We start from the raw sequence: 56,165 nt of genomic DNA on the forward strand, positions 1-56,165 counted from the left end.
CCCCCCCGCCTGAACACCCCCACCTGACCTGACGCCACCCCCATGACTGGACTCGCCGGACTTGCCGGACTCGTTGACGCACTGCTTGCCGCACGGCTGGCACCGCGCCTCGACGTGCTGGGCATCAAGGGCGAGAGCACCATCGGCGCGCCGGGTGCCGCCGTGCCCGTGGGCAAGGTTGGCAACGATGTGCGGCTGCCGTCCAACGCGGCGCTCGACCGGCAGATTCCGGGCGCGCTGACCGGTGGTGCGCTGCTTGCCGGCGGCGGCGGGGCGCCGGCGTCGGTGGCCACGCGGCTGTCGGTGGCGGCGCGCGTCATTGGCGCGGTGCTGGCCGACCTGCAGGCGCAGCCGGGGCCGGTGCGCGGCACGCAGCCGCTGCTGGCCTCGACGCAGCAACCCGCGAGCACCGCGGCACTGGCCGGCGCGCTGGCGCGCACGGTGTCGGACAGCGGCTTGTTCTATGAAGCGCACCTGGCGGAGTTCGCCACCGGCGCCCGCTCGCTCGCGCAGATGGCACGGGAGCCGCAGGCCCGCTGGGCCGGGCCCTTGGTGGCGCGGCCAGACGCCGTGGTGGCCGCCGCGGCCGCATTGGCTTCGGCCCAGTTCAGCGTGCCGGCGCCGGGCGCCGATACGCTGGCTTCGGCCGGTGCGCCGCAAGGCGAAACGCCGCGCGCCGGCGCCTCTGCCACGCCTGCGTCCGCGCATTCGAACACCTCCGCGCAGCAGGGCGCTTCGGCACAGCCGGGCAGCGCGCAAGTGTCCGACCCCGCAGCCTCCGCCGGATCGACGCCATCGGTCGACGCCTCGCGCCTGCAGGCCGCCTACGGCCAGAACGACAGCACGCCGGCGCGCGGCACGGCGGAGGGCGACGCTCCCGCGCACCGCATCGGCGATCTCGCACGCCAGTCCGAAGGTGCTGCCGCGTCGCAGGCTGTGCGCGGTGGCGAAGTCATTCACCCGCAGTCGGCCCCGTTGGTGCACCAGCAGCTCGACCTGCTGGCCACGGGTACGTTCCGCTGGAGCGGCAATGCGTGGCCCGACGTGCCGATGACCTGGTCCGTTCAGGAAGAACACGACAAGGCCGAAGGACGGGAAGGCCGTGAAGGCGCGGCCCCGCTGGCTGAGAGCGAACGCCGCTGGTCGACCACGGTGTCGCTCACGCTGCCGCGCCTGGGCGAGGTCGACCTGCGGCTGAGCCTGGCGGGCGCGGCGGTGCAGGCGCACCTGTCGGCGCGCGAAGCCAACACCACGGCGCGGCTGCGCGGCGACGCGGGCAAGCTCGCCAAGCGCCTCGAAGCCGCCGGCATGCAGTTGCAACAGTTCCAGGTGATGGACAAGAACGCCGTGACGGAGGCCGCATGAGCAGCGCCGCCGGTCAGGACCTGGACAACCGGCAGAGCGCCATCGCGCTGTCGTATGTCGACAAGACAAAGGCGCCCGTCGTCGTGGCCAAGGGCTACGGCGTGGCGGCCGAATCGATCATGCGCGAGGCGCGTGCGCACGGGCTGTATGTGCACTCTTCGGCCGACCTGGTGAAGCTGCTGATGCAGGTCGACCTCGACGAGCAGATCCCGCCCCAGCTGTACCTGGCGGTGGCGGAAGTCATGGCCTGGATCTACGGCCTGGAAGGCCGTCCAGAGAATTGAGAAAGGCGCAGATCAATGGAAAGTCATGGACATTTTTCTGATTCATATTTCGTTCAGAAAAAAGCCATTCTTTGATTGGCCGAATGTTCATAGTCTTTATTAATCCGCAATTCGATATGTCTGAAGCCCGTCAGAATGCCGTCGCACGTAACCAACAGTTGCACCTTGTCACAGGTTCTGGCTGTCGCGAAAAGCAACACATCTCAGAGGAGAGAGTCGCCTTCGCGTCAGACAAGTCCTACCTTTTTTTTCCCCGATCTCTTACAAAGTTCATCAAAATGTAAATCTTTGTGTATAGAATGTATACACGGTCGATTAGAACCTTTGTGGACAGGATTCGGAAATGGAACAAGACATGGACAACATCAATTTCAATGCAGGCGGCATGATTTCCAAGGAAATCGGCGAAATAAACCTGGCCTATATGCTGCTGGCGCAAAAGCTGGTCAAACAGGACCGGGCCGAAGCCATGTTCAGGCTGGGCGTGGGGCGCGAGCTCGCGGACTTGCTGGCGAACATGTCGCTCAGCCAGATCGTGAAGCTGGCCGCTTCCAACTTCTTGCTGTGCAGCTTCCGGCTGGACGACCGCCCGATGTTCGCGGTGGTCGGCGAAGGCAAGGAGCCGGCATTGCAGCAGGCCCACATGTCCATCCTGATGGCCGCGCGCCAGATTCAGGGCCAGGGCCAGTCACGTGACGCGGGGCTTGCAGCTGCATGACCCCCCGCAAGAGCGTCCTTGGCGAAGTGCGTGAAGTCCAGCTCGCTGTAGAGCTGATCGGACTGGGTGCGCGCCTGCAGTTTCTCGAGGCGGCGGTGTCGCTGAGCCGGGAGCGACTGATCCGCCTGTACAAGGAACTCAAGGGCGTTTCGCCGCCCAAGGGCCTGCTGCCGTTTTCTACCGACTGGTACATGACCTGGCTGGCCAACATTCACTCGTCGATGTTCTACAACATCTACCGCTTCATGCTGGACGAGGCCGACGAGAACGAACTGCCCGCGCTCATCAAGGCCTACCGCCTGTACGTGGAGCAGGTGTCGTCGCAGGGCGCGGAGGTGGTGCTCGACTTCACGCGCGCCGAAACCATGGTGCGTTTCTTCGACAGCGACATGCTGCAGTTGAGCCCGTGCAGCCGCTGCGGTGGCCACTTCGTGGCGCATGCGCACGATCACAAGCACGGTTATGTGTGTGTTCTGTGCCGTCCGCCTTCGCGCGCGGGCAAGGCACGCAAGCCCAAGCTCGCCGATGTGGCGCGGGGCGCATTGGTGGCCGTGGGCCCGTCGCTGGACCTCGGCGGCGCCATCTAGAAAAAAGTGCCTCGCGTCCGGTTTTCGGACGTCGGGGTTTGTTGAATTGACGCCTCAGGGCGATAGGGGTAGCGCGTGCTGGTTCTGGTTGGATACATCGTGGTGATCGGTTGCGTGTTCGGGGGCTACGCTCTCATGGGCGGGCACTTCGGCGTCCTGTTCCAGCCTATCGAGCTGCTCATGATCGGAGGCTCGGCGTTGGGCGCATTCATTGCGGGCAACAACGGCAAGACCATCAAGGCGACGCTGAAGGAGCTGCCGCTGCTGCTGCGCACCTCCAAGCACAACCGCCAGCTCTACATGGACCTGCTGGCGCTGCTGTACGAGCTGCTCGCCAAGGCCCGCAAGGAAGGCATGATGAAGCTGGAGTCCGACGTGGAGGACCCGGCCAGCAGCGAGATCTTCTCGCGCTACCCCAGCATCCTGGCGCACGAGGGCATCACCGTCTTCCTGTGCGACTACCTGCGCCTGGTGATCAGCGGCAACACCGACGCCCACGAGATCGAGGCCCTGATGGACCACGAGATCGAGACCATCCGCCACGAGGCCATGGTGCCCGGGCACAGCCTCTCGCGGGTGGGCGACGCACTGCCGGCGCTGGGCATCGTGGCCGCCGTGATGGGCGTGGTGCATGCGCTGGCCTCGGCCAACCTGCCGCCCTCGGAAATGGGCGCGCTCATTGCGCACGCCATGGTGGGCACCTTTCTGGGCGTGCTGCTGGCGTACGGCTTCGTGTCGCCACTGGCCTCGCTGATCGAGCAGAAGGTGGAAGAGGGCATGAAGATCTATCAGTGCGCCAAGGTGTCGCTGCTGGCCAACCTGAACGGCTACGCACCGCAACTGGCGGTGGAGTTCGGCCGCAAGGTGCTGTTCTCGACCGAGCGCCCGTCCTTCACCGAACTGGACGACCATGTTCGCGAAGTCAAGGGACGCTGACGCGTCCATGCTGCGAACGAGCGAGCGACCATGAGCGAAGGCAAGCCCAAGATCATCATCAAGCACGTGCACAAGGCGCACGGCGGCGGCCACCATGGGGGCGGCTGGAAGATTGCCTATGCCGACTTCATGACGGCCATGATGGCGTTCTTCCTGGTGATGTGGCTGCTGTCCATCTCCAGCCCCAAGCAGCGCGACGGCATTGCGGAGCACTTTCGCATGCCGCTGCGCGTGGCCATGAACGGCGGCGACAAGAGCAGCCTGAGCGCCAGCATGATCCCCGGCGGCGGCGCCGACGTGATGCACGTGGAGGGCGAGGTGAAGAACACCGACTCCACCAGCGAGGACGAGGCCGACGCCAACCGCCTGGCCGAGATGAAGAAGCAGCTCGACGAGCTGATTGCCAAGAGCCCGGTGTTCCAGCAGTTCCGCTCGCAGATCTTGATCGACATCACCACCGAAGGCCTGCGCCTGCAGATCGTGGACACCGAGAACCGGCCGATGTTCGAGCTCTCCAGCGCCCGCGTGGTGCCGCACATGCGCGCCATTCTGCGGGAGCTGGCACCGGCGCTGAACGGCCTGCCCAACAAGATCACGCTGTCGGGCCACACCGACGCCATCGTCTACACCAACGACCGCTCGTACGGCAACTGGGAGCTGTCGGCCGACCGGGCCAACGCCTCGCGCCGCGAGCTGATGGTGGGCGGCATGACCGAGGGCAAGGTGCTGCGCGTGATCGGCCTGGCCGACAGCATGCACCTGGACAAGGCCGACCCGCGCAACCCCATCAACCGCCGCATCAGCATCATCCTGCTCAACCACCGTACGCAGGAACGCATCGAACGCGAGAACGCCAACGAACCGGCCGGCACGCGCATTGGCACCGTGCCGTCGGCGGCGGCTGCTCCCAAGGCGACGCTCGCGTCGCGCTAACGAAGACAAAGAACCCACCATGGGCCGGCGCGAGAGCAACGGTCCGGAGCACACGAGATGGACCTCAGTCAATTCACCCAGGCATTCTTCGTCGAAGCCATTGAGCTTCTTGCGGAGATGGAGCAACTGCTCCTGAAGCTGGACGTCGCGTCACCGGACAGCGAACAGCTCAACGCCATTTTCCGCGCGGCCCACTCCATCAAGGGTGGCGCGGCGACGTTCGGTTTCACCGCCTTGACCAACACCACGCACGTGCTCGAAACGCTGCTGGACCGCGCCCGACACGGGCAGCTGGTTCTCAGCGCTCCGATGATCGATGCCTTTCTGGAAACGAAGGACGCCTTGCAAGAACAACTCACCGCCTACCAGGCCGGCAAGGAGCCGGAAGCCGACATGGTCGCGCACATCTGCGGCGTGCTGCAAAAGCTCGCGCAGGAGAGCGAGGCCGCTGCCGCCCCTGCTGCCAAGTCCGCTGCAAAGCCTGCCGCCAAGCCCGCAGCCAAGGCCGCGCCGAAGCCCGTGGTTGCCGCCCCCGCACCCGCGCCGGTCGAAGCCGCAGCCGACGAGGCTGAAGGCGACGGCGACGGCGACGGCGTGTTGCGCATCCGCTTCTCGCGCCTGTCCGACAGCGAATGCGATCTGCTCTCGGGCGAGCTGACCAACCTGGGCACCGTGCGCTCGCGCACACGCGCCAACGACCAGTTCACCGTGCTGCTCGAAACCACCTGCGACCCCGACGACATCGTGGCGGTGTGCTGCTTCGTCATCGACGAGTCGCAGATCAGTATCACGCGCGGTGCCGCCGAGCCAGAAGCACCGGCCGCCGTGTCGGAGCCAGAGCCCGAGCCGGAGCTCGAAGCCGAGCCCGAAGCTGTCGCCATGGTGGAAGCGCCCGTGAAGGCGGAGCTGGTTGCGGCCCCCGCGCCCGCCGCCGCGGCACCTGCTGCTGCGGCCAAGGAATCCAGCTCCATTCGCGTGGACGTCGAAAAGGTCGACCAGCTCATCAACCTGGTGGGCGAACTCGTCATCACGCAGTCGATGCTCACGCAGGCCGCCACCATGCTCGACCCCGTGGCCTACGAGCGCTTTCTGAGCGGCCTGGGCCACCTGGAGCGCAATGCGCGCGACCTGCAGGAGTCGGTCATGTCCATCCGCATGATGCCGATGGACTACGTGTTCAGCCGCTTCCCGCGCGTGATTCGCGACGTGAGCGCCAAGCTGGGCAAGCAGGTGCGCCTGGACACCTACGGCAAGGAAACCGAGCTCGACAAGGGCCTGATCGAGCGCATCGTCGACCCGCTCACGCACCTGGTGCGCAACAGCCTGGACCACGGCATCGAAACGCCCGAAGTGCGCCTGGCCAAGGGCAAGGACGCCACCGGCCAGCTGCTGCTGTCGGCACAGCACCACGGCGGCAACATCGTGATCGAGGTGAGCGACGACGGCGCCGGCCTGAACCGCGAGCGCATTCTGGCCAAGGCCCTGCAGCAGGGCATGGCCGTGAGCGAGACCATGCCCGACGAGGAGGTGTGGCAACTCATCTTCGCGCCGGGCTTCTCCACCGCGGAGCAGATCACCGACATTTCCGGCCGTGGCGTGGGCATGGACGTGGTCAAGCGCAACATCCAGGAGATGGGCGGCCATGTGGAAATTCATTCGCGCGGCGGGCAGGGCACCACCACGCGCATCATCTTGCCGCTGACGCTGGCCATCCTGAACGGCATGTCCGTGAAGGTGGGCACCGAGGCCTACATTCTTCCGCTGAGCTACGTCATCGAGTCGCTGCAGCCGCTGCCGGAGCACCTGCATTCGATCACCGCCGACGGCCATGTGATCCGCGTGCGCGGCGAGTACCTGCCGCTCATCGAGCTGCACCGCGTGTTCGACGTGAGCGGCGCGCAGACGCACCCCACGCAGGGCATTCTGGTGATCGTGCAGGCCGACGACAACCGCTTTGCGCTGATGGTGGACGAGCTGCTGGGCCAGCATCAGGTGGTGGTGAAGAACCTGGAGACCAACTACCGCAAGGTGCCGGGCATTTCCGCGGCCACCATTCTGGGCGACGGCAGCGTGGCCTTCATCATCGACGTGGGCGCCATGCCGCGCATCCAGCGCGCGCAGGCCGCGAGCGCCGCCGCGCTGGCGGGCGCCGCCCGGAGGACCGAAGCCATCTCTCTCTGACACCACCAAGACGGAGACTGCTGCATGCGTTTCGATTTTTTCCGACGTTCCGGTTCCGCCGATGCCAATGGCAACGGCGCCGGAGCCGCCGTGGCCTTGAACGAGCCCGGGTCCAATGGCCACGTGGCCTATGAAATGCTGCTCGACGGGCAACGCCGCGTCATCGGCTACCGCATGGCGTGGCGCGCGACCGGGGACACCCCCGGCACGCGCGCGGCGTCCACGGCCGTTGGCGTGAAGGCGCTGATGGACACGCTCGCCGTGCACCTCAACCCCGAAAACCCCGGCTGGCTGCTCGGCCCGCAGGTGCTGTTCGTCGACGTGGCCGTCGATGCGCTGTTCCAGAGCGAGCTGCAGTCGCTGCCCGCGCTGAACGTGGTGCTGTGCATGGGCACGGACGACCTGCTCGACCCGGACATGCGCTCCATCCTGCTGTTCCTGCGTGAGCAGGGTTTCGGCTTCATGCTGTGCGGCGCCAAGGGCCTGCCCGACGACAGCGAGCTGCGCGCCATCGTGACCCACTTCGAGCTGGACGCGAGCGACACGGCCACCGTGTCGCTGCTGCGCCAGGAAATGCTGCTGGGCCATCCGCCCGTGGAGCTGATTGCGGCGCGCGTGAACACCTGGCGCGAGTACGAGGCCTGCATGGCCCGCCGCGTGAACGTGTTCATCGACGGCACCTTCGGCAACCCGCCGGTGCGCGAGGCCGAAGACGCGCTGCAGCCCGAGTCGCTGCTCATCGTGCAGCTGATGCAGATGATCCAGCGCAACGAGGACGTGCGCACCATCGAGGCGGCGCTGAAGCACGACGCGGCGCTCACCTACCGGCTGCTGCGCTACATCAACTCGCCGTCGGTGGGCGTGGCGGTAGAAATTCATTCGCTGCGCCATGCGGTGACCATGCTGGGCTATTCGCCGCTGTACCGCTGGCTGTCGCTGCTGCTGGCCACCAGCAACAAGGCGGGCTCGCCCTTCATGATGAAGAAGGCCATTCTGCGCGGGCGCTTCGTGGAGCTCATGGGCCAGAGCATGCTGCCGGCCAGCGAGGCCGACAACCTGTTCGTGGCCGGCATGTTCTCGCTGCTCGACCAGCTGCTGGGCGTGTCGATGGAAGGCGTGCTGCGCAAGGTGCAGCTCACCGAGGCGGTGCAGCAGGCCATTCTGTCGCGCGGCGGCCTCTACGGCCCCTTCGTGGCGCTGGCCGAGGCCTGCGAGCTGGACAACGGCGAGGCCGCTCAGCTGTCGGAGGCGTTGTTCGTGAGCGCGGCGCAGGTCAATGCTGCGCAGCTCACGGCCCTGGTGTGGTCGCAGGACGCGGGCCCGGTCGCGACCGTGCCATGACCCTCGCCATGAAAACGCGCACGCCCCTGAAAGTGCAGGGCATTGGTGCATCTGATCGGCTCATTGGAAAAGGCGAGTGCTATGTACATTGAAAGCCACATTCCCAAGGCTGCCGTGAACTCCGAGTTTATTTTTACCGACAGCGATTTCTCCCGAATCCGCACCCTCATTCATCGCCGCGCCGGCATCGCCCTGGGCGAGCAGAAACGCCAGATGGTGTACAGCCGGCTCTCGCGCCGGTTGCGCGAACTGCAGGTGCCCGAGTTCGCCACCTACCTCGACTGGCTCGAAGAGCGCCAGGACGGGGACGAGTGGCAGTTGTTCATCAACTCGCTCACCACCAACCTCACGTCGTTCTTTCGCGAGGCGCATCACTTCCCTACGCTGGCCGACCATGTGCGCAAGGCGCAGCAGCCGGTCACGGTGTGGTGCGCGGCGGCGTCGACCGGCGAGGAGCCGTATTCGCTGGCCATCACGCTGATGGAAGCGCTGGGCGACAAGGCGGCTTCGGCGCGCGTGATTGCCACCGACATCGACACCGCCGTGCTGGCCAAGGCCGCCACCGGCGTCTTCACCACCGAGCAGGTGCGCAGCCTCGCGCCGGAGCGGCTGCGCCGCTTCTTCAGCAAGGGCACGGGCGCCAACGCGGGCAAGGTGCGCATTCGGCCCGAGGTGGCCGCGCTGGTGAAGTTCTCGCGCCTGAACCTGCTCGACAGTTCATGGACGGTGAAGGAGCCGGTGGACGCCATCTTCTGCCGCAACGTGATGATCTATTTCGACAAGCCCACGCAGAAGAAGGTGCTCGACCGCTTCGCGCCGCTGCTCAAGCCGGGCGGCCTGCTGTTTGCGGGGCATTCGGAAAATGCGTCGCTGGTGAACCCGGCGTTTCGTCCGCTGGGGCAAACGGTGTACGAGCTGGCGCGCGCGCGTGCCACGGGCCTTCCATGAGCGAGGTGCACGTGGGTGCACCCGGTGCCATGGCCACCCACCACTACTTCGACCGCGACGTCGGCCTCATGGCCGTGAAGTTGCTGCCCTCGGAGTACTACGTGACCTCGAGCGACACCGTGCTGAGCACGGTGCTGGGCTCTTGCGTGGCTGCCTGCCTGCACGACCGTGAAGCGGGTGTGGCGGGCATGAACCACTTCATGCTGCCCGACGACGGCGACGCCGGCGGTGCAGCCACCCCGCGCGACGCCACCGAGTCGATGCGCTACGGCGCCTTTGCCATGGACGTGCTCATTCGCGAGCTGGTGCGCGCGGGCGCGCGGCGCGACAGGCTGCAGGCCAAGGTGTTCGGCGGCGGCGCGGTGCTGGCCAACATGACCACGCTGAACATTGGCGACCGCAATGCCGACTTCGTGCTGCGCTACCTGCGCAACGAACGCATCGAGGTGGCCGCGCAAGACCTGCGCGGCCCGCATGCGCGCCGCGTGTGCTTTCTGCCCTCCACCGGCAAGGCCATCGTGCGCAAGCTGCGCGCGCAGACCGACGTGGCGGCGGTGCAGAACGAAGAGGGCGAACTGCTGCGCCGGCTGAACGGCCCGCGCGCGGCCAGCGACCCGCAACGATCGGGCAACAACGTCCCGGCCACCCGCATCGCGCCGGTGGCGGCAATCAAAGGAAACCGGTGAGCGTCAAGAAAATCAAAGTGCTGTGTGTCGACGATTCGGCACTCATTCGCAGCGTGATGACAGAGATCATCAACAGCCAGAGCGACATGACCGTGGTGGGCACCGCCGCCGACCCGCTGGTGGCGCGCGACCTCATCAAGGTCACCAACCCCGACGTGCTCACGCTCGACGTGGAAATGCCGCGCATGGACGGGCTGGAGTTTCTGGAGAAGCTCATGCGCCTGCGGCCCATGCCGGTGGTGATGGTGTCGTCGCTGACCGAGCGCGGCTCCGAAATTGCGCTGCGCGCGCTGGAGCTGGGCGCGATCGACTTCGTGACCAAGCCGCGCCTGGGCGTGCGCGACGGGCTGCTGAACTACACCGAGCTCATTGCCGGCAAGATCCGCACGGCCGCCAATGCGCGGCTGCTGCCGAGCCGGCATGCGTCCGCCGCCAAGACCACCGCCGACGCGCCGCAGGAGTCGCTGCTGCGCAGCCCGCTGCTGAGCACCGAGAAGCTCATCATCATCGGCGCCTCCACCGGCGGCACCGAAGCCATTCGCGAGGTGCTGCAGCCGCTGCCGCCCGACTCGCCCGGCGTGATGATCGCCCAGCACATGCCCGCGGGCTTCACGCGTTCGTTCGCGCAGCGGCTGGACGGCCTGTGCCGCATCAACGTGAAAGAGGCCGAGCACGGCGAGCGCGTGCTGCCCGGCTATGCCTACATTGCGCCCGGCGGGTTTCACCTGTCGCTGGCGCGCAGCGGCGCCAACTACGTGGCCCACCTGGACCAGGAGCCGCCGGTGAACCGCCACCGCCCGTCGATCGACGTGCTGTTCGATTCCGCGGCCAAGCATGCCGGCAAGAACGCCATCGGGATCATCCTGACCGGCATGGGCAAGGACGGCGCTGAAGGCCTGCTGCGCATGAAGCGCGCGGGCGCCCACACGCTGGCGCAGGACGAGGCCAGCTGCGTGGTCTTCGGCATGCCCAAGGAAGCCATCGCGCTGGGCGCGGTGGACGAAGTTTCCCCGTTGAGTGAAGTCAGTCGCCGGGTTCTGGCGCACCTGCGTACGTTCGGTGAACGTACGAACCGAGTTTGAATAAAGACCTGTTGGAGTTGGAAATATCGTGATCGACAAGAGCATCAAAATCCTGGTTGTGGACGACTTCCCGACCATGCGGCGCATCGTGCGCAACCTGCTGAAGGAGCTGGAGTTCCTCAATGTCGACGAAGCCGAGGACGGCGCCGCCGGCATCGAGAAACTGCGCGGTGGCAATTTCGGCTTTGTGGTGTCCGACTGGAACATGCCGAACATGGACGGCCTGACCATGCTGCAGACCATTCGCGCCGACCCCGAGCTGAAGAAGCTCCCGGTGCTGATGGTGACGGCCGAGGCCAAGAAAGAGAACATCGTGGCGGCCGCGCAGGCGGGTGCCAACGGCTATGTGGTGAAGCCCTTCACCGCCGCCACGCTGGAGGAGAAGATCACCAAGATCTTCGAGAAGCTGGCCAGGGAGGCTGCGTGACATGAGCCAGATCGCCAAGGAGGCCGTGGACTCCCTTAACACCAACACCGCCGAACAGCTGCTGGGCCGCATCGGCCAGCTCACGCGCCAGCTGCGCGAAGGCCTGCGTGAGCTGGGCCTGGACAAGGAAGTGGCCAAGGCCGCGCAAGCCATTCCGGACGCGCGCGACCGCCTGAGCTACGTGGCCGAGACCACCGAGCGCGCGGCGCACCGCGCGCTCAATGCCATCGACGTGGCGCAGCCGCTGCAGGAAGCGCTGGCCACCGACGCCAAGGGCCTGAGCCAGCGCTGGGACAAGTGGTTCGAGAACCCGATCGAACTCGACCATGCGCGCGAGCTGGTGCTGGACACGCGCGGCTACCTCAAAGAAGTGCCGCAGCGCGCCAGCGCCATCAACTCGCAGCTGATGGAAATTCTCATGGCGCAGGACTTCCAGGACCTGACCGGCCAGGTCATCAAGAAGATGATGGAAGTGGTCAACGACCTGGAGACGCAGCTGCTCCAGGTGCTCATCGACAACTCCCCGGCCGAGAAGCGCCCCGAGGCCGTGCACAGCCTGCAGAACGGCCCCCAGTTCAAGCCCGGCAACCCCGACGCCGTGACCGACCAGGCGCAGGTCGACGACCTGCTGGAGAGCCTGGGCTTCTGAGCCCCCAGGGCACTGTCGAGCAGGGCCGAGCACGGCGCGCCCTTGCCGATTGTGCGAAGAGCAGGGCGATAAGGGCCTTGATCGGCAGATTGTTCCGAGCGACCGAATTCAATAATTTGGTCATGGGCCAGGCGTACGTCGCCACGGTCGGTTCGGAGCATGAATGTCTGAGGAAAGCGATCTCGAAAAAACGGAACCCGCCTCCGAGCGGCGCCTGGAAAAGGCGCGCGAGGAAGGCAACGTTGCCCGTTCACGCGAACTCACCACGTTCGTGATGCTGGCGACCGCCAGCGCGGGCCTGTGGCTCGCGGGCGAGTCGCTCAGCAAGAGCATGGACGGCTCGCTGCGCCTGGGCCTGCAGTTCGACCGCGACAGCGCCTTCGACCCGCAGCACATGCTGGCCCAGAGCGGGCTCATGGCGCTGCAGGCGCTGATGGCCATCGGCCCGTGGTTCGGCATGATGATGGTGGCCGCCGTGGCCGCGCCGCTGATGCTGGGCGGCTGGATGTTCTCCGGCAAGGCCGTGTCGTTCAACGCCGGCAAGCTCAACCCGCTGGCCGGCATCGGGCGCATGTTTTCCGCGCAGTCGCTGGCCGAGCTGGTGAAGGCGCTGTCCAAGTCGGCGCTGATCGGCTGGGTCGCCTGGTGGGTGGTGTCGCGCGACATCGAAGCCCTGATGGCGCTCATGGCCCAGCCCGCGCACTACGCGCTGCCCCACGCCATGGCGCTGGTGGCCAAGCACTGCGCGCTGATTGCGGCCACCTTGTTCCTGGTGGCGCTAATCGATGTGCCGTTTCAGCTGTGGAGCTACTACCGCAAGCTGCGCATGTCGCGCGAAGACCTGCGCCAGGAGCACAAGGAAAGCGAAGGCGATCCGCACATCAAGGCGCAGATTCGGCGCCAGCAGCAGCAGATGGCGCGCCGCCGAATGATGGCCGAGGTGCCCAAGGCCGACATCATTCTGACCAACCCCACGCACTTTGCCGTGGCGCTGCAGTACCTGGACAACGACATGCGCGCGCCGCGCGTGGTGGCCAAGGGCACCGAGCTGGTGGCCGCGCGCATTCGCGAGCTGGCCAGGGAGCACAACGTGCCCATTCTCGAAGCGCCGCCGCTGGCGCGCTCGCTCTACAAGCACACCAAGCTGGGCGAAGAAATTCCGGCGGGCCTGTACACAGCCGTGGCCGAAGTGCTGGCCTGGGTGTACCAGCTCAAGCGCTGGAAGACCGACGGCGGTGACGCCCCCCGCACGCCGAGCGACCTGCCGGTGCCCGCGGACCTTCAATACACCGACACACCGAAACCCGTGGAAGCCCAAGCCGCATGAACGCGATGACCAATTTCCTGCGCCTGCCGCCGAACATGTTCGGTGGCGGCACGCAGTTCAAGGGCCTGGCGGGGCCGGTGCTGATCATTCTCATCCTGAGCATGATGGTGCTGCCGCTGCCGCCGTTCTTGCTCGACCTGCTGTTCACCTTCAACATCGCGATCTCGGTGATGGTGCTGCTGGTGAGCATGTACACCATGAAGGCGCTGGACTTCGCAGCCTTTCCGGCGGTGCTGCTGTTTTCCACGCTGCTGCGCCTGTCGCTGAACGTGGCCTCCACCCGCGTGGTGCTGATGAACGGCCACACCGGGCCGGATGCCGCGGGCAAGGTGATCGAGGCCTTCGGCCACTTCCTGGTGGGCGGCAACTTTGCCGTGGGCGTGATGGTGTTCATCATTCTGGTGCTGATCAACTTCATGGTGATCACCAAGGGCGCGGGCCGCATTGCCGAGGTGGGCGCGCGCTTCATGCTCGACGCCATGCCCGGCAAGCAGATGGCCATCGACGCCGACCTGAACGCTGGCCTGATCGGCGAAGAAGTGGCCCGCAAGCGCCGCCAGGAAGTGGCGCAGGAGGCCGACTTCTACGGCTCCATGGACGGTGCCAGCAAGTTCGTGCGCGGGGACGCCATTGCGGGCCTGCTGATCATGGTGATCAACATCATTGGCGGGCTGGTGGTGGGCATGATCCAGCACGGGCTCGACTTTTCGACCGCCGGCAAAACCTACACGCTGCTGGCCATCGGCGACGGCCTGGTGGCGCAGATTCCGGCGCTGGTGATTTCCACCGCGGCCGGCGTGATCGTCTCGCGCGTGACCACCGACGAGGACGTGGGCAGCCAGCTGACTGGCCAGCTTTTTTCGAACCCGCAAGTGCTGTTTCTCACGGCCGGCATCGTCGGCATGCTGGGCATGATTCCGGGCATGCCCAACCTGGCGTTCCTGCTGATCGCGGGCGGGCTGGTGTGGCTGGGCCGCCGCCTGCTCATGAAGAAGCCGAAGGAGGCCGCGCAACAGGCCGCAGCCGCCGCGCAGGCCGCCAGCGCCACGCCCGCCGCCGAAATGGCCGAGGCCACCTGGGACGACGTGGCCATGGTCGACCCGCTGGGCATGCAGGTGGGCTACCGCCTCATTCCGCTGGTGGACCAGTCGCAGCAGGGCGAGCTGCTGGGGCGCATCAAGAGCATCCGCAAGAAGATTGCGCAGGAGGTGGGCTTTCTGGTGCCGGTGGTGCACATCCGCGACAACCTCGAGATCAACCCCAACACGTACATCATCAGCCTGAAGGACGTGGAGATCGGCCGCGGCGAGGCCTACCCCAACCAGTGGATGGCCATCAACCCCGGCCAGGTGACGGGCTCGCTGCCCGGCACGCCCACGCGCGACCCGGCCTTTGGCCTGGCGGCCGTGTGGATCGACGCCAGCCTGCGCCAGCAGGCACAGGTGTACGGCTACACGGTGGTCGATGCCTGCACCGTGATGGCCACGCACCTGAACCACCTCATTCAGACGCACTCGGCCGAGCTGCTCGGGCGCCAGGAAGTGCAGCAGCTGCTCGACCAGATCGCCAAGACCGCGCCCAAGCTCACCGAAGACCTGGTGCCCAAGGTGCTGTCGCTCAGCACGCTGCACAAGGTGCTGCAGAACCTGCTCGACGAAGAGGTGCCGATTCGCGACATGCGCACCATCCTCGACGTGATGGCCGAGCACGCGCCCAGCATCAAAGACCCGACCGAGCTCACCACGCTCACCCGCCTGGCCCTGGGCCGCGCCATCACGCAGCAGCTGTTCCCGGGCGAGGCCGAGATGCAGGTCATTGGCCTGGACGGCTCGCTGGACGGCGTGCTGCAGCAGGCGCTGACCAACAGCAGCGGCATCGAGCCCGGCATTGCCGACAACCTGCTGCGCCAGGCGCAGGCCGCCATCGTGCGCCAGGAGCAGCTGGGCCTGGCGCCCGTGCTGGTGGTGCAGCACGCGCTGCGGGTACTGCTTTCCCGATTCCTGCGGCGCAGCCTGCCGCAGCTCAAGGTGCTTTCGCATGCGGAGATTCCTGACTCCCGCACCATCAAGATCACTGCCGCCATTGGAGGACGCGTTTGAATTCCCAGCAGACCGACGTGCGCACGACCGCACGCAAATTCACCGCGGCCACCAGCCGCGAAGCCCTGCGACTGGTGCGAGAGGCGCTGGGCGCCGACGCCATCGTGCTCAGCCACCGCGTGGCGCCGGAAGGCGTCGAGATCGTCGCCATGGTGGAGGGCGAGATGCAGAGCGTGGTGGGTACGGCCGCGCCTGTGCCGATCGCAGCAGTTGCACCGGTTGCACCGGTTGCGCGCATGGCGCCTGTCGCCATTGCCGCGCCCATTGCGGCGGTTGCGCCCAATGCCCCGGTTGCACCCGTTGCACCGCCCGCGCGCCCCGTGCCGCTGTCGCCCGTGATGCCCGCCGCGCACTCCGTGCATGCCGCGGCACCCACACCGGCCCCGGCCCCGGCGCCTGCACCCGCGGCCGCCCCCGCCCCAACCGACACCGTGCTCAACGAGCTGCACTCCATGCGCGGCATGATCGAAGAGCAGCTCGCCAGCGTGGTGTGGAACGACAAGCAGCGCCGCGATCCGGTGCGCGGCCGCCTGCTGCGCACGCTGCTCGGCGCCGGCTTCAGCGCGCGCCTGTCCAAGGCCATGCTCGAGAAGCTGCCCACCGGCCAGAGCTATGCCGAAGGCATGGCCTACGTGCGCTCGGAGCTCATTCGCGCGGTGCCCGTGCATGAAGACGAAGACGCGCTGTTCGCCCAGGGCGGCGTGTATGCGCTGATGGGCCCCACCGGCGTGGGCAAGACCACCACCACCGCCAAGCTGGCCGCGCGCTGCGTGATGCGCTTCGGCGCCGACAAGCTCGCGCTGGTCACCACCGACAGCTACCGCATCGGCGCCTACGAGCAGCTGCGCATCTACGGCCAGATCCTCAACGTGCCGGTGTACGCCGTGAAGGACGCGGCCGACCTGCACCTGGTGCTGCAGGACCTGCGCGACAAGCACATGGTGCTGATCGACACCGTGGGCATGAGCCAGCGCGACCGCGCCGTGCCCGAGCAGATCGCCATGCTGGGCCAGAGCCCGCGCCCGGTGAAGCGCCTGCTGTTGCTGAACGCCACCAGCCACGGCGACACGCTCAACGAGGTGGTGCATGCCTACCGCAACGGCAACGAGCTGACCGGCTGCATCTTCACCAAGGTCGATGAGGCCACGCACCCCGGCGCGCTGATCGACACAGTCATTCGCCACCGCCTGCCGGTGCACTACATCTCCAGCGGCCAGAAGGTGCCCGAGAACCTGATGCAGGCCGACCGCGCGCAGTTGGTGGACAGCGTGTTTCAGCCGCGCCAGCACAACGCTCTGTTCGTGCCGGCCGAGAGCGACCTGCAGGAAGAGCCCACGGGCGCGGGCCCTTCCGCGCAGGTGGTGCAGGCCCAGGGCGAGACCGACCGGCTGCGCCTGAAATACCAGAACCTGATTCGCGCCATGGCGCACGACGCGCAAGAGCTGGCCACGGCCGCCGGCGCGCTGGCCGGCGCGCAGATCGGCTTCGAGCGCGCACGCGGCCTGTGGCGTCAGGCAGGCGACGAGCAAGTGGGCCAGAAGGCCCTGCTGCAAGACCTTGCCGTGCATGCGCGCGCCGAAGTGGCCGCCGGCTGCCAGACCCATGTGCTGGCGCTGTCGGGCCAGATCGGCCTGCGCTCCAACGAGGGCGGCGATGCCTATGAATGCCATGGCAGCCTGCTGCTGTCGGACCGCTCGGGCCTGCCGCTCGCGGCGCCCAACCAGTGGCTGGCCACCGCCGCCACGCGCGGCGTGAAAAACCCCGCGCGCAAGCCCGGCGCACGCCAGGCGCCCTGGCTGCGCCAGCAGGACTTCAGCGACAAGCCGCTGGTGCATGTGCTCACGCGCCTGCCCGGCATCGAGGCGATGGTGCAGTGGCAGGCCACCGGCCAGCGCTGGCTGGCGCGCGCGCCGGGCTCCACCGCCGTGATCGACACGCGCACCGGCGCACCCGACACGCTGGCGCGCATGGACTTCGAGTTCAGCGAAGGCCAGCCCGTGCGCTACCGCGGCAAGCCCGCGCTGCGCTGCGAGGCGCAGGTCGACGTGGTGCTGCGCTTCAACGCCGCGGCTGCCGCGGCGGGTGTGGAGCGCGACGCCATGCCGGCCTTGCGCTGCGTGGCCATTCGCATGCTCGACGCGCGCACCGGCAACGTGCTGGCGCAGAGCCATGCGCTGTCCAACGTGGGCACCGAGGTCACGGCGCGCCAGCTGGCGCAGTGGCAAGGCTGGGCCAACGACGCCGAGCCGTGCTTCCGCCTGTTGCGCGAAGGCGTGCAGCTGGTGGGCGGCATCGGCGCGCTGGGCGACCCGGACAACATGAAGCGCCTGCTCATCGCGGGCCAGGTCACCACCACCGTGTGGCGCCTGCTGCACGCCGAAGGCGAGTGGGCCGACCGCACGCGCACGCTGCTGGGCCAACTGACGGGGCGCCCGGTGCGCAACGCGCGGCTCATGAGCGGCAGCGCCTTGTATGCGGGCGTGGGCAAGTTGTTCTTGCTGCTGGAGGCGCTGGGCACCGAGTCGAGCGCACCCACGCAAGCGCCACGCGCGCTGGAGCACCTCGGGTGAGGAGGACCACCGCATGAGCAAGCTGGTTGCCGATCAGGCCGACGGACTGCGGCGTCTGCTGGCGCCCAAGCCCACGCGCGTGGTGGCCGTGGCGGGCATGGGGCAGGGCGCCGGCGGCACCACCGCGGCCATGAACCTGGGCGTGGCGCTGGTGCAGCAGGGCAAGAACGTGCTGCTGCTGGACGAGCACTGCCCCAAGGAAGGCTCGGCCTGCGAGGTCTGGGCCATCGACCCCCTGGGCAGCCTGGCCGACGTGGCCAACCACCGGCTCACGCTGGACGGCGCCGAGGTCAAGGCCGGGTGCGGCGTGCATGTGCTGCCCGCGCCTCCGGGCGTGGCGCCCGACACCACCGACCCGCGCGCGCTGTGGCCCGACGGCGTGGTGATCGTGGACGCGGCCTTCGACGCGGAGGGGCGCCTGTCGCCGCTCGCGCGCGGCGCGGACGATCTGCTGCTGGTGCTCAAGCCGCACCCGGCGTCCATCACCTCGGCTTACGCGGGCATCAAGAACCTGCACTACGCGCACGGCCTGAAGCAGCTGCGTTTTCTCATCAATGGCGTGGTCGATGTCGACGCCGCCCAGAAAATCATGAACAACCTAGCCAACGCCGGCAGCCGCTATCTCGCGCTGTCGCTGCAGCCTGCCGGCCTGGTGCGCTTCGACCCGCGCCTGCCCGATGCCTGGCGACTGAAGCAGACCATTGCCGAGGCCTTTCCGGCCAGCGCGGCGGCGGTCGACTTCCGGCGCCTGGCCGACGACATGGGCCGCTGGCCCTGGCGCGCGGCGCAGCCGCTGCTGGCCGCCTGAGCCGCCGACCCTCTCAACGGAAAAGGACGGCCGTGTACACCGCACAGGGAACCATCGAAAAATCGCACCTGCTGGCGCAGCATCAACCGCTGGTGCGTCGCATCGCGCTGCAGATGATGTCCAAGCTGCCTGCCAGCGTGGAACTGGACGACCTGATTCAGGCCGGCATGCTGGGCCTGCTGGACGCCTCCAGCCGCTACCAGGACAACCGCGGCGCGCAGTTCGAGACCTTTGTCAGCCAGCGCATCCGCGGCGCCATGCTCGACGAACTGCGGGCCAACGACTGGGGCTCGCGCGGCCTGCGCCAGTCGTCGCGCGGCGTGGAAAAAGCCATTCACGCACTGGGCCACCGGTTGGGGCGCGCGCCCACCGAAGGGGAGATCGCCAAGGAACTGAAGATGGACCTGGAGGCCTACCAGTCGCTGCTGCAGGACATTCAGGGTTGCCAACTTCTCTACGTGGAAGACTTCTCGAAGGACGACGGCGAAAACCCGTTTCTGGACGCGCAGTCGAAGGAGTCGCGCAAGGACCGGCGCGGCGGCAACGACCCGCTGGAGCAACTGCTGGAAAGCGGCTTTCGCCACCAGCTGGTGGACGCCATCTCTGCCTTGCCGGAGCGCGACCAGCTGCTGCTGAACCTCTACTACGAAGAAGAACTGAACCTGCGCGAAATTGGCGCCGTGCTGGAGGTGAGCCAGTCGCGCGTGTGCCAGTTGCACAGCCAGGCGATCAGCCGGCTGCGGGCGAAGCTGAAGGACGTGCTGTAGGCGCCTTTCCTGCGTCGATGTTGGCATCGATGTTGGCATCGACGTCCGCATCGAAACGGCGCAGCCATTGCGCCGCCGTGGCGGGCGTGAAGATGTCGTCGCGCGCCTCGTTGGGCGGGTAGCTCACCAGCCACGGCCGCTGCGCCCGCACCGGCTTCAAGGCCTCGGCCAGCGCGCGCAGCGCGGCCGGCACGCCTTGTTCCACGGGGTGCAACGCGGGCGCGTGGCCGGCCTCGACCCACAACCCATTGCCGCACGGATGCAGGCGCAGGCCGGGCATCTTGCGCAAGGCGCCCGACAGCGTCGGCATGCCGCCCAGCCTCTGCGCCTGATCGCTGCTCAGCAGCACGGCAAAGCCCGGCGTGCGGATGCCGCCTTCCAGGCCCATGGCGTCGCGCATGAAGAAGGGCTTGTCGATGTCCAGGCCGAGGAAGCAGCGCGCCAACGCGAACTCCGCGGGTTCCTGCAAGGGGTGGCGTTCCAGCACCGGCGGGCGGCCCATGCCCAGGCCCATGCGGGCCTGCACGGCATGCAGCCGCTGCAGCGCGCTCAGCCACCAGGCGCGCAGCTCGTGCTTGTGCGCGCTCCAGAACGCCAACGGAAACTGCAGCGCGAGGTAGTCCAGCTCCGGTGACGGCCTGGGCTGGCGCGCGCGGCAGAACTGCACCACCGCCTGAAACTCGAAGCACGAGGCGCTTTCCTTCGTCGGTGCATCGAAACCGTGGATGCACACCATGTCGTCGGCGTGCTTCAGGCAGTGCGCGTCGATGTCTTCCTGCGTGTAGGCCTTGCGCGAGACCGCGCCACTGCGCAGCGCCATGTAGCGGGTCAGCGCCTGGCCTGTGAGCGCCTGAAACTCCTGGTGCAGGCGCGGAACGACCACGGCCAGCCGCGCGGCGTCGGCCCGCGAGTGCACATAAAAGCAGGCCGACGCGAACATGCCCAGCCGCCAGGTGGCGGGCGTTTGCAGCGGGCTGCCGGCCGGGCCCGCGGGCACCGTCACCGTGGCGTTGGGGTCGTGGCGCAGCGCGTCGGTCCAGCGCTGCAGGTCGGCGGCGGGGAGTGCGTCGTGCCCATGCATGCTGTCCGGGCCCGGCAGGTAGAGCACGTGCAACCGGTCGCGCCCGAACAGGTCGGCCAGCCGCTGGCTCTGGCGCAGGCCGAGCGCGTCTTGCGCAAACTTCAGCTCCACCGCGTGCATTACCTGGGCCGCGCGGGGTGCCGGTGCGTTCGGCGGCACCACCACGAAGTCGGGCGAGGTGCCGCCCCTGGGCTTGCGCCAATAGCAATCGCCCCTGCGCACCGGCCGTGGCAGCGGCGCGTCGATGAAGGGCATGCCGTTGGCTGCGTAGGCGGGCTCCGATGTGAAGGGCGCTCGCCAGCCGCCGGCCTGGTAGTCGCAGGCATCGAGCAGCGTGGCGAAGCTGCGCTGCGCATCCTCGCGCAGCTTGGGCTTGTCGTTGCCGTTCGCATGCACCACCGACTCTTCGCCGGGCTGCATTTCGTAGCGGCGCGAATCGGTGCGAACCGGAAAGGCCAGGGCGAACGCACCGATGGCGCGGTACAGCGGCAGGTCGGGCAGCGGACGGCCCCAGGTGTCGTCGGCGTCATGGTCGGCTTCTTTGTGCGCAGGCGGGTTGGCGATGTGGCCGCCGAGCCCGGCCAGCACCTGCGTGAGCACGCCCAGCGCTTCGCGCAAGCCGGGCTCCAGGCGCTTCAGGTCGGGGTACAGGCGCAGGCTGGCGGCCAGGTCTTGCTGAAGCAGCGCAGCGAGCGGCAGCGTGGGTGCTTTGGCGGCGCACAGCAGCTTGCCGAGCCGGAACATGAGCACGCCCATGGGGCGGCGCAGGCGGTCGATGGCTTCGGGGCTCAGGTTGTTCAGGACGGCGAGGGCCTGCGCAAGGGAATGGGCCAGGGCAGGGGCCGAATCAGGGGCGGGAGGAGGAGGCGTCATCGATGACTCCTGTCGAGGGTGAGAAAAGGTCGGCGCAGTGTGGGAGGCGCCCCTGGACTCGAATGCAAACAATGGTCAAACCGTCGGTATGCCGGGAAGAATTTCGCGTGCAGCGCGAAGAAGTTCGCAGACCACGGTCGTCAGGCGTTGTCCGGCAACCGGTCGCGCTGCTTTCCGTCGCGCGGCCGTGGCAACAGGCTTCACCCTTGACCGCTTGGCACAGACACACAGCCCCAAAAAAACGCCGCCTGAGCGCCCTGTCGAACGCGATGCCTTACGTCAGGCCTCACGCCAGGCTTCAACTCAGGCCTCGCGCCAGGCCCCCCGGCCCATTGGCGACTACGCGCTCATCGGCTCCACCCACAGCGCGGCGCTCGTGCACCGGGGCGGCGACATCGAATGGCTCTGCCTGCCGCGCTTCGATTCGGCCGCCATGTTCGCCAGCCTGCTGGGCGACGAGCGCAACGGCCACTGGACGCTGCGCGCCAAGGATCCGAAGGCCCGCGTCACGCGGCGCTACCTGCCCGGCACCGTGGTGCTCGAAACCACCATTCACACCGCCAAGGGCACCGCCACCGTCACCGACTTCATGCCGCGCCCGGCCGACGGCGGCACGCACGAGGTGGTGCGCATCGTGCGAGGCGTGCGCGGCACGGTGGCCATGCACACCGCACTGCGCATCCGCTTCAACTACGGCGAGTGGTGCCCTTGGGTGGAGCGGCGCGACGGCGCGGTGTACGCCACGGCCGGGCCCGACGCGGTGCGCATTCAATCTGGCGTGCCGCTGGTCAACGAGAACTTTGCGAGCTGCGCCGACTTCAGCGTGTCCGCGGGGCAATCGATTTCGTTCTGCCTCGAATGGTTTCCCTCGCATGCCACGCCGCCGGTGACGCGCGACGCCAGCGCGCTGCTGGCGCGCTCCGTGGCCGAGTGGGGCGCGTGGAGCGAACGCTGCGGCTACCAGGGCGAGTTTCGCGAGCCCGTGATGCGCTCGCTGCTCACGCTCAAGGCGCTCACCTACGAGCCCACCGGTGGCATCGTGGCCGCGCCCAGCACCTCGCTGCCCGAGCAGCCGGGCGGCGAGCGCAACTGGGACTACCGCTTCTGCTGGCTGCGCGATGCCGCGCTCACGCTGTACGCGCTCATCGGCTCCGGCTACGTGGAAGAGGCCAGCGCCTGGCGCTGGTGGCTGATGCGCGCCGTGGGCGGCTCACCCGAAGAGCTGCAGGTGATGTACGGCCTGCACGGCGAACGCTCGCTCACCGAGCAGGAGCTGGGCTGGCTGCCGGGCTACGAAGGCAGCAAGCCGGTGCGCATTGGCAACGGCGCGCACGGGCAGCGCCAGCTCGACGTGTACGGCTCGGTCATTGCGGCCTTTCATGCATCGCGCAAGGCCGGTCTGCCCGACATGGACAAGGTGTGGCCGCTGGAGCGCGCCATTGCCAAACAGCTCATGGTGCTGTGGAAGGAGCCCGACTGCAGCCTGTGGGAGGTGCGCGGCGAGCCGCGCCACTTCGTGCACTCCAAGATCATGTGCTGGCTGGCCTTCGACCGCATGATCGCCAGCGCCACCGAGTTCGGGCTCGAAGGGCCGGTGGACCAATGGCGCGCGGTGCGCGACGAGATTCATGCCGAGGTGTGCGCGCGTGGATACGACGCCACCAGCAACTCCTTTGTGCAGTACTACGGCGCGGACGCGGTCGACGCGGCGCTGCTGTGGATGCCGCTCATCGGCTTTCTGCCGATTCACGATGCACGGGTGCAGGGCACCATTGCGCGCATCGAGAAGGAGCTGATCTTCAACGGCCTGGTGTACCGCTACCGCACCGAAGAGGGTGTGGACGGTCTGCGGGGCGGGGAGGGCGCATTTTTGGCGTGCAGCTTCTGGCTGTCGAACGTGTATGTGGCCATGGGCAAGCTGCGCAAGGCGCGCACGCTGTTCAAGCGCCTGCTGGCGCTGGGCAACGACCTGGGCCTGTTCGCCGAAGAGTACGACCCTGTGGGCAAGCGGCAGCTGGGCAATTTTCCGCAGGCGTTTTCGCACATCGGGCTGGTCAACAGCGCGCATGCGCTGGTGTCGGCGGCCGGCGGTGTGTGGGAGCTGGCGGACCTGAATGGCAAGGCCGCCAAGCGGGTCGAGCCCAACGTGCCCAACGTGCCCGCCAAACCGGCGAAGGCCCTCAGGACGAAGCCGCGAGCGCGAACTCCTCCGCGCTGAACACCGTGTGGAACACGCTGCCGTCGAACATTTCGAACAGCTTCTTCGACACCTCGCGGCTTTCGTAGCGCACCGGGGAGTCGAGCGCAATGGCAATGTCCTCGCGGCTCGCATAGCGGGTGGACAGCACCATCGCCAGCGTGGGGTCGCTCACATCGCTTTCAATCTGGCGCAGCACGCGCACTTCGAGCACGCCCGGAAAGCGGGTCCACAGCGGCACGAGATTTTCGTGCACATGGCGGTCGAAAGCCTCTTCCATGCCGGGCTTGACCTGGCCCTTGAAGAATGCGCAGCGGATGAACATGGTTTTTTCCTTCCTGGTTGAAATTCTTTGAGTGACCGCGCCTGGGTTCAGGCGGCGGCGCCCGTGCGTTGCACCAGCCGCGCGCCGACGCTGGCCACGATCAGCGGCACCGGCGTGTCGATGGCGGCATGCAGCACGTCGGCCTCGCTGTCGTCGGGCGCTTCCAGCGTCTGCAACTGGCTGTCGAGCAGGGCGGCCGGCATGTAGTGGCCGGCGCGCTGCGCCATGCGCTGACGAATGAGCGCGGGCGGCCCGTTCAAGAACACGAACTGCAGCCCCGGCTCTGCCGCGCGCAGCCGGTCGCGGTAGGCACGCCGCAGGGCCGAGCAGGCCACCACCACGCCGTGCGGCGCGGCCACGCGGTTGGCCAGGCAGGCGCCCACGCGGTCGAGCCAGGGCCAGCGGTCGGCGTCGGCCAGCGGCAGGCCGGCGCGCATGCGTGCCACCGCCTCGTGCGTGTGCAGGTCGTCGCCGTCGATCCACGGCACGCCCAGGCGTTGCGCCAGCGCGGCGGCCACGCTGCTCTTGCCGGTGCCCGAGACGCCCATGACCACCACTGCCAGGGGCGGCACCTGGAGGGACGCCGACAGGGGAGTGGGCAAGGAAGTGGGCACGCTCATGCCGTCACAGGCTGGAGGTGATGCCGCCGTCCACGTACAGGATGTGGCCGTTCACGAAGCTCGATGCGTCGGAGGCCAGGAAGATGGCGGCACCGCCAAGCTCTTCCACCTCGCCCCAGCGCCCGGCCGGCGTGCGGCCCGACAGCCAGCCGGTGAAGGCCTCGTCGGCCACCAGCGCCTGCGTGAGTTCGGTCTTGAAGTAGCCCGGGCCCAGGCCGTTCACCTGAATGCCGTACTTGCCAAGGTCGATGGCCATGCCCTTGGTGAGCATCTTCACCGCGCCCTTGGTGGCGGCGTAGGGCGCAATGCCGGGGCGGCCCAGTTCGCTCTGCACAGAGCACACGTTGATGATCTTGCCGCGCTTGCGCTCGATCATGCGTTGCGCCACGAAGCGGCCCACCAGGAACACGCTGTCGATGTTGGTGGTGGTGATCTTGTGCCACGCGTCGATGGGAAATTCGGCGAACGGGCCGCGGTGCTGCATGCCGGCGTTGTTCACCAGGATGTCGATGGCGCCGATGTCGGCTTCGATGGCCGCCACACCGGCTTCCACCGCGGCGGCGTCGGTCACGTCGAAGGCCACGGCCTCGGCCGCGATGCCCTTGGCGCGCAGGGCGTCGCGGGCGGCGTTCAGCGAGGCGGTGTCGCGGGCATTGAGCACCACGCGTGCACCGGCGTCGCCCAGTGCCTTGGCCAGCGCAAAGCCGATGCCCTTGCTGGAGCCGGTGATGAGGGCGGTGCGCCCGGAAAGGTCGAACAGTTTCAAGGAGATCTCCTGGGCGTGGTGGCAGGGCGTGGTTGCAGGCGCTGGTGGCAGGGCCTGGTGGCAGGGCCTGGTGGCAAATGGCGGGCCGACGTTACCGGTATCTTCTGCACCCGTCAACGGGTGAAACGAGCGTCGGCTTTGGTGGATTTTCCATTGGCAAAAGATTAAAGTTACCGGTATCTTTTTCAGAAACCTTTCTTCACCGTCATCCGCAGGAGACACCCGCTTGACCGCTTCCGCAAACTCCCCGCACGTGCTGATGGCCGGCCCCTACCCGGAATGGGACATGGTGCCCCTGCAGGCCGCCTACACGCTGCACCGGCTCTGGGAGGCGCCCGACCGGGCGGCCTTCATTGCCGAACACGCACCCCACATCCGCGCCATTGCCACCCGTGGCGAGCTGGGCGCCAGCGCAGAGCTGATTGCCGCGCTGCCAAAGCTGGAGCTCGTGGCCTGCTACGGCGTGGGCACCGACGCCATCGACCTGGCCGCCTGCCGCGCGCGCGGCATCCACGTGAGCAACACGCCCGACGTGCTCAACGGCGACGTCGCCGACCTGGCCGTGGGCCTCACGCTGGCGCTGCAGCGGCGCATTGCGGGCGGCGACCAGTTCGTGCGCAGCGGCGCCTGGGCCGACGGCGCACCGCCGCTGGCCACGCGCGTGTTCGGCCAGCGTGTGGGCATTGCCGGTTTCGGGCGCATCGGCGGCACCATCGCGCGCCGGCTCTCGGGCTTCGACGTGGAGCTGGGCTACTTCAGCCGCACCGCCAAGCCCGACAGCCCGCACCGCCACTTCGAGAGCCTGGCGGCCATGGCCGGCTGGTGCGATGTGCTCATCGTGATCCTGCCCGGCGGCGAGGCCACGCGCGGCATCGTCGATGCCGAGGTGCTGCAGGCACTGGGCCCCAAGGGCTGGCTGGTGAACGTGTCGCGCGGCACCACCGTCGACGAAGGCGCACTGCTGCAGGCGCTGGAAGAAAAGCGCATTGCCGGCGCGGCGCTCGACGTGTTCCTCAACGAGCCGCGCATCGATGCGCGCTTTGCCGCGCTCGACAACGTGGTGCTCACGCCCCACCATGGCAGCGGCACCGAGCAGACGCGCCGCGCCATGGGCGAGCTGGTGCGCCGCAACCTCGAGGCCCACTTTGCGGGCCGCCCCCTCATCACCCCCGTACCCTGAAGAAGGAACCGTCATGCGTTTGCGTTGTATGTGCCTCGTGATCTACGCCCCGGACGACCTGCGTCTGGACGAACAGGACGCCGGCGAAATCGGGCCCGGCCAGGTGCTGGTGAAGGTCGGCATGGGCGGCATCTGCGGCTCCGACCTGCACTACTTTCACAACGGCGGCTTCGGCACCGTGCGCATCAAGGAGCCGATGGTGCTGGGCCACGAGGTGGCCGGCACCGTGGTGGCGGTGGCGCCAGGCGTGGACAACGTGCGCATCGGCGACAAGGTGGCCGTCAACCCGAGCCGGCCCTGCGGTGCCTGCAAGTTCTGCCTGGAAGGCCTGCCCAACCAGTGCCTGGACATGCGCTTCTACGGCAGCGCAATGCGCATGCCGCACGTGCAGGGGGCGTTCCGCAACATGCTCTTGTGTGAGGCCACGCAGTGCGTGAAGGTGGCCGACCATGTGCCGCTGCGCCTGGCCGCGCTGGCCGAGCCGTTCTCTGTGGGCCTGCACGGCGTGTCGCGGGCCGGGCCGCTGCTGGGCAAGCGTGTGCTGGTGTCGGGCTGCGGGCCCATCGGCGTGCTGGCCATTGCGGCGGCGCGTGCGCATGGCGCGGCCGAAATCACCGCCACCGACGTGGTCGACGAGCCGCTGGCCATTGCAAGCGCCATGGGCGCCGACCGGGTCATCAACGTTGCGACAGACAAGGAATGGGTGTCGCGCTACTCGGCCGACAAGGGCACCTTCGACGTGATGCTCGAATGCTCCGGCAACGAGCGCGCGCTGCGCGACGGCCTGGAGGTGATGCGCCCGCGCGGCGTGGTCGTGCAGCTGGGCCTGGGCGGCGACGTGAGCATTCCGCAGAACATGGTGGTGGCCAAGGAGCTCAGCATCTGCGGCTCGTTCCGCTTTCATGCGGAGTTTGCGCTGGCGGTGCGGCTCATCAACGAAGGACGGGTCGACCTGTCGCCGGTGGTGACGCACACCTTCCCGATGCTGCAGGCGCGCCAGGCCTTCGAGTTGGCGAGCGACCGCAAGCAGGCGATGAAGGTGCTGATCGACTTTGCGGACGTGGGCGGGGAGAGCGTGGCGGCCTGACGCGTCGAGTCTTCCGGGCCACGTGGCGGCCGGCGGACATGGGCCGAAACGGGGGAGCGGCGGCTGAGCGCTCCCTCGCGAGAACCGGCTATTTCAGCGTGGCAAGAAATGCCTTCACAGCGGCCCAGTTTTCAGCGGCGCCCGCGGCATTGCGGTCGTCGCGCAAAGTGGCCGCACCGTGCACGCCGTTCGTTCTGGCGATGAACAGTGTCTTGGCGCTGCCCGGAATGACGTCGAAGAGAGCCCGCGACGCAGCCACCTCCGCACCGTCTGTCGCCTGGTCGATGAACACCGGCATCTTCAGCGTGCGGGCGGCCTGTTGTACGGCCTCGGGGTTGCCCAGGTACTCGTCCGGCGAGAACGCCAGCACCGCCTTCACCTCGGTGGGATGCCGCGCCGCCAGAACGAACACCAGAGCGGCCGAATAGCTCGAACCCCAGACGATGGGGCGTGCGCCGGCCACATGCTCGCGTCCCCAGGCCAACGCAGCCTCGAGGTCGGCGAGTGCCGCGTCGTAGCTGTCCGAGCGACCCAGCGCGGCCACCGTGCGGTTCGTGCCGCCGAATTCATTGCCACCCGAGCGCTGGTCGATCGCCAGCACGCTGAAGCCGGCCTGGTTCAGGCGTGGCGCCAGGGGTGTGTATTCGGCGTGGCTGGCGCCCGCCTGGTGAAAGGCCAGGATCAGCGGCGCATCCCTGGCCTGTGCCGGCCAGTAGTGCGCGTAGACCTTGACGCCGTCGGCGGCGCTCAGCGTGATGGGTTGCGCGTGCGCTGCGCCGGCCGCCATGAACAACGCGAAGACGAACAGGATCACACGGCCCATGGTGGCGTCGATACGGCCGACCGGTCTCCGTTGCCATCGCACTCGCACGCTCACTCGCGCAGCGGATGAAACGGGCTCGCTTCCTTGGTGTGGGTTGTGCATGCGTGGCACTGTAGGGCGCATCCCGCCGCCAAGGCATCACGCAAAGTTCAACTCTTCGTGACAACTGCTGTCGGCCCTGCCCAGCCGCATCCGCGGCGCGCATGATGGCGGCCTGGAGACCGCATGCCTTCCTCATTGCCGCCACAAAGCCCATGACGACCCGCACCGCGTTCGTCTTCGCCGGTGGTGGCAGCCTGGGTGCGGTGGAAGTGGGCATGCTGCGCGAACTTGTTCGCGCCCAAGTTCGGCCAGACCTTGTCGTCGGTGCCTCCGCCGGTGCGATCAACGCGGCGTTCTTCGCAGGCGCGCCGCATGCACAAGGCGTTGCGGCACTGCAGGGGCTGTGGTGCAACATCCAGCGCCGCGATGTGATGCCCTTCGCATTCATGTCCCTGCTTCGCGTGCTGATGGGGCGCCAGGAGCATCTGGTGAGCAACGGCGCATTGCGGCGCCTGCTTCAGCGCTCGCTCGACTACCAGGCAATCGAAGACGCTGTTCTGCCTTTGCACGTGGTGGCCAGCGACCGGGTGACCGGCACCGAGGTCGTGCTGTCCCGCGGCCCGGTGGTGGACGCCGTGCTGGCAAGCAGCGCCATCCCGGGCGTGTTTCCGCCCATCGCCATCGAAGGTCGTGAACTGGTGGACGGCGGTGTCTGCAGCAACACGCCCATTGCGGCGGCGGTGCAACTGGGCGCAACCGACATCGTGGTGCTGCCCGCCGGCTTTGCCTGCGCACTGCAGACGCCGCCTCGCGGCTGGATCGGTCAGTCGCTCCATGCGCTGAGCCTCGTGGTGGCGCGCCAGCTGGTGCACGACATTGCGCATTTTTCTTCGCAGGTTCGCATCTGCGTCGTGCCTGCGCTGTGCCCGCTGGAGGTTTCGTCGTATGACTATGGCCACTGCGCCGCGCTGATCGAACGCTCGGCCACGACCACACGCAATTGGCTGGACAGTGGCGGCCTGCGGGCTGCGGCCCATCCGGGCCCGTTGGTCTTTCATCAGCACTGACGCCGAGATTCAGGCGCCCTGCCGGCTCTCTCCGGTCCGCCAGACCATGTGCAGTTCGTCATGCAAGACCTCGCCGATCTTCAGGGCGCCAGCTTCGCGCCCGAAGCGCTCGAAGCCCAGCGACTCGTACAGCGCGATAGCGGCCGCGTTGCTGGCATTGACGCTCAGGTTCACCTGAAGCAGACCGGGCACCGAGCGCGCCAGCGCAAGAGCCTGCGAGAGCAGCGCGCGCCCGACGCCCGCGCCGCGTGCGTCGGGCGCGACATACATGCCGAAGATCAGTCCCTTGTGCCGCAGCTTCGCCATGCTTTCGCGCCGCAGCGCGACGATGCCGATCAGCCGTGTGCGCTCGAATGCGCCGAACACGCCCTGGTCGGCGTGCTCGGCCAGGCGTTGCGCAACAACGTCGGGCGCAAAGGCAACTTCTTCTTCGTGGCTCGAGCCGAACGCGGTGGGCTCTTCAAGGAGCCCGGCCAAACGCAGGGCGTGACAAACGGATGCGTCTTGAGGGGTGAGGCGGCGGATGTGCATGGGTCGTGAAGCCTGACTTTCGTTGGGCGGGCAATACAAATATCGGGTGGTGTTCGGCGCCGCATGCCTCAAGAGCGCGGTGCGCCATGAAGGCCTGTGAACTCCGTCACACGGACGTCTCAGCCCGATGAATGTAAGCAACCGCCAAGATGCGATAAATGAGATACAGGTAACTCAATGTCGATTGCAATGAGGCGCCCGTAAAAAGGCAAATTCTTCACATTTACAGAGGTAAATGTGCAGTCTTTGGTGTACGGGAAAAGCCTATGTTACCGGTATCTTTTGTGGTGCCACACTGCGCTCCCCGCCGCAACAAGTACGCACCGTGACCCCCTCCATCGAAGTTCTGGACGCCCGTTTCGCGTCCGTCGCCAGCAGCGCCGGCACGCTCGAACGGCTGTGTACCGGCGCTGTCTGGAGCGAAGGCCCGGTCTGGCTGCGTGAAGACAGCTCGCTGCTGTGGAGCGACATCCCCAACAACCGCATGCTGCGCTGGCATGCCGAAGCCGGCATGAGCGTGTGGCGCGAAGGCGTGGAGTTCACCAACGGCCACACACGCGAGCGCGACGGTGCCCTGCTGCACTGCTCGCACGGCCAGCGCGCCATCGTGCGCACCCGCTTCGGGGCCGGCCTGTTGCCGCTGGCCGACGAGGTGGTGGTCGACCGTTACCAGGGCCGGCGGCTGAACTCGCCCAACGACATCGTCGTGAAGCGCGACGGCAGCCTCTGGTTCACCGATCCGCCCTACGGCATTGCGTCGGACCACGAGGGCCACAAGGCCGAAGGCGAGCTGGGCCGCAACCATGTGTTCCGTTTCGACCCCGCCACTGGCGCGCTGCGCTCGGTGAGCGACTGGGTCGAGGAACCCAACGGCCTGGCCTTCTCGCCCGATGAAAGCCTGCTCTATGTGAGCGACACCTCGGCCGCCTCGCACCCCGATGGCTCGGGGCATCACCACATCGTGGTGTTCGACGTGATCGGCGGGCAGGACCTGGCCAACCCGCGCGTGTTCGCGGTCGTGAACCCGGGGCTGGCCGATGGCTTTCGCGTCGACATGCACGGCTTCGTCTACACCAGCAGCGCCGACAGCGTGCAGGTCTACCACCCCGACGGCACGCGCATGGCACGCATCGCGGTGCCGGAGAAGGTGGGCAACCTCACCTTCGGCGGCAGCGATGGCAACGAGCTGTTCGTCTGTGCCTCCACCTCGCTCTACCGAATCCGCCTGAACACGCGGGGAGCGACCGGCCCATGAGCGCCAACGCTGCACTGCTGCAGTTTCAGTCGATCAGCAAGCGCTTTGGCGGCACGCAGGCCGTCGACAGCGTCACGCTCGATGTGCGTGCCGGCGAGATCCTTGCGCTGCTCGGCGAGAACGGCGCGGGCAAGTCGACGCTCATCAAATTGCTGGCGGGCATCTACCTCGCGGACCGGGGCGAAATTCTGTTCGACGGCCGACCGCAGGCCGACTGGCGGCGCGGCGACCGGCGGGAGCAACCCGTGGCCTTCATCCACCAGGACCTGGGCCTCGTGGACTGGATGACCGTGGCCGAGAACGTGGGCCTGGGCACGGGCTACCCGCGCCGCTTCGGGCTCATCGACTGGTCGGCCGCGAACGAAACAGCGCGCCGCGTGATGGCGCGCGTGGGCTGCGACATCGACCCCGGCCGCCGCGTGTTCTCGCTCACGCGTGCCGAAAAATCCTTGCTCGCCATCGGCCGCGCGCTCGAAGTGAAGGCGCGGCTGCTGGTGCTCGACGAGCCCTCGGCCAGCCTGCCGATGAGCGACGTGGAGCGCATGTTCGGCGTGCTGCGCGACCTGCGCCGCCAAGGCATGGCCATGCTTTATGTGTCGCACCGGCTCGACGAGGTGATGGCCATCTCCGACCGCGCCGCCGTGATGCGCGACGGCAAGCTGGTGGCGGTGAAGACCACCGCGCAAACGAACGAAGGCGAGCTGGTCGGGCTGATCGTCGGCAAGGCGCTTGCGGCTTCGGTGCAGAAGGCGAGGGCGCCGGCAGAGGGCGAGCCGGTGCTGCAGCTCGACGGCGCGGCCAGCGGCAACGCCGGCCCGTTGAGCCTGGTGGTGCACCGCGGCGAGGTGCTGGGCCTGGTCGGCCTGCGCGGCGCGGGCCACGAGGCCATCAGCCGCGCCATCTTCGGCCGCGAGCCGCTGTCGGCCGGCCGCATGCAACTGCTGGGCAACGCCTGCGACTTCACTTCGCCGGCCGATGCCATCCGCGCCGGCGTGGCCTATGTCGCGGGCGAACGGCTCGAAGAAAACCTTGCCGCCTCGATGACCGTGCTGGAAAACCTGTTCCCCAACGCCGCACTGCACGGCGACCGCGGCCTCGCCTTCGACCGGCCGCGCCGCCAGAACGCGCACGCGCTCTCGCTCATCAAACGCTTCGACATCAACCCGCCCGCGCCCTCGGCCGAGGTGCAGCAGCTCTCCGGCGGCAACCAGCAGAAGGTGGTGCTGGCGCGCTGGTTCCACCTGGACAAGCCGCTGGTGGTGCTCGAAGAGCCGACCGCCGGTGTCGACGTGGGCGCCAAGCGGCAGATCTACGGCGTGCTGCGCGAGCGCGCCGAAGCCGGCACGGCGCTGGTGGTCGTTTCCACCGACTTCGAGGAAATCGCGACCGTGTGCACCCGCGTGCTGGTCTTTCGCGACGGGCTCATCGCGGCCGAACTCACGGGCGAAGCGATCACGGTCGAAAAACTTTTGGCATTGGCAGCAGGCGCGGCAACGCGCGAGGAAATTTCCGCATGAGCAGTTCGATCAAGTCCACGGCGCTGGAGCCCGACAAGTCCCTTGACGGCGAGGCGGTGTCGGTGCTGCAGCGCATCGGCCGCTCGATGCCGGTCTACGGCCTCGTGGTGCTCATGGTGGGGCTGGCGTTGCTGTTCTCGCTGCTGCTGCCCGACACCTTTCCGACGCTGTTCAACCTGCGCGCGATCCTGGCAGACAAGTCGGTCATTGCGTTGCTCGCACTGGCAGCGACCATTCCCATGATCACCGGCAAGATCGACCTCACGGTGGGCTACGGCATCGTGCTGTGGCACATCCTGGCGATCAGCCTGCAGACCCAGCTCGGGCTGCCGTGGCCGGCGGCGGTGCTGGTCGTGCTGCTGTGCGCGGCGCTGTTCGGCATGCTCAACGGGCTGCTGGTCGAGCTGGCGCAGATCGACTCCTTCATTGCCACGCTGGGCACCGGCACAGTGATCTACGCGGTGGCCATGTGGCACAGCGGCGGGCGGCAGGTGGTGGGCGAGCTGCCAGACGGCTTCGTCGGCATCGCGGGCGGCAACCTGCTGGGGCTGCCGGTGGGCGCTTTCTATGTGCTCGCAGTGAGCGTCACGCTGTGGGTGGTCACCGAGTTCACGCCGCTGGGGCGCGCGCTGTATGTGATTGGCGCGAACCCCAAGGCGGCGCAGCTCAACGGCATTTCGGTGCGCAAGCATGTGATGGGGGCCTTCGTCGCGTCGGGGCTGCTGTCGGGCTTTGCGGGCGTGCTGCTGGCCTCGCGGCTGCAGATCGGGCAGGCCAGCGTGGGGCTGGAGTTTCTGCTGCCCGCGCTGGTCGGCGCCTTCCTCGGTTCCACCACCATCCGGCCCGGCCGCGTGAACGTGTGGGGCACGCTGGTGGGCGTGGCGATTCTTGCCATCGGCATCTCGGGCATCCAGCAGTTCGGCGGGGCCTTCTATGTGGAGCCGCTGTTCAACGGCCTCACGCTGCTGGTGTCCATCGGCATCGCGGGTTGGGCGCAGCAGCGGCGCAACCGTTCGATCAAGCGGCGCATTGCCGAGCGGCAGCTCGACCGCGCACCGCCCGCGCCCCTTGCAACCACCGGAGACAAAGCATGAAGAAGAGTGTTCACGCGTGCACGGCCGCCGCCGTGCTGGCCCTGTGCGCCGCCACGCTGTCGCACAACGCGACGGCCGACGATTTTCTGGACACCGCGAAGAAGAAGGTCGAGGTCGCGACCATGACCAAGGAGACGTGGGACGGCCCCACCGCCGGCCCCAAGGCCACCGCCGGCAAGACCATCGTCTTCGTCGCGGGCGACATGAAGAACGGCGGCATCGTCGGCGTGAGCAAGGGCGTGGAGGAAGCGGCCCGCGCCATCGGCTGGACGGTGCGCGTCATCGACGGGCAGGGCACGGTCAGCGGCCGCACCGCCGCGCTCAACCAGGCGCTGGCCGTCAAGCCCGCGGGCATCGTGGTCGGCGGCTTCGACACCACCGAGCAGAAGGCCGCGTTCTCGGGCGCGGCCAAGTCGGGCATTCCGCTGGTCGGCTGGCACTCGGGCGAGCAGCCGGGGCCGAACGACAAGGCGGGCCTCTTCGCCAACGTGACCACCGTGACCGACGACGTGGCCGATGTCGCTGCCTCCTGGGTGGTGGCCGATTCAGGCGGCAAGGCCGGCGTGGTGGTCTTCACCGACTCGCAGTACGCCATTGCGCTGTACAAGGCGCGCGCCATGGAAGCCGTCATCAAGAAGTGCGGCGGCTGCACGGTGCTGAGCTTCGAGGACAGCCCCATTTCCGAAAGCTCCACCCGCATGCCGCAGCTCACCACCTCGCTGCTGCAGCGCTTCGGCGACAAGTGGACGCACTCGCTGGCCATCAACGACCTGTACTTCGACTTCATGGGGCCGTCGCTCACGGCAGCCGGCAAGAAGGGCGACGGCTCGCCCAAGGCGGTGTCCGCCGGGGACGGCTCCGAGGCTGCGTACCAGCGCATCCGCACGCAGCGGTTCCAGGCCGGCACGGTGCCGGAGCCGCTGAACATGCAGGGCTGGCAGATCGTCGACGAACTCAACCGCGCGTTCAACAAAGAGAAGTGGTCGGGCTATGTGCCCAAGGTGCACCTGGTGACCATGGGCAACGTGGGCAAGGACGGCGGGCCGAAGAACGTGTTCGACCCCGACAACGGCTACCGCACGCAATACAAGGCCGTCTGGGGCAGGTGAGGCATGCCGCTGATCGACTGGCTCCTGGCGCCGCTCAGCGGCGCGTCCACCCACCAGATCGCGCCCTGGGTTTCCTGGCATGCGCGCTTCATGGTGCTGGGCTGGGGCCTGTTGCTGCCGCTGGGCGCCTTGATGGCGCGCTTCTTCAAGGTGACGCCGTCGCAGGGCTGGCCGCTGCGGCTGGACAACAAATTCTGGTGGCACACGGACCGCGGGCTTCAGTGGAGCGGGGTGGTCGCGATGACGGTGGGCCTGGTGCTGGCGTGGCGCGGCGCGCAGGGCGCGACCGAGCTTGCGCGCATCCATGCGGTGGCCGGCTGGGTGCTGTGTGCCGCCGGCTGGGCGCAGGTGCTCGGCACGCTGCTGCGCGGCAGCAGCGGCGGGCCCGCAGCCCCGCAGATGCGCGGGGACCACTACGACATGACGCGCCGCCGCCTGCTGTTCGAGCGGGTGCACAAGAGCGTCGGGTGGCTTTGCGTGATCGCGGCCATCGGCGTGATCGTGCTCGGCCTCGTGATGGCCGATGCGCCGCGCTGGATGCTCGTGGTGATGGGCCTGTGGTGGGGCTTGTTGGCCTGTGCCTTCGCTGTGCTTCAAAAGCGGGGCCGCTGCATCGACACCTACCAGGCCCTCTGGGGGCCCGATCCGATTCACCCGGGGAACCAGAAACCCCCGGTGGGCTGGGGCGTACGGCGCCCCTTCGACTGACTACACACAAAAAAGGGAGGCATGCATGGCAGGTCTGGAGTTGAACAACGTCGCCAAGCGTTTTGGCGACGTCGCGGTGGTGCAGCACATCGACCTTTCGGTGCACGAGGGCGAATTCGTCGTGCTGCTGGGAGAGTCGGGCTGCGGCAAGAGCACCACCTTGCGCATGGTGGCGGGGCTGGAGACAGTGAGCGAAGGGCAGATTCGCATTGCCGGGCGCGACGTGACGGCGCTGCCGCCCATGTCGCGCGACATCGCGATGGTGTTTCAGAACTACGCGCTCTATCCGCACATGGACGTGGCGCAGAACATGAGCTTTGCGCTGAGCCTCGCGGGCCGTCCGGCGGCGGAGGTGAACGCCAAGGTGGCGGCGGCGGCGAAGGTGCTGAACATCGAGCACCTGCTGCAGCGCAAGCCCAAGGAGCTGTCGGGCGGGCAGCGCCAGCGCGTGGCCATTGGCCGCGCCATCGTGCGTGAGCCCAAGGTGTTTCTGTTCGACGAGCCGCTCTCCAACCTGGACGCCAAGCTGCGCGGCCACATGCGCGCGGAGCTGGCGCTGCTGCACGAGCGGCTGGCCAGGACCACGGTGTACGTCACGCACGACCAGATCGAGGCCATGACGCTGGCCGAGCGCATCGTGATCTTCGACAAGGGCCGCATCCAGCAGGTCGGCACGCCCGGCGAGGTGTTCAACCGGCCGGCCACGCTGTTCGTTGCGGCATTCATCGGCATGCCGGGCATGAACCTGCTGCCGGTGCGTTTTGTCGATGATGGGGCGGGCGAGGGTGGCCATGGCCTGCTGCGTGGCGACGGCTTCGAGCTGCCGGCACCGGGCTGGCTGCGCGACTGCGTCGTGTCGCCCGAGCAGCCGCTCACGGTGGGCATTCGACCGCAGGCGCTGCGCATTGCGAGCGGGCACGCGCCGCTGAACCTGAAGGTCGATGTGGTCGAGTACCTGGGCACCGAGAGCCAGGTGGTGGGCCATCTTGCGAGCGTTGGCCATTTTGCGGTGGAGCGCGGCGCGCGCATCACCGCCACGGTGCAGGGCGATGCGCACGGCCTGCTGCACACCACGGTCGGCCTCACGGCCAGCGCTGAAGACATGCATGTGTTCGACACCGGCAGCGGTCTGTCGCTGCGGGCCTAGACGGTTTTTTTTTCCTTTTTTCTGTTCCCCAAATTCAAGCCGAGGTTTTCTCATGCAACGCAGAGACATCATCAAGAACGCAGCGATCACGGTGTTCAGCGCGGGCCTGCCTTTCAGCGGCGCCAACGCGCAGAGCCGCTACGCCAAGTACGCGGGCCAGACCGTGACGATGAACATTCCCTCGCATCCTCACTACGACGCGATGGTGAAGATTCTTCCGGCGTTCACGCGGGAGACCGGCATCAAGGTCGAACTCGACAAGCTGGCCATTGCGCGCCTGAAGGACAAGCAGCTGCTGGAGATGGCCAAGCCCAAGTGCGACTACGACCTTGCAAGCTACCTGGTGATGTGGAAGAGCGAGTACGTCGACAAGAACCTGATTCGCCCGCTCGATCCGTACCTGACCCACGCGGCGCTGGCGGACCCGGACTTCGACATCAAGGACATCATCTCGATCTACATGGAGAACATCGGGCTGGTCGGCGGGCCGAAGGGCTACCTGGCGGGGCCGGGCGCCAGGCTCTACGGGCTGCCGTATGGCGCGGACACCTCGGTGCTTGCGTACCGGCGCGACATCTTCGCCAAGCACAACCTGCAGCCGCCCGAAACCTACGAGCAGCTCGGCACGCTGCTGCGCGTCATCAAGGACAAGGAAGGCATTGGCGCGCTGGCCTCGCGTGGGCAGGCCGGGCACAACTGCGTGCACGCCTGGCTGCTGCACCTGAACCCGCTGGGCGGCGCCATCTTCGACGACCAGTGGAAGCCGCGCTTCAACGATGCGGCCGGCGTGGCCGCGCTCAAGTTTCTGCAGGAGGTGGTGGCCACCGGGCCCGCAGGCATTCCGGGCTATGGCAACGGCGAGAGCAATGCCGCCTTCCTGCAGGGGCAGGCCGCCATGTTCCTCGATTCGACGACCATGTCCGGCCTGGTCAACGACCCGACCAAGAGCAAGGTCGCGGGCAAGATCGGCTGGGCCCTGCATCCGCGAGGCACCCGGCGCGCCTCGTGTGCCGGCGGCTTCGGGCTGGCGATTCCGAAGAACGCACGCAACGGCGATGCCGGCTTTCTGCTGATGCAGTGGCTCACCTCGAAGGCGCAGGACAAGGCGGTCTCGCGCGTGGGCGGCGTGCCGATTCGAAACTCGACCATGACCGATGCCAGCCTCGTGCAGCAGTACCCCGAGTACAGCGTGTTCCACGAAGCACTGAAGTACGCCAACCCCGACTGGCGCCCGATCATCCCCACCTGGGACAAGATCAACGTGCAGGCGCTGGGCGTGGGCATTTCCGAGGCACTGATCGGCAAGAAGACGGCCGAGGCCGCGCTCAACGAGCTGGTGCCGACGGTGACGCGGATCATGCGCGAATCCGGCTACCCGGTCTGACGCGGCAACGGGCACTTCAATCATGCGCAGACCTGGCTGGCTTCCAGCTTTCTACATCGGTCCCGCCGTGCTTGTCATGGCGGCGGCCTGCCTCTACCCGGTGGTCTCGGCCATTCAGCTGGGCTTTTTCGACTGGAACCTGGGCACGCCCTGGTCGCAGGCGAACTGGGTGGGCGTGAGCAACTTCGTCTCGGCCTTCTCCAACCCGCGTGTGTGGTCCTCGCTGTGGACCACGCTGATGTTCGCCGCCGTGTGCGTGAGCGCTGAAATGGTGCTGGGCATTGCGCTGGCGCTCGCGCTGGAGCATCCGGTGCGCGGCACGGCTTTCTTTCGCACGCTGTTCATCCTGCCGATGATGATCGCGCCCATTGCCGTGGGACTGGCGTGGCGCTACATCTTCGACGCCCAGTTTGGCCCGCTGAACGCGCTGCTGGGCGTGTTCGGCGTGGCGCCCATGGCCTGGCTGGCCGACCCCGCGCTGGCCTTCATTGCCATCGTGATCGCCGACGTCTGGCAGTGGACGCCCTTCGTCTTCATCATGATGGTGGCGGCGCTGGCCAACGTCGATGGGGCGGTCATCGAGGCTTCGCGCATCGACGGTGCGCGCTGGTGGCAGATGACCTTCAGGGTGAAGCTGCCGATGGTGATGAACGTCATTGCCATCACGCTCATGATGCGGCTCATCGACGCCTTTCGCGTGCTGGAGGTGGTGTACGTGCTGACCTTCGGCGGGCCGGGCGACAGCACCGAAATTCTGTCGCTGCATATCTACAAGACGGCCTTTGTCGGGCAGCAGCTCGGTGTTGCCGCCGCCGTGTCGGTGCTGTTGCTGTTGGTGGTGGCTGGGTTGTCCTGGGGCGCGTTGCGCCTGTCGAACCCCATGAAGGACTCGCAATGAAACGCCCGCTTCCCCTGGCTATGGCGCACTACGCCATGCTGATTGCGCTGAGCCTGTTGTGCGTGGGGCCGATTGCGCTGATCTTTGCGACCGGCCTGCGCCAGCAGGTGGACATCTTCGCGCAGCCGCTGAACTTCATCTTCATGCCCACGCTGGAGAACTACCGCGCGGTGCTGACCGAAGACAACATGGGCCGCTACTTTGCCAACAGCCTGTTCGTGGGCGTGATTGCCACCGCGCTCACGCTGGTGCTGGGCTGCATGGCGGCCTACGGGCTGGCGCGGTTTCGCTTTCCGGGGCGCGCGGCGGTGGGCTATGCCACGCTGCTGCTGCGCACCGTGCCGCTGGCGGTGCTCGCGATTCCGGTGTTCATGATCTGGAGCCAGTGGCAGCTGGTGAACAGCCTCTGGGGGCTGATCCTGCTGTACGTGGCGGTGAACCTGCCGTTCACGGTGTGGCTGCTCTACGGCTTTGTGCTGCAGGTGCCGGTGGAGCTGGAAGAAGCCGCGGCCATCGACGGCTGCGGGCCGATTCGCGTGTTCACCAAGGTGCTGTTGCCGTTGATGGGGCCGGGGCTGGCGGCGGCATCGATCTTCACTTTTCGCATTGCATGGAACGAGTTCATCCTGGCGCTGGTGCTCACCGACCGCCAGACGCGCACGCTGCCGGTGGCCGCCTCGCTGTTCGTGACCGACATGGGCGTGGACTGGGGCAAAGTGATGGCCATGGGCAGCCTCATTGCCATACCGCCGCTGATCTTCACCTTTGTGGCGGCACGGCAGATCATCTCGGGGTTGACCGCGGGGGCAGTGAAAGGCTGAGCCTGGGCGCAGTGCTGCATCGCGCATCACACTCACCACCATCCCCGCCATCACCCCCACCATCACGACAGACAGGAGACCTCAATGACAACCGAAGAATCGAAACACCCACCCATCGGCGTTGCAGGCCTGGGCGTGATGGGAACGGCGACAGCCCAGCGGCTGCTCGATTGCGGCCGCCATGTGGTCGTTACCTCGCGTCGCCGCGAGGCGGCCGCTCCCTTGCTGGCCGCGGGCGCCGAGTGGGCAGACTCGCCGGCGGCCCTGGCATCGCGCTGCAATGTGGTGATCGTCAGCGCCAGCACCGCCGCGCAAGTGGAGGACGTTGCATTCGGGGCCACAGGCATTGCCAGCGGCACTGCATCGCGCCGCCTGACGCTCATCGACATGTCCACCATTTCGGCGCAACAGACGGCGGCATTCGCGGCGCGTGCGGCCGGCTTGAACATGGGCTGGGTCGATGCGCCGCTTTCAGGCGGCGCACCCGCCGCCAAGGAAGGCCGCCTGACACTCTTTTTGGGCGGCGACGAGGCCGATGTGCAGGTTGCAAAGCAAGTGCTGCACGACCTGTCGAGCCGCATGACGCACCTGGGGCCGGCCGGTTCCGGGCAGGCGGTGAAGGTCATCAATCAGGTGCTGGTGTGCATCGGGGTGTTCGCGCTGTCCGAGTCCGCTTCGCTGGCCAATGCCTCGGGGCTCGACCCGAAGCTGGTGGTCGAAGCGCTCAGCGGCGGGCGCGCCGACTCGGTGATCTTCAGGGAATTTTTCGCGAAGTTCGCCAACCGCGACTACACACCGACCGGCCGCATTTCCAACATGGTCAAGGACATGCAGAACGCCCAGGACCTGGGGCGAACGCTGGGCGTGGCCTTGCCGTTCATCGGTCTGAGCCTGGAGCTGAACCGGTGGCTTGTGGCGCGTGGCTTTGGTGATGCCGACATTGCGGCCACCATGGAGTTCTACGGCAACGGCGCGACTTGAAATCGGCGAAGGCGGCGAAGGCGGCGAACGCGGCAAAGGCTTTCGCGGGATTCAGGAGCTTTCGCGCTGCGCGATTTCGAACGGGATCATCACCGTTTCGGCTTCCAGCCGCTTGCCGTTGCGCACCTCTGTGATCGCGCGCTTGAGCAACTCACCGGTGGCGCGGCCGATGCCCGCGCAGTCGATGACGACCGTGGTCAACCTCGGGTGACAGGCCGTGGAAACCTCGAAGCTGCCAAAGCCCGCAATGGCCAGGCGCTGAGGCACCGCCCAGCCGCGGCGCTGGCATTCCATGAGCGCGCCGAACGCGGGATGGTCGGACACGCACACCAGTGCGTCGGTGTCGGGCCAGCGCTGCATCACTTGCACCACGGCCTGGGCGCCATGGGCCATCGACACCGGCGGCGTAGGGCCGACAACGACGATCCGGTCCTGCGGCAGCCCGAGTTCTTTCGCGGCCGCCTCGAAGCCCTGCCGGCGTTCGGCACCGCGCGGGTCCCGCTCAGGCGTGCCGCCCATGAACGCCATGCGCCTGTAGCCCTTTGCATGGAGCTGGCGCACAAGTTCGGCGGTGGCTTCGGCGTTTGAAAAGCCGACGGTGTGCTCGATGGGGTCTTGCAGCATGTCCCACATCTCCACCACGGGCACGGCCGCGGCTTTGAGCATCTTGCGCACCGAAGGCAGGTGGCTGCCGCCGGTGAGCACCACGGCTTCGGGCCGGCGCGTGAGCATGGCCCTGAGCAAACGCTCTTCCGTCGGCAGGTCGTAGTCGGTGTAGCCGAACAGCACCTGCAGACCGGTGTCTTCCAGCGCAAGGGTCAGGCCGTGCACGGTGTCGGCGAAGTTGGAGTTGTTCAGGCTCGGTATGAGCACGGCCACGAAACCCGAGCGCTTGGACGAGAAGGCGCTGGCGGTTCTGTCGATGACGTAGCCCATTTCCCGGCTGGTGCTCAGGATGCGCTGGCGCAATTCCTCCGAAGCGCCGCGGCTGCGTGCGCTGGTGCGGGTGAGCGCACGCGACACGGTCATCTTTGAAATGCCCAGCCGCGCCGCAACGTCGGCCATGGTCACGGCGCCGGTGGGTTGTTTCTTTGCACGGGGAGCGGCAGGCGCTTTGGCTGGGGTGCTTGCGCCGGAATCGAACTTTCTGCTCATCAAGGCGGCCTGTCACTGGCGTGGGGAGAGTCGGGCAGATGTTCTCCCGACGAAATGGGTCGGAGCCAGGGCTCGACGGCGCAGTTTAGCTGGTGCCTCGAATGGTTCAGGGTTGCCGGCAACAAAGCAAAGAGGCGTTCTCTGCGTTGGTTGTCGGCTGTTTTTTGGGGCGCATGCCGGCGTGGTGCCCGGCTACAGCTCCTGGTGATCGAACGTGGCGTTGTCGATCACGTTGTGGTGCTCCAGCCCGTGCTTGTCGAACAGCTGGATGTCGGTGACCGTGGGCGTGTAGTCGAGGATGCCGAAGTTCTCCCGCTCGCCCACCACTTTGTACTTGGTGACGAAGGCACCCGAGGAGATGACCTCGAACATCTTCGTGGCGCCCGCCGGCGGCAGGAAGGCGTTCTCGTGGATGTCGCCCGACAGGAAGATGACGTTGCGGCCCTGGATCAGTGCGCGGAACTTTGCGTACTCGTCGCGGTAGCGCATCCAGCCGTTGCCGGTGGCGCGAATCGGCATGCCGGCGCAGATCACTACAAAGCCGTTTTCGTCCTGCAGCTCCTGTTGCAGGAACTGGAACTGGTCTTCGCCGAGCAGCGTGTGGCTGTCGCCCGGCTCCTCGCTGTACCAGCGCGTGTCCAGAAAAATGGCCCGGCCGATGCGCTGGCCCGCGTGGCTCAACGGTGTGGAGTAGTACAGGCCCGCGACCGGCGGGTCGATCTGCATGAACTGCGCGAACAACGCGCGCGACATGTTTTTCTTGGCGGCGTTCACCTGCGAACCGCAGGCGTTGTTCCAGGCGAAGTCGTGGTCGTCCCAGGTGCCGTACACGCCACCTTCAGGGCCTTGCCGCTCGCGCATGGAGGCAACGAGTTGCTTGAAGCCGGGCACGTTCCATTGGTCGGTGTACTTCTGCGCCATCACCTGGCCGAAGTAGTCGTCGGCCCAGTGCTTGGGCTCTTCCAGGTGAGGAAAGAAGTCCATGTAGATCTGGTCGCCGAGCAGAAAGAGGTAGTCGGGCTTGTGCGCCGCGATCCGGTCCCACACTGGTTGTGCATGGCCGGGGCGCAGGTTCATGCAGGAGGCGAAGGCGATTTTCATGGGGCTCCTCTTTCTTCTTCCCTGCCTGAGGGCCGGGTGACGCAGATCTTAGGCAGCCCGCGCGTGCTGTCTCTCCGCAGAACAGGGGATGGTGCCTTGCGTCAGAGTGCGCGCTTTGTGCAGTTGACCGGGCATTCAGGGCGGCGCTCACGCCGACGGGGTACTCCCCTCCGCGAATGTCCCCCGGGGCTTCGCCCCTCCTCCTTTATTTCGCTGCGGGGAGCACCCCATCGACGTGAGCGTGTTCAGAGCCGGCGTTGATCAGCCGCACACCGACAGCGGGGGGCGTTGGTCAGAGCAGTAGTCGATCAGTGCGCACCAGCAGCGTGTCCAGGTGCACAGGGCGTCGGGTGCTCCCCGCAGCGAAATAAAGGAGGAGGGCGAAGCCCGGGGGACATTCGCGGAGGGGAGTACCCGGCGGCCTGTGCACGCGCGCCGAACAAAACACGCCCAACGACTCAACGACTCAACGACTCAACGACTCAACGATTCAACGACTCAACGATTCAGCCGAGCAGCCACACAACAGGCTCAGAGCCAGTTGCCGCTTTGCGGCATCTGCACTTTCTCCGCCGGATCGTTGCTCGTGACGAACGAGCCGATGACGATGCTCAGCACCGAGATGAAGATGCTCGCGAACAGCGCGGTCCAGAAGCCCGACACCCTGAAGCCCTTCACCAGCGCCGCCACCAGCAGGATCATCAGCGCATTGATGACCAGCAGGAACAGCCCGAAGGTCACCAGCGTCAGCGGCAGCGTGAGCACGATCAGCAACGGCTTCACGACCGCGTTGGCCAGGCCCAGCAGCAACGCGGAGACCACCAGCGCACCGGTGCTGTCGAACTTCAGTCCGCGAAAAAGATGGCTCGCCACCCAGAGCGAAACGGCGGTGATGGCCCAGTGGATGAGGAAGGGGGTCAGGTGGTTCAGCATGAAGCGGGCAGGGGTGAGGAGGTCAGGGGCTCAGGGGGTCAGGGTGTCAGGGTGTCAGGGGTATGGCAGCAGACGCAGATTTTGTTTCCGTCCGGGTCCAGCACGTAGGCGCCATAGTAGTCCGGGTGGTAGTGGGGCCTGAGCCCCGGCGGGCCTTCGCAGGTGCCGCCCTGCGCAAGCGCCCGGGCATAGGCCCGGTCCACGGTGGCGCGGTCGGCCGCCAGCAGCGCCACCATGTGGCCGTTGCCCGGCGATGCGGCGTTGCCGTCGTGCGGCGTACCCACCAGAAACAACGGGCGGGGCGCGTCGTGGCTCTGCCAGCCGGCCCATGGCTTGCTGTCGTCGCGAAACCGCAGCGTCAGGCCCAGCGTGTCCAGCAGGTGCGAATAGAAGGCAAAGGCGCGTTCGAAGTCGTTCACACCAATGTAGACATGGGACAGCATGGGAGCCTTCTTGCGAGTTGGCTCACGATTATCGCCAGCGATTTTCGTTTGTTACCCAGAGAAACAATGGCACACACCCCGGTAAGATCGCCGCTTTCGCGCCCTGCCAAGAGCCTTGGGGGCTTCCTTTTTCGCCTGCTCAACAAGGCTCGTGCGCCCTATGGCCAATGCGTCGATCGCCAGCATGACACCCGCCCCGGCTTCGGCCGACGAGGCCGAATCGTGGGTGCGTGGCGAACTCATCCGCAGCCTCATGCGCTCGGCCAAGGGCTCCTACCTGGTGTCGGCCGCGCTGATGCCGGCCATGGTGGGCCTGAACTGGGGCTACGTGCCCCGCTGGGAGCTGTTCACCTGGTTCGTGGCCGGCATCATCGCTACCAGTTGCCGTGCCTGGGGCGCGCGCGTGTACGCGGTGCGTTACGCCGGGCGCAGCGCCGCGGCGCAGCAGCAGTTCACCGAGCGCTACGGCTTTGTGTGGAGCGCCAGCGCGGTGGTGTGGGGCTTCTCGGTGCTGCTTTTCTTCGAGCGCTCGCCGCAGGTGAACCAGTTCATGAGCTGGCTCATCGTGGCCGGTGTGGGCACCTTTCCGCTCAACGGACTGGCGCTGCACCCGCCGCTGCTCAAGCGCTATGTGAATACGCTGTTCATCACCATGCTGGGCGCGGTGGTGCTGCGCCTGATCAGCCTGACGATGCAGCATCCGCAGTTCCAGTACGGCTACCTGATGCCGCTGCTGCCGGTGCTGCACTGGTTCCTGCTGCTGCGTGCCGGGCGCCACATTCACGAGACGGCGCGCAACAGCCTGGAGCTGCTGTTCCACAACCACATATTGATCAAGTCGCTGACGCAGCAGCGCCAGGCGGCGGTGTCGGCCGTGGCCATGAAGAACCGCTTTCTGGCCAGCGCCGCGCACGACATGCGCCAGCCGGTGCTGGCCCTGTCGCTGTACGCCGACTGGCTGCGCAACGAGCCCGAACTGGTGCTGGAGCTGGCGCCGAAGATCGTGCGCGCCACGCATGCGGTGAACGCGCTGTTCGACTCCATGTTCGACCTGGCGCGCATCGACTCGGGCCAGGTGCGCCTGCACGTGGAGCGGGTCGACGTGCCCGAGCTGCTGCACGACCTGGAGCTGCAGTACCGCCCGGTGGCCGATAGCCGCGGGCTCGACTTTCGGGTGCATGTGTGCGAGGGCTCGTTTCTGACCGACCCGATCCGCGTGCGCCGCATGATCGGCAACCTGCTGGCCAATGCCATCAAGTACACGACCGAGGGCGGCGTGCTGCTGGCGGCGCGCCAGACGCGCGACGGCCTGCGCGTGGAGGTGTGGGACACCGGCATCGGCATTGCGCCCGAGCACCTGCGCGACGTGTTCCTGGAGTTCTACAAGGTGGCCGACCATGCGGGCACCTCCGACGGCTTTGGCCTGGGCCTGGCGATCGTGGCGCGGCTGTCGCATGTGCTGGGGCACCCGGTCAGCGTGCGCTCGCGCGTGGGCAGCGGCAGCGTGTTTCGCGTGGCGCTGCATGACGCCGACGAGGCGGTGGCGCAGGCGCGGGTGACGGCCTCCGGCGGATAACTCAAAGCGCCTCCAAACAAACCCCAAATAGAAAAACCGCGCCAAGCGCGGTTTTCAATTCCAGAAACACCGAGGAACCGGCTTCGCCGGGCCTCAGGTGTTGCCCCCTGCAAGGGGGAAGGAGCAGCGACACGAAGTGCGCGAAGCCTGGGGGTTAGCCAGGTTCAGCCAGGTTCAGCCGGACAGCATTCCGTTGGTGCGCGCGTAGTGCAGCGCCTGCGTGCGGCTCTTCACACCCAGGCGGCGGAACAGGCGCCACAGGTGCACCTTCACCGTGTGTTCGCTGATCTCCAGATCGGTGGCGATGTCGCGGTTGCTCATGCCCTTGTCGAGCATGGCAATAAGCTGCGTCTGGCGCTTGGACAGCTTGCCGCTGTTGGCGGCCGGCATGTCGGTGTCTTCTTCTTCCGAACCCGCCATCAGCAGGCCGCGCAGGGCAGCCGCCAACTCGTTGGAGCTGGCCGACTTTTCGATGTAGGTGTCGGCACCTGCCTCGATGCAGGCGTCTTCCATGTCGGCAGCCGGTGCCGCCGAGTACACGGCGATCGGCACGTTCGGGTAGACCTGCTTGACCGCAATCACGCCCGACACGCCATTGGTGTCCGGCAGCTTCAGGTCCAGGCAGAAGAGGGTGGGCGCGCCACGCTGCTGCACCGAGCTCGCAAGCTTGTCCAGGCGCTCCAGTTCGACGATGTTCTCGGCCGGGCGCAGGCGCCGCAGGACCATGACGATCGCGTCGCGCATCAGGGGGTGGTCGTCGATGACATAAATGCTCATGTTTTCTTCCTTTGTGATCGCACCGTCTTCTCTCTCTTATTGCTCACCAGCGGATAAGCCGATGGCTTAACCAGATCAACTCCCCAGGGTTGTGGGCGTTGCCTCTGCCAGTGCCTCCAGCGCTTCGGTGACAGCGCGTGTTCCTTCTGTGTCGATGGGTTCGAGCTGGGCGGCCAGCAAGGCCAGCGCCTCGCCGCGCTGCGCCTGCAAGACCGCGATGGTACGGCCCGCTTCCTGCGGGGATGTGAAACCCCGGCTTTGCAGCAAAGGTTCTCCGCGCGCGTCCAGCAGCTTGAAATAGAACAGGCCATCGGCCTTCTCGCGGTACTGCTTGAAGCTGGGCTTTGCGACCTTGGCCGCCTTGGCGCCAGCCTTGTCCTTGCCGGTCGCCAGGTTGCGCAGGCCCACGGCGTGGCGCAGGCGGGTCATGAAGGGCTTCGACAGCGCACGCGCCTTCTCCGCGCCGATGAGCAGAATGCGCTCGATCTCGGCCGGGTCGTTCATCAGCGCGTCGTAGCGCGCGCGCAGCGGTGCCACTTCTTGGTCGATGCGCTCGAACAGCGTGTGCTTGGCGTCGGCCCAGCTGATGCCGTCGGCGTACGCCTTGCGCAGCGCTTCGGTTTCGTCGGCGCTGGCAAAGGCCTGGTAGATCTGGAACAGGGCAGAGCCCTCGGTGTCCTTGGGCTCGCCGGGCGCGCGCGAGTCGGTCACGATGCTGGCAATCTGCTTTTGCAGCTGCGCGCGCGGCGCGAACAGCGGAATCGTGTTGCCGTAGCTCTTGCTCATCTTGCGGCCGTCCAGGCCCGGGAGCGTGGCCACGGCCTCGTCGATCTCGGCATCGGGCAGCGTGAAGTGCTCGCCATACTGGTGGTTGAAGCGCTGCGCCATGTCGCGCGCCATCTCGATGTGCTGCACCTGGTCGCGCCCCACGGGCACCTTGTGCGCATTGAACATCAGGATGTCGGCGCCCATGAGCACGGGGTACATGAAAAGGCCGGCAGTCACGTCGGCGTCGGGGTCTTCGCCCTTGGCCACGTTCTTGTCGAGTTGCGCCTTGTAGGCATGCGCGCGGTTGAGCACGCCCTTGCCGGTCACGCAGGTGAGAAACCAGGTCAGCTCGGGGATCTCGGGCACGTCGGACTGGCGGTAGAACACCACGCGCTCGGGGTCGAGCCCGCAGGCCAGCCAGCTGGCTGCAATCTCCAGCGTGGAGCGCTGGATGAGTGCCGGCTCCTGCACCTTGATGAGCGCGTGGTAGTCGGCCAGGAAGAAGAAGCTCTGCACACCGGGCGCGACGCTTTGCCGCACCGAGTGGCGGATCGAGCCGACGTAGTTGCCGAGGTGCGGCGTGCCCGACGGGGTGATGCCGGTCAGGACGCGCAGGGGAGCTTGGGAAGACGAAGCCATGTGACGAAGAACCGAGAACTTAGAGCAGCAATGCCTTGAGCGGCGTGATGATCAGGTTGATGACGTAGTAGCCCGCGTCCATGAGCGGGCGCAGCCAGTAGTTGCTGACGACACCGGCAATGACCAGGCCCATCACGATGAAGAAGCCGTAGGGCTCGATGCGCGCCAGAAACTGCTGCGCCGGGCCGTTGGGCAGCAGGCCCGCCAGCACGCGGCCACCGTCGAGCGGGGGCAGCGGGAACAGGTTGAAGGCCCACATCACCAGGTTGACCAAAATGCCGCCGCGCGCCATCTGGATGAAAAAGTTTTCAGTGTCCAGGCCCGCGGCCACCAGCGCCACCAGCACCAGCGCCCACACGATGGCCTGAATGAAGTTGGACACCGGCCCTGCCAGTGCGACCCAGATCATGTCGCGCTTCGGATGGCGCAGCCGCCCGAAGTTCACCGGCACCGGCTTGGCGTAACCGAACAAAAAAGCACCCGAGGTGGCGAAATACAGCATCAGCGGCATCAGGATGGTCCCGATGGGGTCGATGTGCTTCATCGGGTTGAGGGTGACGCGTCCCATGACCTCGGCCGTGTTGTCGCCAAAATAGCGCGCCACATAGCCATGAGCCGCCTCGTGCACGGTGATCGCGAAGATTACCGGCAGTGCGTAGATCAGTACGGTCTGTATCAGATTGGAAATATCCACGGGGCGATTGTGTCAGACGGGGCGTGCGAATCGGTCTGATTTCACAGGCCCAGCACGGCCAGTGCACCGCGTCCCTGGCGCACCACCACAGGGTCGTCGCCAGTGCCCATGGGCGTGAGGTCGACCACCGTGGTCGGCTGCGACGGGCAGGCGCCGGCGTCGATGACGGCACCGATCTGCTTCTCGAAGCGCTCGCGAATGGTTTGCGCGTCGTTCAGCGCCTCGGTCTCGCCAGGCGGAATGAGCGTGGTGGCCAGCAGCGGTGCGCCGTGCAGTGCCAGCAACTCCAGCAGCACCTTGTGGTCGGGCACGCGCAGGCCGATGGTCTTGCGCTGCGGATGGCTCACGCGGCGCGGCACTTCCTTGGTGGCTTCGAGCAAAAAGGTGTACGGCCCGGGCGTGGCCGCCTTCAGCAGGCGGTACTGCTTGTTGTCGACGCGCGCGTAGTTGGCCAGCTCGCTCAGGTCGCGGCACAGCAGCGTGAGGTGGTGCTTGTCGTCGACCTGGCGGATGCGGCGCAGTTGGTCGACCGCGTCCTTGTCGTCGAGGTGGCAGGCCAGGGCGTAGCTGGAGTCGGTGGGCACGGCCACGATCTCTCCGCGCTGCAGCAGCGCCGCGGCCTGCTTGAGCAGGCGCTGCTGCGGGTTCTCGGGGTGGACTTCGAAGTACTGGGCCATGAAAGAGTCTCCTGTTCAGGATTCGGCGGGTTCAATGGGCACGCGGCGCTCTCGCACCGTGAGCCACGCACCGGCCGCGCCGCAGACCGCGATCATCGCCATGCCGATGAGCGAGAAGCGGTCGGGCACATGAGAAAAGATCAGCCAGCCGCCGAGCATGGCGAAGGCGATCTGCGCATAAAGATAAGGGGTGAGCGTGGACGCCGGCGCGCGCTGGTAAGCCAGGATCAGCATGAAGTGTCCCACCGTGCCCATCAACCCCATGAGGCACAACAGCGCCCACCATTCCCACGAGGGCAGGGCGGTCCATGCGAAGGGCACGGCCACCGAGGCAATCAGCGTGCCCACCCAGCCGGTATAGAAGTGCATGGTCAGCGGGTTCTCGGTTTGCGCGAGCTTGCTGGTGAGCACCTGGAACCAGGCGTTGGTCAGCACCAGCCCCAGCGGCAGAAGAATGGCCCAGCTGAACGCGCTGCCGCCCGGGCGCAGGATGACCAGCGTGCCCAGAAAGCCACCCGCCACCAGCGACCAGCGCAACGGAGACACATGCTCCTTCAGCGTGGTGGCCGCCAGCAGCGTGATGACGAGCGGCGCAATCAGCACGATCGACGTGAACTCCGCCAGCGGCATGTAGCGCAGGCTCAGAAACGCGAACAGGCTGGAGGCCAGCAGCAGCGCCCCGCGCAGCAATTGGTAGCGCGGGTGCCGGGTGCGCAGCAGCGCGGTGCCGTGCAGCGGCAGCAGCACCAGCGTGGTGGCCACCGCCTGAAACGCGTAGCGGACCCACACGCCCATGAGGATGGGCACTGCCAGAGTGGAGTATTTGGTGGCGGTGTCCAGCGTGGCGAAGCACCCCACCGCCAGCACCACCAGGCCGATGCCCGCGAGGATGCGTTCGGATTCCTGGCTGCGGCTTTGCTGCTGGGCTGCGCGTGCGCTGGCAAGGGCTGCAGTCGCCGCGCTGTCATGGCCGAACGCAGCAGTCGCTGCGCTGTCATGGCCAAACGCAGCGGTCGCTGCGCTGTCGCTCACGGGCCGCGCACTCTGGCTCACTGCTGGATTCGGTCGCCGAGCAGTTCCCACACGGGAGTGAGCGTGCTGGGCAGCGGCGGCAGCTTGCCCAGGTCGCAGTGGCTTTCGTCGGGGCTGTGGAAATCGCTGCCGCGCGAGGCGGCGAAATCGAATTCGAGTGCCTTGTCGGCGTACTCGACATATTCGGCCGGCGTGTGGCTGCCCGTGACCACTTCGATCGCCTGGCCGCCGTGCGCCTTGAATTCGAGGAATAGCGCGTACTCCTCGTTGGCGGTGAACTTGTAGCGCCCAGGGTGCGCAATGACGGCCATGCCCTTGGCACCGGTGATCCAGCTGACGGCATCCTTCAGCGTGGCCCAGCGGTGCGGCACGTAGCCGGGCTTGCCTTCGGTGAGGAACTTGCGAAACACCTCGGGCGTGTCGCGGCAGTGGCCCTGTTCGACCAGAAAGCGCGCGAAGTGCGTGCGCGAAATGAGCTCGGGGTTGCCCACGAAGCGCAACGCGCCTTCGTAGGCACCGACGATGCCGACCTTGGCCAGCCCCTCGGACATTTCCTGTGCGCGCTTGCCGCGGCCACCGCGTGTGTCGTAGAGGCCCTTGGAGATGGCGGCGTCGTCGGGGTCGAAACCCAGGCCGACGATGTGCACCGTTTCGTTCGCGAAGGTCACCGAAATTTCGGTACCGGTGAGGTAGCGCATGCCGTTGGCACGGGCCGCCTCCGCGGCGCGGTGCTGGCCGCCGATTTCATCGTGGTCGGTGAGGGCCCACAACTCGACCCCGTTGGCGGCCGCGCGCGCGGCCAGTGCTTCGGGCGTCAGCGTGCCGTCGGAGACCACGGAGTGGCAGTGAAGATCGGCATTGAGAATGGTGGACACCCCTGCATTCTATGGGGTCTGGAACATCGGTGCGGGCGCATGGATGCTGTGCAATGCGCTACTAAATAAATAGCATTACTGCACGGCTGCATGCGGCTCAGCGCTTCTTTCGAAAAGCCGCCCAGGCCGCCACGCGGTGAAAGTGGCAACGATGGCCACCACGATCCAGAACCCATGCTTGTGGTCGGCCAGCGGAATGCCGCCCACGTTCATGCCGAACAGGCCGGCCATGATGTTGATCGGCAGCGCCAGCACCGTGACCACCGTCAGCACGAACAGGCTGCGGTTGTTGTCCTCGTTCACGTTGGCGGCAATTTCTTCCTGCAGCAGCTTGATGCGCTCCTGCAGCGCCTGCATGTCGCGCAGCACCACGGAAAACTCTTCGGTCGAGCCGCGCAATTCCTGCGCGTCGGCCTCGGCCATCCAGGTCGGCGGGCCTTGCAGCAGGCGGAACAGCGCCGCGGGCTCGGGCGCCAGCAGCCGCTGCAGCCGCACCAGCAGCCGGCGCAGCACGCCCAGGCGCGCGCGCTTGTGGTCCAGCCGCCCGGCGAGCAGCTCGTCCTCGATGCGGTCGATGCGCGACGTCACGCCGCGCACGATCTTCACCAGCACGTCGGCCTGCGCGCGCAGCAGGTGCTCGAGCAGCTCGGTGCTGGAGCGCGGCGCGTCGCCTGCCTTCACGGCCGTGCGCAGCGCGTCGACCGAGCGCAGCGGCTTGGTGCGCGCCGTGACCACCAGGCGCGGGCCCACGCTGATCCACAGCGTGGAGATGTCCGAGGGCTCGAAGCTGAACTCGAAGTGCACATCGTTGATGACCGCAATCAGCGAGTCGTCCGCGCGCTCGATGCGCGTGGAGGGCAGGCCTTCGTGCAGCGTCTCGTAGAAGGTGTCCGACAGGTTTGCGTGCCGCTGCAGCCAGCGCTCCGCATGCGCGTGGCTCAGGTTGAAGTGCAGCCACACGTAGGCTGGACTGTCTTCGGTGCATTCGGCGTCGCGCTGCTCGGCCAGCCAGACGGCCGCCTGCGCCGAGTCGATGGCCCGAGCGGGCTCGGGCGCCGTGGCGTCGAAGAGGTAGCCGGAAATCAGCCCGGCTTCGTCGCCGCCATAGGACTGGGCGGCGAGATCATGGAATGCCGAAGACAAAGTGCGTGATTCAGAAGAAGCGGGTGAACAGCCAATAGAGCGAGCCCGACAGCAGCATCGCCACCGGCAGCGTCAGCACCCAGGCCAGCGCCAGGTTGCGCAGCGTGGACATCTGCAGCCCCGAGCCGCTGGCCGTCATGGTGCCTGCCACGCCGGAAGACAGCACGTGCGTGGTCGACACCGGCAGGCCGTACATGTCGGCCGCGCCAATGGTGACCATGGCCACCAGCTCGGCCGAGGCACCCTGCGCATAGCTCAGGTGCGTCTTGCCGATCTTCTCGCCCACGGTCACCACGATGCGCTTCCAGCCGATCATCGTGCCCAGGCCCAGCGCAATGGCCACCGCCACCTTCACCCACAGCGGAATGAAACGGGTGGCGCTGTCCAGTTCCTCGCGGAAGGCGTTCACGCGCATCTTGGTCTCGGCGTCGAACTTGGCAGCGCCGCTCTTGTCGAGGTGGCGAATGGCTTCGGAGGCCAGGTACATGTCGTTGCGCACGTTGGCCACGGCCTCGGCCGGTACCGCGGCCAGCGAGCCGTGCTTGCGTACCTGCTCGCCGATGCTGCCGGCGGTGGCGGCCAGCGCGGGCACCACGGCGGGGCTGAACTCGCGGGTGCGCACATAAGTGGAAAGCGTGTCGCGCACGGCAGTCGATTGGGCAGCGGCTTGCGCTGCGGGCTGTGCGGCCGGTTGTGCGGCTTGCTGCGCCGGCAGCGAGGTCGGCACGCTGCGGTTCAGCGCGCTCTGCGCCATCTCTGCAACGGCCACGAACTTGATGGTTTCGTCGGCCGGCATCGCGCGGTTCAGCGCGTAGGCCATCGGCACCGTGCCCACCAGAATCAGCATGATCAGCCCCATGCCCTTCTGGCCGTCATTGGAGCCATGCGCAAAAGACACGCCGGTGCACGTCAGGATGAGCAGACCGCGAATCCACCACGGCGGCGGCTCGCTGCCCTTGGGTTCTTCATACAGCGCGCGGTTCTTCACGAAGGCGCGCAGCACCAGCAGCAGCAGCGCGGCACAGCCGAAACCGACCATGGGCGAGAGCAGCAGCGAATAGCCCACCTTGGTAGCCTGTGCCCAGTCGACACCGCTGGTGCCGTCACGGCCATGCATCAGCGCATTGGCCACGCCCACGCCGATGATCGAGCCGATCAGCGTGTGCGACGACGACGCCGGCAGCCCCAGCCACCACGTGCCCAGATTCCAGATGATGGCCGCGATCAGCAGCGCAAACACCATGGCAAAGCCCGCCCCTGAACCCACCTGCAGAATCAGCTCCACCGGCAGCAGCGCGATGATGCCGAAGGCCACCGCGCCGCTGGACACCAGCACGCCCAGAAAGTTGAAGAAGCCCGACCACACCACCGCGAAGTTGGGCGGCAGCGAGTGGGTATAGATGACAGTGGCCACCGCATTGGCCGTGTCATGGAAGCCGTTGACAAACTCGAACCCCAGCGCAATCAGCAGCGCCACGCCCAGCAGGATGTAGGGCACCCAGGTGGTCACCGGCGCGCCCGACGCGCTCACGTCGCCCACCAGGCTCCATGCGGTGAACAGCAGCCCTGCGGCCAGCAGGCCCACGAAAGTGATCAGCGTGACCGGGCCGGGCTTGGCATCTAGTTTGGGCCGGTGCGCGGCGCCGGGCGCTTTCGGCATCTCGGCTTGGGGGGCGGCGAGGGTGTTCATGGCGGCGGTTTTTTAAGCTGTTGGTATGCCGCGGATGGTGTTCCGGCCATATGACAACTTTGTGTCGGCGCTTGTAAAAGAGCGTTTGTCCGTCACGCCGCGGTCACATGGGCGGGGCAGCATGCTTTTTTCTTCGCCTTCACTCTCGAGCCTTCCATCATGCTGAACAGCGCCCTCCCGGACCACGAAGAACTGATGCAACGCATCGCCCGCGACCTGATCGACAGCTACGACGAAGAGCTCGAGCTGGAAATCGAGGACCGCAACATCGAGGGGCTCGACCCCTCGACCACAGCGGCCACCCTGGCGGGCGAAAAGGCGGCGCGCCAGGCCTACTTCAAGGAACTGTTCCGCCTGCAGGGCGAGCTGGTGAAGCTGCAGGACTGGGTGCAGCACAGCAAGCAGAAGGTGGTCATTCTTTTCGAAGGCCGCGACGCGGCGGGCAAGGGCGGTGTCATCAAGCGCATCACCCAGCGCCTGAACCCGCGCGTGGCCCGCGTGGCCGCGCTGCCGGCGCCCAACGACCGCGAACGCACGCAGTGGTACTTTCAGCGCTACGCAGCGCACCTGCCGGCGGCCGGCGAAATGGTGCTGTTCGACCGCAGTTGGTACAACCGCGCCGGCGTCGAGCGCGTCATGGGTTTTTGCTCCGACGACGAGTACGAGGAGTTCTTTCGCACCGTGCCCGAGTTCGAGAAGATGCTCGTGCGCTCGGGCATCAAGCTCATCAAGTACTGGTTCTCCATCACTGACGACGAGCAGCACATGCGCTTTCTCGGCCGCATCCACGACCCGCTGAAGCAGTGGAAGCTCAGCCCCATGGACCTGGAAAGCCGCCGCCGCTGGGAGGAGTACACCAAGGCGAAAGAAATCATGCTGGAGCGCACCCACATCGCCGAAGCGCCATGGTGGGTGGTGCAGGCCGTCGACAAGAAGAAGGCGCGCCTGAACTGCATCAGCCACTTGCTGGGTCAGTTGCCCTACAACGAGGTGCCGCACCCGACGGTCGAGCTGCCGGAGCGCGAGCGCCATGCCGACTACCTGCGCCAGCCGGTGCCGGCCAACATGGTCGTTCCTGAAATCTACTGAGATCCCGAAGGGCGGCGCGACCGCCGTTTGGCTGGCTGGCGCTTTGCCTTCACACTGCCCGCCATGGCCCGTCGTTCCACCGCTTCCGTCTTCGCCCGCGCGTACCAGCGCAACCTGCGTGCGCTGACCAAGGTCACGCTGAGCAACAGCAAGCGCATTGCGGGGCAGGTGCAGCGCGCAGCCGCCAAGCGGCTGAAGCCGCCGCCCGGCAAGGGCGACTGGCTCAGCGGCATGGCCGTGGGGGCGGGCGGCGCCCGGGGCTACCACCTGTTTCGCCCCGCCGAACTGCAGCTCTCGCCCGGCGAGAAGCTGCCGCTCATGGTCATGCTGCACGGGTGCGGCCAGACCGGGCGCGACTT

Annotated in this window: 52 protein-coding genes and 1 pseudogene (1 of these 53 only partly in view); 35 read left to right on the forward strand and 18 right to left on the reverse strand. The window is 67.0% G+C overall.

Going from position 1 to position 56,165, the window contains the following annotated elements:
- Window positions 1-42 precede the first annotated feature (42 nt).
- The 18 genes from VLK31_RS17435 to VLK31_RS17520 all read left to right on the forward strand — a co-directional run bounded on the left by VLK31_RS17435 (window position 43) and on the right by VLK31_RS17520 (window position 19,708).
- Entirely contained in the window at window positions 43-1,365 is a 1,323-nt protein-coding gene (locus VLK31_RS17435) for a flagellar hook-length control protein FliK (protein WP_409169670.1), read from the forward strand.
- On the forward strand, window positions 1,362-1,649 hold the full coding sequence (locus VLK31_RS17440; protein ID WP_409169671.1) for an EscU/YscU/HrcU family type III secretion system export apparatus switch protein: 288 nt from the start codon (window positions 1,362-1,364) through the stop codon (window positions 1,647-1,649). Before VLK31_RS17435 ends, VLK31_RS17440 begins: the two co-directional genes overlap by 4 nt.
- Window positions 1,650-2,004: 355 nt before the next feature.
- Window positions 2,005-2,367 carry a flagellar transcriptional regulator FlhD gene (gene flhD / locus VLK31_RS17445; protein WP_409169672.1) on the forward strand — a complete coding sequence of 121 codons (363 nt, stop codon included), beginning with the start codon at window positions 2,005-2,007 and terminating at the stop codon, window positions 2,365-2,367.
- Complete coding sequence (gene flhC / locus VLK31_RS17450; protein WP_409169673.1) at window positions 2,364-2,954, forward strand: flagellar transcriptional regulator FlhC; 591 nt, start codon at window positions 2,364-2,366, stop codon at window positions 2,952-2,954. Before flhD ends, flhC begins: the two co-directional genes overlap by 4 nt.
- A gap of 75 nt (window positions 2,955-3,029) precedes the next feature.
- Window positions 3,030-3,890, forward strand: coding sequence for a flagellar motor stator protein MotA (gene motA, locus VLK31_RS17455; RefSeq protein WP_409169674.1), 861 nt, complete (start codon window positions 3,030-3,032; stop codon window positions 3,888-3,890).
- A gap of 30 nt (window positions 3,891-3,920) precedes the next feature.
- A complete protein-coding gene (gene motB / locus VLK31_RS17460) occupies window positions 3,921-4,823 on the forward strand; it encodes a flagellar motor protein MotB (protein ID WP_409169675.1) in 903 nt (300 codons plus the stop codon).
- A 57-nt stretch (window positions 4,824-4,880) separates the two neighbouring features.
- Window positions 4,881-7,004 carry a chemotaxis protein CheA gene (cheA, locus tag VLK31_RS17465; RefSeq protein ID WP_409169676.1) on the forward strand — a complete coding sequence of 708 codons (2,124 nt, stop codon included), beginning with the start codon at window positions 4,881-4,883 and terminating at the stop codon, window positions 7,002-7,004.
- Between the two features lie 24 nt (window positions 7,005-7,028).
- Complete coding sequence (locus VLK31_RS17470; RefSeq protein ID WP_409169677.1) at window positions 7,029-8,345, forward strand: EAL and HDOD domain-containing protein; 1,317 nt, start codon at window positions 7,029-7,031, stop codon at window positions 8,343-8,345.
- Window positions 8,346-8,426: 81 nt separating this feature from the next.
- Window positions 8,427-9,293, forward strand: a complete 867-nt coding sequence (locus VLK31_RS17475; protein WP_409169678.1) for a CheR family methyltransferase — start codon at window positions 8,427-8,429, stop codon at window positions 9,291-9,293.
- Complete coding sequence (gene cheD / locus VLK31_RS17480; protein WP_409169679.1) at window positions 9,290-9,979, forward strand: chemoreceptor glutamine deamidase CheD; 690 nt, start codon at window positions 9,290-9,292, stop codon at window positions 9,977-9,979. Before VLK31_RS17475 ends, cheD begins: the two co-directional genes overlap by 4 nt.
- 56 nt (window positions 9,980-10,035) lie before the next feature.
- Entirely contained in the window at window positions 10,036-11,061 is a 1,026-nt protein-coding gene (locus VLK31_RS17485) for a chemotaxis response regulator protein-glutamate methylesterase (protein ID WP_409169785.1), read from the forward strand.
- A 31-nt stretch (window positions 11,062-11,092) separates the two neighbouring features.
- Entirely contained in the window at window positions 11,093-11,488 is a 396-nt protein-coding gene (gene cheY / locus VLK31_RS17490) for a chemotaxis response regulator CheY (RefSeq protein WP_409169786.1), read from the forward strand.
- A 1-nt stretch (window position 11,489) separates the two neighbouring features.
- Window positions 11,490-12,137, forward strand: a complete 648-nt coding sequence (gene cheZ / locus VLK31_RS17495; protein ID WP_409169680.1) for a protein phosphatase CheZ — start codon at window positions 11,490-11,492, stop codon at window positions 12,135-12,137.
- A gap of 163 nt (window positions 12,138-12,300) precedes the next feature.
- Window positions 12,301-13,464, forward strand: coding sequence for a flagellar biosynthesis protein FlhB (flhB, locus tag VLK31_RS17500; RefSeq protein WP_409169681.1), 1,164 nt, complete (start codon window positions 12,301-12,303; stop codon window positions 13,462-13,464).
- Window positions 13,461-15,563 (forward strand): flagellar biosynthesis protein FlhA, encoded by a 2,103-nt coding sequence (gene flhA / locus VLK31_RS17505; RefSeq protein ID WP_409169682.1) that lies wholly within the window; start codon window positions 13,461-13,463, stop codon window positions 15,561-15,563. Before flhB ends, flhA begins: the two co-directional genes overlap by 4 nt.
- Entirely contained in the window at window positions 15,560-18,133 is a 2,574-nt protein-coding gene (gene flhF / locus VLK31_RS17510) for a flagellar biosynthesis protein FlhF (protein WP_409169683.1), read from the forward strand. Before flhA ends, flhF begins: the two co-directional genes overlap by 4 nt.
- Window positions 18,134-18,146: 13 nt before the next feature.
- Complete coding sequence (locus tag VLK31_RS17515; RefSeq protein WP_409169684.1) at window positions 18,147-18,941, forward strand: flagellar biosynthesis protein FlhG; 795 nt, start codon at window positions 18,147-18,149, stop codon at window positions 18,939-18,941.
- Window positions 18,942-18,973: 32 nt separating this feature from the next.
- Complete coding sequence (locus tag VLK31_RS17520; RefSeq protein WP_409169685.1) at window positions 18,974-19,708, forward strand: RNA polymerase sigma factor FliA; 735 nt, start codon at window positions 18,974-18,976, stop codon at window positions 19,706-19,708.
- Here VLK31_RS17520 and VLK31_RS17525 read toward each other — a convergent pair.
- Window positions 19,671-21,662 (reverse strand): type VI immunity family protein, encoded by a 1,992-nt coding sequence (locus tag VLK31_RS17525; protein WP_409169686.1) that lies wholly within the window; start codon window positions 21,660-21,662, stop codon window positions 19,671-19,673. The genes VLK31_RS17520 and VLK31_RS17525 overlap by 38 nt on opposite strands.
- A gap of 331 nt (window positions 21,663-21,993) precedes the next feature.
- On the opposite strand from VLK31_RS17525, the gene VLK31_RS17530 reads away from it, so the two are divergent.
- The gene (locus VLK31_RS17530) at window positions 21,994-23,880 is read left to right on the forward strand and encodes a glycoside hydrolase family 15 protein (protein ID WP_409169787.1); all 1,887 of its coding nucleotides are present in this window, start codon (window positions 21,994-21,996) and stop codon (window positions 23,878-23,880) included.
- Here VLK31_RS17530 and VLK31_RS17535 read toward each other — a convergent pair.
- From VLK31_RS17535 to VLK31_RS17545, 3 genes are read right to left on the reverse strand one after another with little or no spacing between them, the layout of a single operon-like run.
- On the reverse strand, window positions 23,843-24,184 hold the full coding sequence (locus VLK31_RS17535) for an antibiotic biosynthesis monooxygenase (RefSeq protein ID WP_409169687.1): 342 nt from the start codon (window positions 24,182-24,184) through the stop codon (window positions 23,843-23,845). The genes VLK31_RS17530 and VLK31_RS17535 overlap by 38 nt on opposite strands.
- Before the next feature lie 47 nt (window positions 24,185-24,231).
- On the reverse strand, window positions 24,232-24,804 hold the full coding sequence (locus VLK31_RS17540) for a gluconokinase (protein WP_409169688.1): 573 nt from the start codon (window positions 24,802-24,804) through the stop codon (window positions 24,232-24,234).
- A 4-nt stretch (window positions 24,805-24,808) separates the two neighbouring features.
- Window positions 24,809-25,570 (reverse strand): SDR family oxidoreductase, encoded by a 762-nt coding sequence (locus tag VLK31_RS17545; protein ID WP_409169689.1) that lies wholly within the window; start codon window positions 25,568-25,570, stop codon window positions 24,809-24,811.
- Window positions 25,571-25,796: 226 nt separating this feature from the next.
- On the opposite strand from VLK31_RS17545, the gene VLK31_RS17550 reads away from it, so the two are divergent.
- Both VLK31_RS17550 and VLK31_RS17555 read left to right on the forward strand, forming a co-directional pair.
- Entirely contained in the window at window positions 25,797-26,750 is a 954-nt protein-coding gene (locus VLK31_RS17550; RefSeq protein ID WP_409169690.1) for a 2-hydroxyacid dehydrogenase, read from the forward strand.
- Between the two features lie 13 nt (window positions 26,751-26,763).
- Entirely contained in the window at window positions 26,764-27,837 is a 1,074-nt protein-coding gene (locus VLK31_RS17555) for an L-idonate 5-dehydrogenase (protein ID WP_409169691.1), read from the forward strand.
- 88 nt (window positions 27,838-27,925) lie between these two features.
- Here the strand turns inward: VLK31_RS17555 and VLK31_RS17560 are convergent, their stop codons facing one another.
- The gene (locus VLK31_RS17560; RefSeq protein WP_409169692.1) at window positions 27,926-28,660 is read right to left on the reverse strand and encodes an alpha/beta hydrolase; all 735 of its coding nucleotides are present in this window, start codon (window positions 28,658-28,660) and stop codon (window positions 27,926-27,928) included.
- A 254-nt stretch (window positions 28,661-28,914) separates the two neighbouring features.
- On the opposite strand from VLK31_RS17560, the gene VLK31_RS17565 reads away from it, so the two are divergent.
- Entirely contained in the window at window positions 28,915-29,769 is an 855-nt protein-coding gene (locus tag VLK31_RS17565; RefSeq protein WP_409169693.1) for a patatin-like phospholipase family protein, read from the forward strand.
- Window positions 29,770-29,778: 9 nt separating this feature from the next.
- On the opposite strand, the gene VLK31_RS17570 is transcribed toward VLK31_RS17565, so the two are convergent.
- The gene (locus tag VLK31_RS17570) at window positions 29,779-30,300 is read right to left on the reverse strand and encodes a GNAT family N-acetyltransferase (RefSeq protein ID WP_409169694.1); all 522 of its coding nucleotides are present in this window, start codon (window positions 30,298-30,300) and stop codon (window positions 29,779-29,781) included.
- A 325-nt stretch (window positions 30,301-30,625) separates the two neighbouring features.
- Between VLK31_RS17570 and VLK31_RS17575 the strand changes: the two genes are divergently transcribed.
- Genes VLK31_RS17575 through VLK31_RS17620 form a run of 10 tightly spaced genes read left to right on the forward strand, consistent with a single transcriptional unit; the run spans window position 30,626 to window position 41,214 of the window.
- Complete coding sequence (locus VLK31_RS17575; RefSeq protein WP_409169695.1) at window positions 30,626-31,555, forward strand: SMP-30/gluconolactonase/LRE family protein; 930 nt, start codon at window positions 30,626-30,628, stop codon at window positions 31,553-31,555.
- Entirely contained in the window at window positions 31,552-33,072 is a 1,521-nt protein-coding gene (locus VLK31_RS17580) for a sugar ABC transporter ATP-binding protein (protein ID WP_409169696.1), read from the forward strand. Before VLK31_RS17575 ends, VLK31_RS17580 begins: the two co-directional genes overlap by 4 nt.
- Window positions 33,069-34,166 carry an ABC transporter permease gene (locus tag VLK31_RS17585; RefSeq protein ID WP_409169697.1) on the forward strand — a complete coding sequence of 366 codons (1,098 nt, stop codon included), beginning with the start codon at window positions 33,069-33,071 and terminating at the stop codon, window positions 34,164-34,166. The genes VLK31_RS17580 and VLK31_RS17585 overlap by 4 nt, the downstream gene beginning before the upstream one ends.
- Window positions 34,163-35,275, forward strand: a complete 1,113-nt coding sequence (locus VLK31_RS17590) for a substrate-binding domain-containing protein (RefSeq protein ID WP_409169698.1) — start codon at window positions 34,163-34,165, stop codon at window positions 35,273-35,275. The genes VLK31_RS17585 and VLK31_RS17590 overlap by 4 nt, the downstream gene beginning before the upstream one ends.
- Before the next feature lie 3 nt (window positions 35,276-35,278).
- A complete protein-coding gene (locus VLK31_RS17595) occupies window positions 35,279-35,983 on the forward strand; it encodes a cytochrome b561 domain-containing protein (RefSeq protein WP_409169699.1) in 705 nt (234 codons plus the stop codon).
- A 25-nt stretch (window positions 35,984-36,008) separates the two neighbouring features.
- Complete coding sequence (locus VLK31_RS17600) at window positions 36,009-37,130, forward strand: ABC transporter ATP-binding protein (RefSeq protein ID WP_409169700.1); 1,122 nt, start codon at window positions 36,009-36,011, stop codon at window positions 37,128-37,130.
- Window positions 37,131-37,182: 52 nt separating this feature from the next.
- Window positions 37,183-38,514 carry an extracellular solute-binding protein gene (locus tag VLK31_RS17605; protein WP_409169701.1) on the forward strand — a complete coding sequence of 444 codons (1,332 nt, stop codon included), beginning with the start codon at window positions 37,183-37,185 and terminating at the stop codon, window positions 38,512-38,514.
- Between the two features lie 22 nt (window positions 38,515-38,536).
- Entirely contained in the window at window positions 38,537-39,412 is an 876-nt protein-coding gene (locus VLK31_RS17610; protein ID WP_409169702.1) for a carbohydrate ABC transporter permease, read from the forward strand.
- Complete coding sequence (locus tag VLK31_RS17615; protein ID WP_409169703.1) at window positions 39,409-40,233, forward strand: carbohydrate ABC transporter permease; 825 nt, start codon at window positions 39,409-39,411, stop codon at window positions 40,231-40,233. The genes VLK31_RS17610 and VLK31_RS17615 overlap by 4 nt, the downstream gene beginning before the upstream one ends.
- An 18-nt stretch (window positions 40,234-40,251) precedes the next feature.
- Window positions 40,252-41,214 carry an NAD(P)-dependent oxidoreductase gene (locus VLK31_RS17620; RefSeq protein WP_409169788.1) on the forward strand — a complete coding sequence of 321 codons (963 nt, stop codon included), beginning with the start codon at window positions 40,252-40,254 and terminating at the stop codon, window positions 41,212-41,214.
- Window positions 41,215-41,265: 51 nt separating this feature from the next.
- Here VLK31_RS17620 and VLK31_RS17625 read toward each other — a convergent pair whose 3' ends face one another.
- The 4 genes from VLK31_RS17625 to VLK31_RS17640 form a co-directional block, all read right to left on the reverse strand.
- A complete protein-coding gene (locus VLK31_RS17625; protein WP_409169704.1) occupies window positions 41,266-42,279 on the reverse strand; it encodes a LacI family DNA-binding transcriptional regulator in 1,014 nt (337 codons plus the stop codon).
- Between the two features lie 282 nt (window positions 42,280-42,561).
- Window positions 42,562-43,470, reverse strand: a complete 909-nt coding sequence (locus VLK31_RS17630; protein ID WP_409169705.1) for an alkaline phosphatase D family protein — start codon at window positions 43,468-43,470, stop codon at window positions 42,562-42,564.
- A 531-nt stretch (window positions 43,471-44,001) separates the two neighbouring features.
- Window positions 44,002-44,403, reverse strand: a complete 402-nt coding sequence (locus VLK31_RS17635; protein WP_409169706.1) for a phage holin family protein — start codon at window positions 44,401-44,403, stop codon at window positions 44,002-44,004.
- A 38-nt stretch (window positions 44,404-44,441) separates the two neighbouring features.
- The gene (locus VLK31_RS17640) at window positions 44,442-44,846 is read right to left on the reverse strand and encodes a VOC family protein (protein ID WP_409169707.1); all 405 of its coding nucleotides are present in this window, start codon (window positions 44,844-44,846) and stop codon (window positions 44,442-44,444) included.
- A 184-nt stretch (window positions 44,847-45,030) separates the two neighbouring features.
- Between VLK31_RS17640 and VLK31_RS17645 the strand changes: the two genes are divergently transcribed.
- Window positions 45,031-46,422 carry a sensor histidine kinase gene (locus VLK31_RS17645; RefSeq protein ID WP_409169708.1) on the forward strand — a complete coding sequence of 464 codons (1,392 nt, stop codon included), beginning with the start codon at window positions 45,031-45,033 and terminating at the stop codon, window positions 46,420-46,422.
- A gap of 174 nt (window positions 46,423-46,596) precedes the next feature.
- On the opposite strand, the gene VLK31_RS17650 is transcribed toward VLK31_RS17645, so the two are convergent.
- The 8 genes and pseudogenes from VLK31_RS17650 to VLK31_RS17685 all read right to left on the reverse strand — a co-directional run bounded on the left by VLK31_RS17650 (window position 46,597) and on the right by VLK31_RS17685 (window position 54,717).
- On the reverse strand, window positions 46,597-47,199 hold the full coding sequence (locus VLK31_RS17650) for a LuxR C-terminal-related transcriptional regulator (protein WP_409169709.1): 603 nt from the start codon (window positions 47,197-47,199) through the stop codon (window positions 46,597-46,599).
- Window positions 47,200-47,274: 75 nt separating this feature from the next.
- Window positions 47,275-48,606: a tryptophan--tRNA ligase gene (locus VLK31_RS17655; RefSeq protein ID WP_409169710.1), complete on the reverse strand. Its 1,332-nt coding sequence runs from the start codon at window positions 48,604-48,606 to the stop codon at window positions 47,275-47,277.
- Window positions 48,607-48,625: 19 nt separating this feature from the next.
- Entirely contained in the window at window positions 48,626-49,300 is a 675-nt protein-coding gene (locus tag VLK31_RS17660; RefSeq protein WP_409169711.1) for a site-2 protease family protein, read from the reverse strand.
- A 41-nt stretch (window positions 49,301-49,341) separates the two neighbouring features.
- Complete coding sequence (locus VLK31_RS17665; RefSeq protein WP_409169712.1) at window positions 49,342-49,977, reverse strand: L-threonylcarbamoyladenylate synthase; 636 nt, start codon at window positions 49,975-49,977, stop codon at window positions 49,342-49,344.
- 15 nt (window positions 49,978-49,992) lie between these two features.
- Window positions 49,993-51,009 (reverse strand): DMT family transporter, encoded by a 1,017-nt coding sequence (locus VLK31_RS17670; RefSeq protein WP_409169713.1) that lies wholly within the window; start codon window positions 51,007-51,009, stop codon window positions 49,993-49,995.
- A 17-nt stretch (window positions 51,010-51,026) separates the two neighbouring features.
- Window positions 51,027-51,884, reverse strand: coding sequence for a 3',5'-nucleoside bisphosphate phosphatase (locus VLK31_RS17675; protein ID WP_409169714.1), 858 nt, complete (start codon window positions 51,882-51,884; stop codon window positions 51,027-51,029).
- Between the two features lie 97 nt (window positions 51,885-51,981).
- Window positions 51,982-53,027 (reverse strand): annotated as a pseudogene (locus VLK31_RS17680) (transporter).
- 10 nt (window positions 53,028-53,037) lie between these two features.
- Window positions 53,038-54,717: an inorganic phosphate transporter gene (locus VLK31_RS17685; protein ID WP_409169715.1), complete on the reverse strand. Its 1,680-nt coding sequence runs from the start codon at window positions 54,715-54,717 to the stop codon at window positions 53,038-53,040.
- A 159-nt stretch (window positions 54,718-54,876) separates the two neighbouring features.
- Between VLK31_RS17685 and ppk2 the strand changes: the two genes are divergently transcribed.
- Window positions 54,877-55,806 carry a polyphosphate kinase 2 gene (gene ppk2, locus VLK31_RS17690; RefSeq protein WP_409169716.1) on the forward strand — a complete coding sequence of 310 codons (930 nt, stop codon included), beginning with the start codon at window positions 54,877-54,879 and terminating at the stop codon, window positions 55,804-55,806.
- 63 nt (window positions 55,807-55,869) lie between these two features.
- Window positions 55,870-56,165: the 5' portion of an alpha/beta hydrolase family esterase gene (locus VLK31_RS17695; RefSeq protein WP_409169717.1), read on the forward strand. Its footprint extends 748 nt past the window's final position; 296 of the gene's 1,044 nt are visible here — the first part of the coding sequence; the start codon lies at window positions 55,870-55,872; its stop codon lies off the right edge, out of view.

The organism is Variovorax sp. H27-G14 (assembly GCF_046156345.1).
Classification (GTDB): Bacteria; Pseudomonadota; Gammaproteobacteria; order Burkholderiales; family Burkholderiaceae_C; genus Variovorax.

Excerpts from the sequence above, each read along its gene's own strand:
- VLK31_RS17435 (WP_409169670.1), top strand. The coding sequence starts at position 43 with ATGACTGGACTCGCCGGACTTGCCGGACTCGTTGACGCACTGCTTGCC.
- VLK31_RS17440 (WP_409169671.1), top strand. The coding sequence starts at position 1,362 with ATGAGCAGCGCCGCCGGTCAGGACCTGGACAACCGGCAGAGCGCCATC.
- flhD (WP_409169672.1), top strand. The coding sequence starts at position 2,005 with ATGGACAACATCAATTTCAATGCAGGCGGCATGATTTCCAAGGAAATC.
- flhC (WP_409169673.1), top strand. The coding sequence starts at position 2,364 with ATGACCCCCCGCAAGAGCGTCCTTGGCGAAGTGCGTGAAGTCCAGCTC.
- motB (WP_409169675.1), top strand. The coding sequence starts at position 3,921 with ATGAGCGAAGGCAAGCCCAAGATCATCATCAAGCACGTGCACAAGGCG.
- cheA (WP_409169676.1), top strand. The coding sequence starts at position 4,881 with ATGGACCTCAGTCAATTCACCCAGGCATTCTTCGTCGAAGCCATTGAG.
- VLK31_RS17470 (WP_409169677.1), top strand. The coding sequence starts at position 7,029 with ATGCGTTTCGATTTTTTCCGACGTTCCGGTTCCGCCGATGCCAATGGC.
- VLK31_RS17475 (WP_409169678.1), top strand. The coding sequence starts at position 8,427 with ATGTACATTGAAAGCCACATTCCCAAGGCTGCCGTGAACTCCGAGTTT.
- cheD (WP_409169679.1), top strand. The coding sequence starts at position 9,290 with ATGAGCGAGGTGCACGTGGGTGCACCCGGTGCCATGGCCACCCACCAC.
- VLK31_RS17485 (WP_409169785.1), top strand. The coding sequence starts at position 10,036 with ATGACAGAGATCATCAACAGCCAGAGCGACATGACCGTGGTGGGCACC.
- cheZ (WP_409169680.1), top strand. The coding sequence starts at position 11,490 with ATGAGCCAGATCGCCAAGGAGGCCGTGGACTCCCTTAACACCAACACC.
- flhB (WP_409169681.1), top strand. The coding sequence starts at position 12,301 with ATGTCTGAGGAAAGCGATCTCGAAAAAACGGAACCCGCCTCCGAGCGG.
- flhA (WP_409169682.1), top strand. The coding sequence starts at position 13,461 with ATGAACGCGATGACCAATTTCCTGCGCCTGCCGCCGAACATGTTCGGT.
- VLK31_RS17515 (WP_409169684.1), top strand. The coding sequence starts at position 18,147 with ATGAGCAAGCTGGTTGCCGATCAGGCCGACGGACTGCGGCGTCTGCTG.
- VLK31_RS17525 (WP_409169686.1), bottom strand. The coding sequence starts at position 21,662 with ATGACGCCTCCTCCTCCCGCCCCTGATTCGGCCCCTGCCCTGGCCCAT.
- VLK31_RS17535 (WP_409169687.1), bottom strand. The coding sequence starts at position 24,184 with ATGTTCATCCGCTGCGCATTCTTCAAGGGCCAGGTCAAGCCCGGCATG.
- VLK31_RS17540 (WP_409169688.1), bottom strand. The coding sequence starts at position 24,804 with ATGAGCGTGCCCACTTCCTTGCCCACTCCCCTGTCGGCGTCCCTCCAG.
- VLK31_RS17555 (WP_409169691.1), top strand. The coding sequence starts at position 26,764 with ATGCGTTTGCGTTGTATGTGCCTCGTGATCTACGCCCCGGACGACCTG.
- VLK31_RS17560 (WP_409169692.1), bottom strand. The coding sequence starts at position 28,660 with ATGGGCCGTGTGATCCTGTTCGTCTTCGCGTTGTTCATGGCGGCCGGC.
- VLK31_RS17565 (WP_409169693.1), top strand. The coding sequence starts at position 28,915 with ATGACGACCCGCACCGCGTTCGTCTTCGCCGGTGGTGGCAGCCTGGGT.
- VLK31_RS17570 (WP_409169694.1), bottom strand. The coding sequence starts at position 30,300 with ATGCACATCCGCCGCCTCACCCCTCAAGACGCATCCGTTTGTCACGCC.
- VLK31_RS17580 (WP_409169696.1), top strand. The coding sequence starts at position 31,552 with ATGAGCGCCAACGCTGCACTGCTGCAGTTTCAGTCGATCAGCAAGCGC.
- VLK31_RS17585 (WP_409169697.1), top strand. The coding sequence starts at position 33,069 with ATGAGCAGTTCGATCAAGTCCACGGCGCTGGAGCCCGACAAGTCCCTT.
- VLK31_RS17590 (WP_409169698.1), top strand. The coding sequence starts at position 34,163 with ATGAAGAAGAGTGTTCACGCGTGCACGGCCGCCGCCGTGCTGGCCCTG.
- VLK31_RS17595 (WP_409169699.1), top strand. The coding sequence starts at position 35,279 with ATGCCGCTGATCGACTGGCTCCTGGCGCCGCTCAGCGGCGCGTCCACC.
- VLK31_RS17600 (WP_409169700.1), top strand. The coding sequence starts at position 36,009 with ATGGCAGGTCTGGAGTTGAACAACGTCGCCAAGCGTTTTGGCGACGTC.
- VLK31_RS17605 (WP_409169701.1), top strand. The coding sequence starts at position 37,183 with ATGCAACGCAGAGACATCATCAAGAACGCAGCGATCACGGTGTTCAGC.
- VLK31_RS17610 (WP_409169702.1), top strand. The coding sequence starts at position 38,537 with ATGCGCAGACCTGGCTGGCTTCCAGCTTTCTACATCGGTCCCGCCGTG.
- VLK31_RS17615 (WP_409169703.1), top strand. The coding sequence starts at position 39,409 with ATGAAACGCCCGCTTCCCCTGGCTATGGCGCACTACGCCATGCTGATT.
- VLK31_RS17625 (WP_409169704.1), bottom strand. The coding sequence starts at position 42,279 with ATGGCCGACGTTGCGGCGCGGCTGGGCATTTCAAAGATGACCGTGTCG.
- VLK31_RS17630 (WP_409169705.1), bottom strand. The coding sequence starts at position 43,470 with ATGAAAATCGCCTTCGCCTCCTGCATGAACCTGCGCCCCGGCCATGCA.
- VLK31_RS17635 (WP_409169706.1), bottom strand. The coding sequence starts at position 44,403 with ATGCTGAACCACCTGACCCCCTTCCTCATCCACTGGGCCATCACCGCC.
- VLK31_RS17640 (WP_409169707.1), bottom strand. The coding sequence starts at position 44,846 with ATGCTGTCCCATGTCTACATTGGTGTGAACGACTTCGAACGCGCCTTT.
- VLK31_RS17645 (WP_409169708.1), top strand. The coding sequence starts at position 45,031 with ATGACACCCGCCCCGGCTTCGGCCGACGAGGCCGAATCGTGGGTGCGT.
- VLK31_RS17650 (WP_409169709.1), bottom strand. The coding sequence starts at position 47,199 with ATGAGCATTTATGTCATCGACGACCACCCCCTGATGCGCGACGCGATC.
- VLK31_RS17655 (WP_409169710.1), bottom strand. The coding sequence starts at position 48,606 with ATGGCTTCGTCTTCCCAAGCTCCCCTGCGCGTCCTGACCGGCATCACC.
- VLK31_RS17665 (WP_409169712.1), bottom strand. The coding sequence starts at position 49,977 with ATGGCCCAGTACTTCGAAGTCCACCCCGAGAACCCGCAGCAGCGCCTG.
- VLK31_RS17685 (WP_409169715.1), bottom strand. The coding sequence starts at position 54,717 with ATGAACACCCTCGCCGCCCCCCAAGCCGAGATGCCGAAAGCGCCCGGC.
- ppk2 (WP_409169716.1), top strand. The coding sequence starts at position 54,877 with ATGCTGAACAGCGCCCTCCCGGACCACGAAGAACTGATGCAACGCATC.